The sequence below is a fragment of the Stenotrophomonas sp. CASM106 genome (genome assembly GCF_049384825.1).
In the GTDB taxonomy this organism is placed as follows: domain Bacteria; phylum Pseudomonadota; class Gammaproteobacteria; order Xanthomonadales; family Xanthomonadaceae; genus Stenotrophomonas; species Stenotrophomonas muris.
Map to the genome: position 1 here is coordinate 1 of NZ_JBMRFS010000011.1, position 55,167 is coordinate 55,167.

General features: G+C 67.2%; 51 protein-coding genes and 1 other RNA gene (1 of these 52 only partly in view). 24 read left to right on the forward strand and 28 right to left on the reverse strand.

What is annotated here, in order from left to right; all coding sequences use genetic code 11:
- Nucleotides 1–261: 261 nt before the first annotated feature.
- From VG556_RS19215 to VG556_RS19225, 3 genes are all read right to left on the reverse strand, one after another.
- On the reverse strand, nt 262–1,827 hold the full coding sequence (locus tag VG556_RS19215; RefSeq protein ID WP_100449889.1) for a protein adenylyltransferase SelO: 1,566 nt from the start codon (nt 1,825–1,827) through the stop codon (nt 262–264).
- Nucleotides 1,828–1,859: 32 nt separating this feature from the next.
- A complete protein-coding gene (locus tag VG556_RS19220; RefSeq protein ID WP_014646835.1) occupies nt 1,860–2,549 on the reverse strand; it encodes a glutathione S-transferase family protein in 690 nt (229 codons plus the stop codon).
- Between the two features lie 188 nt (nt 2,550–2,737).
- Nucleotides 2,738–2,947, reverse strand: a complete 210-nt coding sequence (locus VG556_RS19225) for a cold-shock protein (protein ID WP_005416210.1) — start codon at nt 2,945–2,947, stop codon at nt 2,738–2,740.
- A 303-nt stretch (nt 2,948–3,250) separates the two neighbouring features.
- On the opposite strand from VG556_RS19225, the gene VG556_RS19230 reads away from it, so the two are divergent.
- The gene (locus VG556_RS19230) at nt 3,251–3,739 is read left to right on the forward strand and encodes a YaiI/YqxD family protein (RefSeq protein WP_049404194.1); all 489 of its coding nucleotides are present in this window, start codon (nt 3,251–3,253) and stop codon (nt 3,737–3,739) included.
- A gap of 13 nt (nt 3,740–3,752) precedes the next feature.
- Here VG556_RS19230 and VG556_RS19235 read toward each other — a convergent pair whose 3' ends face one another.
- A complete protein-coding gene (locus VG556_RS19235) occupies nt 3,753–4,622 on the reverse strand; it encodes a pseudouridine synthase (RefSeq protein ID WP_069117158.1) in 870 nt (289 codons plus the stop codon).
- 124 nt (nt 4,623–4,746) lie between these two features.
- Here VG556_RS19235 and VG556_RS19240 point away from each other — a divergent pair, with 124 nt between their 5' ends.
- The 3 genes from VG556_RS19240 to VG556_RS19250 all read left to right on the forward strand — a co-directional run bounded on the left by VG556_RS19240 (nt 4,747) and on the right by VG556_RS19250 (nt 8,637).
- Nucleotides 4,747–5,295 carry a YaeQ family protein gene (locus VG556_RS19240; protein WP_014646832.1) on the forward strand — a complete coding sequence of 183 codons (549 nt, stop codon included), beginning with the start codon at nt 4,747–4,749 and terminating at the stop codon, nt 5,293–5,295.
- A complete protein-coding gene (locus VG556_RS19245) occupies nt 5,292–6,476 on the forward strand; it encodes an NAD(P)/FAD-dependent oxidoreductase (RefSeq protein WP_100449888.1) in 1,185 nt (394 codons plus the stop codon). The genes VG556_RS19240 and VG556_RS19245 overlap by 4 nt, the downstream gene beginning before the upstream one ends.
- Before the next feature lie 91 nt (nt 6,477–6,567).
- The gene (locus VG556_RS19250; RefSeq protein WP_100449993.1) at nt 6,568–8,637 is read left to right on the forward strand and encodes an EAL domain-containing response regulator; all 2,070 of its coding nucleotides are present in this window, start codon (nt 6,568–6,570) and stop codon (nt 8,635–8,637) included.
- 114 nt (nt 8,638–8,751) lie between these two features.
- On the opposite strand, the gene fabV is transcribed toward VG556_RS19250, so the two are convergent.
- The 6 genes from fabV to queA form a co-directional block, all read right to left on the reverse strand.
- Nucleotides 8,752–10,011, reverse strand: a complete 1,260-nt coding sequence (fabV, locus tag VG556_RS19255; RefSeq protein WP_100449887.1) for an enoyl-ACP reductase FabV — start codon at nt 10,009–10,011, stop codon at nt 8,752–8,754.
- A gap of 710 nt (nt 10,012–10,721) precedes the next feature.
- Nucleotides 10,722–11,702 carry a protein translocase subunit SecF gene (secF, locus tag VG556_RS19260; RefSeq protein ID WP_014646828.1) on the reverse strand — a complete coding sequence of 327 codons (981 nt, stop codon included), beginning with the start codon at nt 11,700–11,702 and terminating at the stop codon, nt 10,722–10,724.
- Between the two features lie 16 nt (nt 11,703–11,718).
- Nucleotides 11,719–13,575 carry a protein translocase subunit SecD gene (gene secD / locus VG556_RS19265; protein ID WP_162292850.1) on the reverse strand — a complete coding sequence of 619 codons (1,857 nt, stop codon included), beginning with the start codon at nt 13,573–13,575 and terminating at the stop codon, nt 11,719–11,721.
- 61 nt (nt 13,576–13,636) lie between these two features.
- Entirely contained in the window at nt 13,637–13,981 is a 345-nt protein-coding gene (gene yajC / locus VG556_RS19270) for a preprotein translocase subunit YajC (protein WP_014036867.1), read from the reverse strand.
- A gap of 133 nt (nt 13,982–14,114) precedes the next feature.
- Nucleotides 14,115–15,245: a tRNA guanosine(34) transglycosylase Tgt gene (tgt, locus tag VG556_RS19275; RefSeq protein WP_014646826.1), complete on the reverse strand. Its 1,131-nt coding sequence runs from the start codon at nt 15,243–15,245 to the stop codon at nt 14,115–14,117.
- Between the two features lie 96 nt (nt 15,246–15,341).
- Nucleotides 15,342–16,409, reverse strand: coding sequence for a tRNA preQ1(34) S-adenosylmethionine ribosyltransferase-isomerase QueA (gene queA, locus VG556_RS19280; protein ID WP_014646825.1), 1,068 nt, complete (start codon nt 16,407–16,409; stop codon nt 15,342–15,344).
- Between the two features lie 209 nt (nt 16,410–16,618).
- Between queA and VG556_RS19285 the strand changes: the two genes are divergently transcribed.
- Nucleotides 16,619–18,115 (forward strand): aminotransferase class III-fold pyridoxal phosphate-dependent enzyme, encoded by a 1,497-nt coding sequence (locus tag VG556_RS19285; RefSeq protein WP_014646824.1) that lies wholly within the window; start codon nt 16,619–16,621, stop codon nt 18,113–18,115.
- A gap of 193 nt (nt 18,116–18,308) precedes the next feature.
- Nucleotides 18,309–18,902, forward strand: coding sequence for a TIGR00730 family Rossman fold protein (locus VG556_RS19290; RefSeq protein ID WP_014036864.1), 594 nt, complete (start codon nt 18,309–18,311; stop codon nt 18,900–18,902).
- Between the two features lie 19 nt (nt 18,903–18,921).
- On the opposite strand, the gene VG556_RS19295 is transcribed toward VG556_RS19290, so the two are convergent.
- Nucleotides 18,922–21,762: a bifunctional diguanylate cyclase/phosphodiesterase gene (locus tag VG556_RS19295; RefSeq protein WP_100449884.1), complete on the reverse strand. Its 2,841-nt coding sequence runs from the start codon at nt 21,760–21,762 to the stop codon at nt 18,922–18,924.
- A 247-nt stretch (nt 21,763–22,009) separates the two neighbouring features.
- Here VG556_RS19295 and VG556_RS19300 point away from each other — a divergent pair, with 247 nt between their 5' ends.
- The 5 genes from VG556_RS19300 (at nt 22,010) to VG556_RS19320 (ending at nt 26,190) form a co-directional block, all read left to right on the forward strand.
- On the forward strand, nt 22,010–22,528 hold the full coding sequence (locus tag VG556_RS19300) for an RNA polymerase sigma factor (protein WP_229653773.1): 519 nt from the start codon (nt 22,010–22,012) through the stop codon (nt 22,526–22,528).
- Nucleotides 22,525–23,523 (forward strand): hypothetical protein, encoded by a 999-nt coding sequence (locus VG556_RS19305; RefSeq protein ID WP_100449883.1) that lies wholly within the window; start codon nt 22,525–22,527, stop codon nt 23,521–23,523. Before VG556_RS19300 ends, VG556_RS19305 begins: the two co-directional genes overlap by 4 nt.
- Before the next feature lie 40 nt (nt 23,524–23,563).
- The gene (locus VG556_RS19310) at nt 23,564–24,160 is read left to right on the forward strand and encodes an IMPACT family protein (protein ID WP_100449992.1); all 597 of its coding nucleotides are present in this window, start codon (nt 23,564–23,566) and stop codon (nt 24,158–24,160) included.
- Nucleotides 24,153–25,925, forward strand: a complete 1,773-nt coding sequence (locus VG556_RS19315; RefSeq protein ID WP_032960563.1) for an ABC transporter transmembrane domain-containing protein — start codon at nt 24,153–24,155, stop codon at nt 25,923–25,925. Before VG556_RS19310 ends, VG556_RS19315 begins: the two co-directional genes overlap by 8 nt.
- 70 nt (nt 25,926–25,995) lie before the next feature.
- A complete protein-coding gene (locus VG556_RS19320) occupies nt 25,996–26,190 on the forward strand; it encodes a hypothetical protein (RefSeq protein WP_014646818.1) in 195 nt (64 codons plus the stop codon).
- Nucleotides 26,191–26,409: 219 nt separating this feature from the next.
- Here VG556_RS19320 and VG556_RS19325 read toward each other — a convergent pair whose 3' ends face one another.
- The 3 genes from VG556_RS19325 to VG556_RS19335 form a co-directional block, all read right to left on the reverse strand.
- Nucleotides 26,410–27,534: a prephenate dehydrogenase gene (locus VG556_RS19325; RefSeq protein WP_100449882.1), complete on the reverse strand. Its 1,125-nt coding sequence runs from the start codon at nt 27,532–27,534 to the stop codon at nt 26,410–26,412.
- On the reverse strand, nt 27,531–28,439 hold the full coding sequence (gene pdxY, locus VG556_RS19330; RefSeq protein ID WP_014646816.1) for a pyridoxal kinase: 909 nt from the start codon (nt 28,437–28,439) through the stop codon (nt 27,531–27,533). The genes VG556_RS19325 and pdxY overlap by 4 nt, the downstream gene beginning before the upstream one ends.
- Nucleotides 28,440–28,856: 417 nt before the next feature.
- On the reverse strand, nt 28,857–30,056 hold the full coding sequence (locus tag VG556_RS19335) for an MFS transporter (RefSeq protein WP_100449881.1): 1,200 nt from the start codon (nt 30,054–30,056) through the stop codon (nt 28,857–28,859).
- Between the two features lie 73 nt (nt 30,057–30,129).
- On the opposite strand from VG556_RS19335, the gene VG556_RS19340 reads away from it, so the two are divergent.
- Nucleotides 30,130–30,927 (forward strand): AraC family transcriptional regulator, encoded by a 798-nt coding sequence (locus VG556_RS19340; RefSeq protein ID WP_014646814.1) that lies wholly within the window; start codon nt 30,130–30,132, stop codon nt 30,925–30,927.
- 60 nt (nt 30,928–30,987) lie between these two features.
- On the opposite strand, the gene dnaJ is transcribed toward VG556_RS19340, so the two are convergent.
- The 4 genes from dnaJ to hrcA all read right to left on the reverse strand — a co-directional run bounded on the left by dnaJ (nt 30,988) and on the right by hrcA (nt 36,015).
- Nucleotides 30,988–32,112, reverse strand: coding sequence for a molecular chaperone DnaJ (gene dnaJ / locus VG556_RS19345; RefSeq protein ID WP_100449880.1), 1,125 nt, complete (start codon nt 32,110–32,112; stop codon nt 30,988–30,990).
- A 154-nt stretch (nt 32,113–32,266) separates the two neighbouring features.
- Nucleotides 32,267–34,189 carry a molecular chaperone DnaK gene (dnaK, locus tag VG556_RS19350; protein ID WP_100449879.1) on the reverse strand — a complete coding sequence of 641 codons (1,923 nt, stop codon included), beginning with the start codon at nt 34,187–34,189 and terminating at the stop codon, nt 32,267–32,269.
- Nucleotides 34,190–34,371: 182 nt separating this feature from the next.
- Complete coding sequence (gene grpE / locus VG556_RS19355; protein WP_014646812.1) at nt 34,372–34,887, reverse strand: nucleotide exchange factor GrpE; 516 nt, start codon at nt 34,885–34,887, stop codon at nt 34,372–34,374.
- Between the two features lie 63 nt (nt 34,888–34,950).
- On the reverse strand, nt 34,951–36,015 hold the full coding sequence (hrcA, locus tag VG556_RS19360) for a heat-inducible transcriptional repressor HrcA (RefSeq protein ID WP_100449878.1): 1,065 nt from the start codon (nt 36,013–36,015) through the stop codon (nt 34,951–34,953).
- 115 nt (nt 36,016–36,130) lie between these two features.
- On the opposite strand from hrcA, the gene recN reads away from it, so the two are divergent.
- A complete protein-coding gene (gene recN, locus VG556_RS19365; protein WP_049407703.1) occupies nt 36,131–37,792 on the forward strand; it encodes a DNA repair protein RecN in 1,662 nt (553 codons plus the stop codon).
- A gap of 110 nt (nt 37,793–37,902) precedes the next feature.
- Here recN and VG556_RS19370 read toward each other — a convergent pair whose 3' ends face one another.
- Nucleotides 37,903–38,820 (reverse strand): LysR family transcriptional regulator, encoded by a 918-nt coding sequence (locus tag VG556_RS19370; protein ID WP_100449877.1) that lies wholly within the window; start codon nt 38,818–38,820, stop codon nt 37,903–37,905.
- 97 nt (nt 38,821–38,917) lie between these two features.
- Between VG556_RS19370 and VG556_RS19375 the strand changes: the two genes are divergently transcribed.
- Complete coding sequence (locus VG556_RS19375; protein ID WP_100449876.1) at nt 38,918–40,225, forward strand: SGNH/GDSL hydrolase family protein; 1,308 nt, start codon at nt 38,918–38,920, stop codon at nt 40,223–40,225.
- A gap of 63 nt (nt 40,226–40,288) precedes the next feature.
- Here VG556_RS19375 and fur read toward each other — a convergent pair whose 3' ends face one another.
- Nucleotides 40,289–40,705, reverse strand: coding sequence for a ferric iron uptake transcriptional regulator (gene fur, locus VG556_RS19380; protein WP_014646807.1), 417 nt, complete (start codon nt 40,703–40,705; stop codon nt 40,289–40,291).
- Between the two features lie 103 nt (nt 40,706–40,808).
- Here fur and VG556_RS19385 point away from each other — a divergent pair, with 103 nt between their 5' ends.
- A complete protein-coding gene (locus VG556_RS19385; protein ID WP_014036847.1) occupies nt 40,809–41,201 on the forward strand; it encodes an outer membrane protein assembly factor BamE in 393 nt (130 codons plus the stop codon).
- Between the two features lie 35 nt (nt 41,202–41,236).
- Here the strand turns inward: VG556_RS19385 and VG556_RS19390 are convergent, their stop codons facing one another.
- Complete coding sequence (locus VG556_RS19390; protein ID WP_100449875.1) at nt 41,237–41,494, reverse strand: RnfH family protein; 258 nt, start codon at nt 41,492–41,494, stop codon at nt 41,237–41,239.
- Nucleotides 41,495–41,497: 3 nt separating this feature from the next.
- Nucleotides 41,498–41,923: a type II toxin-antitoxin system RatA family toxin gene (locus tag VG556_RS19395; RefSeq protein ID WP_032959119.1), complete on the reverse strand. Its 426-nt coding sequence runs from the start codon at nt 41,921–41,923 to the stop codon at nt 41,498–41,500.
- A gap of 57 nt (nt 41,924–41,980) precedes the next feature.
- On the opposite strand from VG556_RS19395, the gene smpB reads away from it, so the two are divergent.
- Entirely contained in the window at nt 41,981–42,484 is a 504-nt protein-coding gene (smpB, locus tag VG556_RS19400) for an SsrA-binding protein SmpB (RefSeq protein ID WP_005409231.1), read from the forward strand.
- A complete protein-coding gene (locus tag VG556_RS19405; RefSeq protein WP_100449874.1) occupies nt 42,481–42,912 on the forward strand; it encodes a GNAT family N-acetyltransferase in 432 nt (143 codons plus the stop codon). Before smpB ends, VG556_RS19405 begins: the two co-directional genes overlap by 4 nt.
- Nucleotides 42,913–42,938: 26 nt before the next feature.
- Here VG556_RS19405 and VG556_RS19410 read toward each other — a convergent pair whose 3' ends face one another.
- Complete coding sequence (locus VG556_RS19410) at nt 42,939–43,511, reverse strand: hypothetical protein (protein WP_032959122.1); 573 nt, start codon at nt 43,509–43,511, stop codon at nt 42,939–42,941.
- A 220-nt stretch (nt 43,512–43,731) separates the two neighbouring features.
- On the opposite strand from VG556_RS19410, the gene ssrA reads away from it, so the two are divergent.
- Both ssrA and VG556_RS19420 read left to right on the forward strand, forming a co-directional pair.
- Nucleotides 43,732–44,085: a transfer-messenger RNA gene (ssrA, locus tag VG556_RS19415) on the forward strand.
- A gap of 162 nt (nt 44,086–44,247) precedes the next feature.
- Complete coding sequence (locus tag VG556_RS19420; protein ID WP_100449813.1) at nt 44,248–44,733, forward strand: hypothetical protein; 486 nt, start codon at nt 44,248–44,250, stop codon at nt 44,731–44,733.
- A 14-nt stretch (nt 44,734–44,747) separates the two neighbouring features.
- Here the strand turns inward: VG556_RS19420 and VG556_RS19425 are convergent, their stop codons facing one another.
- Nucleotides 44,748–45,209, reverse strand: coding sequence for a methyltransferase family protein (locus tag VG556_RS19425; RefSeq protein ID WP_100449991.1), 462 nt, complete (start codon nt 45,207–45,209; stop codon nt 44,748–44,750).
- A 146-nt stretch (nt 45,210–45,355) separates the two neighbouring features.
- Here VG556_RS19425 and VG556_RS19430 point away from each other — a divergent pair, with 146 nt between their 5' ends.
- Entirely contained in the window at nt 45,356–47,377 is a 2,022-nt protein-coding gene (locus tag VG556_RS19430) for an esterase/lipase family protein (RefSeq protein WP_046430027.1), read from the forward strand.
- Between the two features lie 18 nt (nt 47,378–47,395).
- On the opposite strand, the gene VG556_RS19435 is transcribed toward VG556_RS19430, so the two are convergent.
- The gene (locus tag VG556_RS19435) at nt 47,396–48,619 is read right to left on the reverse strand and encodes a cytochrome P450 (protein ID WP_238381426.1); all 1,224 of its coding nucleotides are present in this window, start codon (nt 48,617–48,619) and stop codon (nt 47,396–47,398) included.
- Between the two features lie 379 nt (nt 48,620–48,998).
- On the opposite strand from VG556_RS19435, the gene hchA reads away from it, so the two are divergent.
- Both hchA and VG556_RS19445 read left to right on the forward strand, forming a co-directional pair.
- Nucleotides 48,999–49,871, forward strand: a complete 873-nt coding sequence (hchA, locus tag VG556_RS19440; RefSeq protein WP_049404683.1) for a glyoxalase III HchA — start codon at nt 48,999–49,001, stop codon at nt 49,869–49,871.
- 4 nt (nt 49,872–49,875) lie between these two features.
- Nucleotides 49,876–50,580, forward strand: a complete 705-nt coding sequence (locus tag VG556_RS19445) for a PA1136 family autoinducer-binding transcriptional regulator (RefSeq protein WP_049404684.1) — start codon at nt 49,876–49,878, stop codon at nt 50,578–50,580.
- A 20-nt stretch (nt 50,581–50,600) separates the two neighbouring features.
- Here VG556_RS19445 and VG556_RS19450 read toward each other — a convergent pair whose 3' ends face one another.
- Nucleotides 50,601–51,827 (reverse strand): cytochrome P450, encoded by a 1,227-nt coding sequence (locus VG556_RS19450; RefSeq protein ID WP_049404686.1) that lies wholly within the window; start codon nt 51,825–51,827, stop codon nt 50,601–50,603.
- A gap of 401 nt (nt 51,828–52,228) precedes the next feature.
- Here VG556_RS19450 and VG556_RS19455 point away from each other — a divergent pair, with 401 nt between their 5' ends.
- Nucleotides 52,229–53,086 (forward strand): endonuclease/exonuclease/phosphatase family protein, encoded by an 858-nt coding sequence (locus tag VG556_RS19455; protein WP_032959133.1) that lies wholly within the window; start codon nt 52,229–52,231, stop codon nt 53,084–53,086.
- 19 nt (nt 53,087–53,105) lie between these two features.
- Here the strand turns inward: VG556_RS19455 and VG556_RS19460 are convergent, their stop codons facing one another.
- Nucleotides 53,106–53,369: a hypothetical protein gene (locus VG556_RS19460; RefSeq protein ID WP_032959134.1), complete on the reverse strand. Its 264-nt coding sequence runs from the start codon at nt 53,367–53,369 to the stop codon at nt 53,106–53,108.
- 140 nt (nt 53,370–53,509) lie between these two features.
- Between VG556_RS19460 and VG556_RS19465 the strand changes: the two genes are divergently transcribed.
- Nucleotides 53,510–53,887, forward strand: coding sequence for a VOC family protein (locus tag VG556_RS19465; RefSeq protein WP_100449811.1), 378 nt, complete (start codon nt 53,510–53,512; stop codon nt 53,885–53,887).
- 41 nt (nt 53,888–53,928) lie between these two features.
- On the opposite strand, the gene VG556_RS19470 is transcribed toward VG556_RS19465, so the two are convergent.
- A protein-coding gene (locus VG556_RS19470; RefSeq protein WP_111144252.1) for an efflux transporter outer membrane subunit crosses the window boundary here: on the reverse strand, nt 53,929–55,167 show its 3' portion. Its footprint extends 183 nt past the window's final position; the window shows 1,239 of its 1,422 coding nt (coding positions 184–1,422); the start codon falls outside the window, past its right edge; it ends in the stop codon at nt 53,929–53,931.

A 55,167-nucleotide genomic window follows, 5' to 3' on the forward strand; every position in this document is an offset into this window, starting at 1 on the left:
AGGTGGGGCGGTGTCGGAGTGCGGGGTGTCAGCCGCATGGGCCCGAGGCATGCCTCGGGCGGGTTGGGCAGGACGCCCAACCCCGGTCTTGCCGTGTGCGCAGGAAAGCGCACACGAGCAAGCGGCTGCCAAGCTTACAGGGACGTACTTGCAGCGTCCCCGCACTCCGACACCGCCCCGCCAAACCACGGAATCCGCTTTTGCTCTGGCTGTTGATCTGGCCTCCGCAGGTGCAGGGCGCAGCCCTGCCGAAACCCACCCTCAGGAACTGCAGGACAGCATCGAGCAACCGGCGCGATTGTCGGCCCACGCCGGGCGCTTGCCAGCGAAGTGTTCCAGGCCGGCACGCTCGGTGTACGGGTCGCGCAGCACGTCCTGCAGTGCATGGACGCCGCCGAGATCCCCCTGCTCTGCGCGGTCGATCGCTTCCTGGGCCAGCCAGTTGCGCAGCACGTACAGCGGGTTGGCCGCTGCCATCTTCGCCTGGCGTTCGCTGGCCGCCAGCGGATCGCGGCGCAGGCGCGCTGCGTAGTCCTGCAGCCAGTGCTGCAGCGGTGCCTGCACTGCCTGTCGCCGCGCCTCGTCGTAGTACACCGCGTCCAGAACCGTCGCATCTGCTGCCGCCGGGTCGATGCGCATCAGTGCGCGCCATGCCAGGGTCATGTCCATTGCGCCCTCCTGCATCAGCTGTTGCCAGCGCTGGTAGAGCTGCAGGTCATCACCGTCGGCAGCAGCCAGCCCCAGCTTCGCTGCAGCATCGCGACGCGTGCAGGCCACGAACGTGGACTGGTAAGCCGCCAGGCCTGCCTGCAGCGGTGCGACATCGGCGAACAGCGGCGACAGCGCCTGCGCCAATCGGCCCAGGTTCCAGTACGCCACCTGCGGCTGGGTGCCGAAGCGGTAGCGGCGCCCCTGGGCGTCGGTGGTGTTCGGCGTCCAGTCCGGATCGAAGTCCTCGACCCAGCCATAGGGGCCGTAATCCAGCGTCACACCGAGCACGGACAGGTTGTCGGTGTTCATCACGCCGTGCACGAAGCCGACACGCATCCAGTGCGCGATCATCTCGGCCGTGCGCACCGCGATCTGCGCGAACCAGTCGCCGTACAGCGCCTCGCCCTGCCCTTGCAGTTCGGGGAAGTCGCGGGCGATGCAGGCATCCACCAGCTGCTGCAGCAGGGCGGTTTCACCGCGCGAGGCCGGCAGTTCGAACGAACCGAAGCGCAGGAACGACGGCGAGACCCGGCATACGATGGCGCCTGGCTCGGCACGCGGATGGCCGTCATAGAACATGTCGCGCACCACGTCCTCACCGGTGCCGACCAGTGACAACGCGCGCGTAGTCGGCACGCCAAGGTGATGCATCGCCTCGCTGCACAGGAATTCGCGGATCGATGAGCGCAGCACTGCCCGTCCATCGGCCCCCCGCGAGTACGGCGTTGGCCCGGCCCCCTTCAACTGCAGCTCCCAGTGCTGGCCACCCGGCGCAACCAGCTCACCCAGCGAAATCGCACGCCCGTCGCCGAGCTGGCCGGCCCAGTGGCCAAACTGATGGCCACCGTAGTTGGCTGCCCACGGTTGCATGCCGGCGTACAGCGCGTTGCCGCCGAATACCTGCGCGAAACCTTCGCTTTCGACTTCAGCGGTATCGAAGCCAAGCATTTCGGCGACGTCCGGCGCCCAGGCCAACAGCGTGGGCGCCGTCACCGGGGTCGGCATCACGGGCGACCAGGCAGCGCCCAGCACTTCGCGCCTGCGCGGGCTGGATTCGGGGTCGCCCGGCAGGGTGTGCAGCAGGCGGTTGTCGAAACGGGGAGTGTCGGTATCCATGGTGCTGGAGATGAGGGCGACGGCCGCCTTCCTCAATTGCCGCCGAGCGCCTGCAGGTGGCCGCCGTGGGCCTCGGCACGCTGGTAGGCCGGGCGTTCACCGATACGCTTGAGGAAGCCACGCAGTGCCGGTTTGTCGTCCAGGCCACCACCGCGCGCGGCAGCGGCCTGGATCGGGAAGCTCATCTGGATGTCGGCCGCACTGAAACGCTCGCCGGCAAACCACGGGCTTTCGGCCAGGCGGCGCTCCATCCAGTCCAGGTGCAGGCGCCGCTGCGGGCCGATGAAGCCGCGCTCGGCCTTGTCGGCAATGCTGCGTGCGATCGGGCGCGCGAAGAACGGCATCGGCGCGTTGCGTATGCGGCCCATCACCAGGGTCAGCAGCAACGGTGGCATCGCCGAGCCTTCGGCGTAGTGCAGCCAGTAGCGGTAAGCGATGCGTTCGGCCCCGTCGGCCGGCATTGGTGACGGCGACAGCTGGCGTTGCGTGTCGTAACGGTCAGCGAGGTAGTCGAGGATCGCGCCGGACTCGGCCAGTACCAGCTCACCATCCTGCAGTACCGGAGACTTGCCGAGCGGATGCACGTTGCGCAGTTCCGGCGGCGCCAGCAGCGTCTTCGGATCGCGCGGATAGCGGCGCAGTTCGTAGTCCAACCCCAGCTCCTCCAGCATCCACAGCACGCGCAGCGAACGGGAGTTTTCCAGATGGTGGACGATGCGCATGGGGGTGATCCCTTGGGGAGACGCGCATCGTACCGCGCCGGCTGCATGTCCTTTGTAGAGTCGAGCCATGCTCGACTGTCTTTGGGCGCAGTCCAGCATGGCTCGACTCTACAAAAAAAAGGCGGGCAATAAAAAACGCCGGAAGCTTTCGCTTCCGGCGTTCTGGCTACCCAACGGTAGCAGACGGATTAGACCGCCTGCACCTGGTCAGCCTGCATGCCCTTCTGACCCTGGACGGCGATGAAGGTAACCTTCTGGCCTTCCTGCAGGGTCTTGAAGCCGGTGCCCTGGATCGCGCGGAAGTGCACGAACAGGTCCGGGCCGCTTTCCGGGGTGATGAAGCCGAAGCCCTTGGCGTCGTTGAACCACTTGACGGTACCGGTCTGACGTTCAGACATTTTTACTAACTCCTGAAACACATGTTGAAAAAAATCGCAGCCACCGGGTATCGGGGCCGAGACTGAGTTGCAGGCGTTGGTAAAGCGGATCGATGAGCGGATCGTGAGATCAACTGCACCAGGCCACGATTCACGGTGACCCTAGCAAACACAGTGGGTCGCACGATACGCGTGTTTTCTGCAAAAAGCGATAGCCCCGACGTTCATGGGAATACGTCACCCGCTAGGCGTGACAAGGGTTGGCAGCCTCTCGCGGCTAACTCCGAGTCCCCATTCAGGTTTTTCCTACCCTACACTGGGTAAATGACTGAAGCTGAAATCCCCGCTGAACACGCCTCTCCCCGCATCTGGGTGGATGCGGACGCCTGTCCGACCGTCATCCGCGACATCCTGTTCCGTGCGGCTGAACGGGTCGGGATCGAACTGACCCTGGTCGCCAACCAGTGGATCCGCACCCCGCCCTCGCGCTGGCTGCGCTCGATCCAGGTGCCGCAGGGGCTGGACGTGGCCGACAGCGCCATCGTCGAGCGGGTCGCCGCGGGGGACCTGGTGGTCACCCAGGACATCCCGCTGGCCGCGCTGGTGCTGGAGAAGCAGGCCGTCGCGCTGAACCCGCGCGGCCAGTTGTACACACCGAACAACATGGCCGAGCGACTGTCGATGCGCAATTTCATGGAGGAACTGCGCGGCGCCGGGGTCCAGACCGGCGGACCGCCGCCCCTGGGCCCCCGCGACCGGCAGCTGTTCGCCGCCGAGCTGGACCGCTGGCTGGCGCGACGCCCGGCCCGCTGAGCGCCTGGCCGCCCTAAGCCGGAAGGCTCAGGCTGCGGCCGCTGCTGAACATCCGTCGTGCACCACTCAACGGGTCATCGAAAGCCAGGGCCCGCGCCAGCAGCTGCAGCGGCGCCTCGGCTACGTCCGGTGCCCGTTGCCGAAGCTGCGGGTACAGGTCGTCACCCATGATCGGCGCCCCCAGCATGGCCATGTGCACGCGCAGCTGATGCTTGCGGCCGGTTTCCGGCAGCAGCCGGTAGCGCCAGATCGGCCCTTCGGCCTCGATCAGCTCGATCCGGCTGCGCGCATTGGCCTCGCCGGGGACTTCGGCCATGCGGAAGAACGGCTCGCCCGGCACCAGGCGGCTGTCCCGCTGCAGCGGAAACTCCCGCCCAGGCAGCGCCGGTGCCAAGGCCTCATAGGTCTTTTCGATGCGCCGCTCACGGAACAGGCGCTGGTAAGCATCGCGCGACGCACGCTGGGTCGAGAACAGCACCAACCCGGCCGTCAGCCGATCCAGCCGGTGCAGCGGCACCAGATCGGCATTGCCGGTGCGGGCGACCAGCCGCGCCAGCAGCGTCTCGCGTACATGCCCGCCCGCCGGTGTCACCGGCAGGAAATGCGGCTTGTCGGCCACCAGCAGGTGCGCATCCAGATGGACGATGGTTTCGGTGAAGGGGATCACCGGTTCGTCGGCCACCTCGCGGAAGTACTGGATGTCCAGCCCGACCTGCCAGGGCATGTCCGCGGTGAGCGCCCTGCCCTGTGCGTCCAGCACGCGGCCGCGCGCGAAGCGATCCTGCCATTGCGCGCGCGCGATGCGCGGAAAACGTGCACACAGGCCATCCAGCAGGGTGGCCCAGGGGCCGGGCGGCAGCTGCAACCGGCTGGGCAAGCTCATGGCGTCCACTCCGGCCACGGGAAAGAGCGCAAGAGTGCCACCGTTGACGGTGCGCAGACAGTCCGGCCACGGACACCCCCGGAGCAAACCTCTATCATTGTCCTCTTTAGTCCACGGATCCCCCATGGCTCTTACCGCCACCATCCGCAAGGCCGAACTGCAGATCAGCGACATGGATCGCGGCTACTACGCGACCCACAACCTGACCCTGGCCCAGCATCCGTCCGAGACCGACGAGCGCCTGATGGTGCGCCTGCTCGCCTTCGCGCTGAACGCCGGCGATCGCCTGGAGTTCGGCCGCGGCCTGAGTACCGATGACGAGCCCGATCTGTGGGAACACGACTACACCGGCGACATCCTGCAGTGGATCGACCTGGGCCATCCGGACGAATCGCGCATCCGCAAGGCCAGCAATCGCAGCCGCCAGGTGCAGGTGGTCAACTACGGCGGCAACGCCTCGGAGATCTGGTGGAGCAAGCAGGGCAAGGGCCTGGCGCGCTTCGACAATCTTTCGGTGGTCGCTCTGGACGGCGAATTCGTCGAGCGCTGGGGCCAGCAGATCCAGCGTGCCATGCGTTGGAGCGTGCTGATCCAGGACGGCGAAGTGCAGCTGCTCAACGACCAGATCCAGCTCGACGTGATCCCGGACTGGCGCAAGCGCGCCAAGGCATGAGCACCATCCGTTGCGATGTGGTGGTCATCGGTGCCGGCGCAGCCGGGCTGATGACCGCGATCATTGCCGGCCAGCGCGGCCGCCAGGTGCAGGTGATCGACCATGCCAACAAGGTCGGCAAGAAGATCCTGATGTCCGGCGGTGGCCGCTGCAACTTCACCAACACCGGCACCACCCCGGCCAACTTCCTGTCGGCCAACCCGCACTTCTGCAAGTCGGCGCTGGCCCGCTACACGCCCTGGCATTTCATCGAGCTGGTGCACAAGCACGGCATCGCCTATCACGAAAAGGAACTGGGGCAGCTGTTCTGCGATATCTCGTCCAAGCAGATCGTGAAGATGCTGGTGGACGAGTGCCAGGCGGCCGGCGTACAGATCCGTACCGACTGCAGCGTGCAGCGCATCGAGCACGGCAGCGATGGTTTCCGCGTGCACACCACCCAGGGCCTGTTCCATTGCGCCTCGCTGGTGGTTGCCACCGGTGGCCTGTCGATTCCCAGCATGGGGGCCAGCGGTTTTGGCTATGAGGTGGCCCGCCAGTTCGGCCACCAGGTACTGCCGACCCGCGCCGGGCTGGTGCCGTTGACCCTCAGCGGCAAGCACCAGGAGCGGCTGGCCGACCTCAGCGGCGTCGCACTGCCGATCGAGGCGCGCTGCAACGGAAAGAGTTTCCAGAACTTCATGCTGCTGACCCACCGTGGCGTAAGCGGCCCGGCCATCCTGCAGATTTCGTCGTTCTGGCAGCCCGGCGATGCGCTGGAGCTGGACCTGTTGCCGGGCCAGGATGCCGGCGAGTGGTTGCGCCAGATGAAGCGCGACCGCCCGGCCGCCGAGCTGCGCACGGTGCTGGGCGAGGTACTGCCGAAGCGGCTGGCGCAACGCCTGTGCGAGCACTGGCTGCCCGACCGGCCCGTGCGCCAGCTGGACGAGCCGGTGCTGCGCCAGGTCGCGCAGCTGCTGGGCGCATTCCCGCTGGTGGCCAGCGGCACCGAAGGCTACCGCACCGCCGAGGTCACCCTGGGCGGCGTGGACACCGCCGAAGTGTCATCCTCGACGATGGAATCCAAGCGCGTGCCCGGCCTGCACTTCGTTGGCGAGGTGCTGGACGTGACCGGCTGGCTGGGCGGCTACAACTTCCAATGGGCCTGGGCCAGCGGCCACGCAGCGGGCGGCGTGGTGTGAACCACTTCGCCGTTCGACGCGCGCCAGGGGTGCGCGCATGGACGGTTCGCCGCGCATCGTGTATCTAGATTCGCAGATTGGGGAGCAGTGCATGCAGAACGCGAACGACATCACCATCCGCCTGCTGATCGTCGATGACAGCGGCGAGAATGCCGAAGCCATCGTCAGCACCCTGCGCAACAGCGGCATCGCGGTACGTCCGTGGCGCCCGCAGGATGCGGCCGAGCTGGCCCAGGTGCTGGCCAGCCAGGCCATCGACCTGGTGCTGGCCTCGCCTTCGCAGGGCATCCCGCTGCAGCTGGCGGCCCAGCACATCGCCGCCAGCGGCAAGGACATCCCGCTGGTGCTGCTGGCCGAGCGCATCGACGAGGACGAACTGGTGCAGGCCAGCAGCCATGGCATCCGCGCCCTCGCCCTGCGCCAGCGCCCCGAGCATCTGCTCGCCGTGGTCCGCGACCAGTGGGTCGACCTGCAGGCGCGTCGCGGCCTGCGCCGGATCGAGGCGCAGATGCGCGAGACCGAGCGCCGCTGCGACGCGCTGATCGCCTCCTCGCGCGACCCCATCGCCTATGTGCATGAAGGCATGCACATCCGCGCCAACGACGCCTATCTGGAGATGTTCGGCTACGAGCATTTCGAGGACATCGAAGGCATTTCGCTGCTGGACATGGTCGCCGCCCAGCACGTGGAGGGCTTCAAACAGCTGCTCAAAGGCCTCAGCCGTGGCGAGGTGCCGCCGCCGCAGTACCAGCTCGACGCGCGCCACGAGGACGGCAGTTCCTTCCCGGCGACGATGGAATTTGCCGCGGCCACCTACGAGGGCGAGTCCTGCCTGCAGGTGGTGCTCCGCCGCCGCATGGAGTTCGACCCCGAGCTGGCACGCGAGGTCGAGGACCTGCGCCAGCGCGACCAGGTCACCGGCCTGCTCAATCGCCCGACCTTCATGCTGCAGCTGGAAAGCGCGGTGGCCCAGGCCGGGCGCAGCGAGGGTCAGTTCGGCCTGCTGCTGATCGAGCCTGACCACTACGCGCGCCTGCTGCCGGATATCGGCCTGGCATCGGCCGACATCCTGATCGGCGCTCTCGCCGCCCTGCTGGCCGAGGTGGTCGGCGAGGACGCGCAACTGGCCCGCTTCGGCGAACACAATTTCGCCGTGCTGCAGGCCGGGCCCTACGCGCAGACCGTGGCGCTGGCCGAGCGCATCCGCGAAGCCTATGCCGCACATGTCTTCAGCATCGGCGCACGCTCGGCCACGGTGACGGTCAGCATCGGTGGCGTGCAGGTGGGCGAGAAGATCGCCAGCATCGGCCAGGTGCTGGCGCGCGCCAGCGACTGCACCCAGGCCGCCGCCGAACTGGGCAACACCTGCCGCATCTTCGACCCGGCTGCCGCCGACCGTGTCGAGGAAGAACGCGTACAGCGCTGGGTTGCGCGCATCCGCGAGGCGCTGTCTGGCGACGGCTTCCAGCTGCACTACCAGCCGGTGCTGAACCTGCAGGGCGAGCCACTGGAGCTGTACGAGGCCTACCTGCGCCTGGAGAACAATGGCGAGCTGCTGAGCCCGACCGCGTTCCTGGGCATCGCCGAGGAACACGGCCTGCTGGCCGACATCAACCGCTGGGTGGTCTCGCAGGCCATCGCGGTGCTCGGCCAGCGGGCACGCGAAGGCAACGCCACCCAGGTGCTGGTGAAGGTGACGCCGGAATCGTTCGAGGACCCGCAGATGATCGCCACGCTGCGCCGCGAACTGCAGGCACAGGGCGTGCCCGGCGAACGGCTGTGGCTGCATGCGCCGGAAGCGAAGGTTTTCACCCACCTGCGCAGTGCGCAGCAGTTCCTAGCCGAAGTGGCGCCGCTGGGCTGCCGCATCGGCCTGGAGCAGTTCGGTTCGGGGCTGGATTCATTCCAGCTGCTGGCCCACTTCCAGCCGCAGTTCCTCAAGCTGGACCGGGGCTTCACCAGCGACCTGGCCGCCACGCGCGAGAACATCGACCGCATCAGCCAGATCACCGCGCGCGCACAGGAAGCGGGTATCCGCACCATTGCCGAGTTCGTCAGCGATGCCAACTCGATGACGCTGCTGTTCAGTGCCGGCGTGGATTACGTGCAGGGCGACTTCGTCGGCCCGGCGCTGCCGGAGATGGGCTTCGAGTTCGGGTGACGCCTCTCTGTAGAGCCGAGCCACGCTCGGCTGCGGGACTCAAGCGAAGAGCAGCCGAGCATGGCTCGGCTCTACACAAACGAGAAGGCCGGCGTTCGCCGGCCTTTTCGTTGATCAGGTCATGTCGACCAGATTTTCGATCTTCACGTCCGGATTGACGTCGGCCTCGTAGTCCACGCCCTCCACGCCGAAGCCGAACAGGCGCAGGAAGTCGGCCTTGTAGCCGGCCAGGTCGCTGATCTCGTACAGGTTCTCGTTGGTCACCTGCGGCCACAGCGCGACCACCCTGCCCTGCACATCTGCGGCCATTTCCTTGTAATCGGCGCGCAGGCGGCCTTCCTCATCGATCAGCGCAACGGTGCGGCCATCGCCATCGACCAGGTCGTGGCGCAGGCGATCGATCGCCACGCCGTCGGCCTTGCCGCCGTAGAGGATGTCGTACAGCACGTCCAGCTGTTCGATGCAGCCTTCGTGGGTGCCCTTTTCCTTCATCGCCTTGAACAGCAGCGACAGGTACAGCGGCATGGTCGGAATGGCCGAGCTGGCCTGGGTCACCACCGCCTTCAGCACCGATACGCGTGCATCGCCACCGATCTTGGCCAGCTTCTCGCGCAGGCCCAGCACCTTGGTGTCCAGGTCCTTCTTGGCCGCACCGATCGAGCCATTCCAGTAGATTGCCTGGGTGATCTCTTCGCCCACGTAGGTGAAGGCGGTGGTGGTGCAGCCGTTGGCCAGCACGCCGGCATCGGCGAGCGCGTCGATCCACATCTGCCAGTCTTCACCGCCCATCACCGCGACGGTACCGGCGATCTCTTCCGGGGTAGCCGGCTGCAGGTGGGTCTCGGTCAGCACTTCCTTGTCGGTATCCAGGCCACGCAGGGTGATCGGCTCGCCGATCGGCTTCAGCGAGGAGCTGATGATCTCGCCGGTCTTCGGATGCTTGCGGCGCGGCGCCGCCAGGCTGTAGACAACCTGGTCGACCTGGCCGAGATCGGCCTTGATCATTTCGATGGTCTTCGCCTTCACTTCATCGGAGAAGGCATCGCCGTTGATGCTCTTGGCATACAGGCCGGCTTCGTCGGCGTACTTGTGGAACGCAGCCGAGTTGTACCAGCCCGCCGTGCCCGGCTTGGTCTCGCTGCCCGGCCGTTCGAAGAAGATGCCGAGGGTGGCGGCGCCACTGCCAAAGGCAGCGGTGATGCGCGCGGCCAGGCCGTAGCCGGTCGACGCACCGATCACCAGCACCCGCTTGGGACCGTTCTGGATCGGTGGGCGCGCGCGGATGTAGTCGATCTGCTGCTTGACCGCGGCCTCGCAGCCGGTCGGGTGGGTGGTGACGCAGATGAAGCCGCGGACGCGCGGTTTGATGACCATGGATACCTCGGGTTGGCAGATGCGGCGCACGGGGCGCTCAGCAGGAATACGGGCGCGCGCCTGCGCGCGCGAACCGCAGGATCGTAGTGCGCGGGGGACGATTGCACAACCGACGCTGGCGTAGGGTGGGGTTTCTCTTTGCAGGGCTGCACCCTGCACACGCGGTAGTGCCGGCCGCTGGCCGGCAACAGCAACGGCGGGCTATCCGTGGGCTGGCGGGGCGGGTCCGGTTGCGGGGGACGCCGTAAACCCGTCCCTGGGGGCTTGGCCGCGGCATCCATGCCGCGGACACCCCCGCAACCGGACCCACCCCGCCTTCGACAGATTTCCGCGACCTGTCGGGACAGCACTCTTCTCTGGTGGGTGTCGATCTTGGTCGACACGGTAGATCTGATTCCAATTTGATTATCGATATCTGACAGATGTGTCGACCAAGGTCGACACCTACCAACAGCCGCAGGAATCTGTCAGAGGCGGGGCGGTGTCGGAGTGCGGGGTGTCAGCCGCATGGATGCGGCTGCCAAGCCTACACGGACGTACTTGCGGCGTCCCCGCACTCCGACACCGTCCCGCCCAACCACGGAATGCACTCTGTTGCTGTTGCTGTTGCCGGCCAGCGGCCGGCACTACCGTGGGTGCAGGGCTGCAAGCCCTGCACACAAAAAACCCCGCTTGCGCGGGGTTCTCTGTGTGCCGCATGCAGCAGATGCTTACGGGCGACGGGCCAGGGCCTCGACGTCCTTCGCCTTCGGCAGCAGGTCCTGCTTGCTGACGCGCAGGAAGCCGATCGTCAGCATCGGCACCGCGACCAGGATCGAGGACAGCACCACGATCACCGCACCGATCATGTGCGTCTCGGCCAGGCCTTCCATCGACGCACCGCCGTACAGGTACAGGGCAAGCGCCGACAGGAAGAACATCACCGCGGTGATCACCGTACGCGACAGCGTCTGGTTGATCGAACGGTTCAGCACCTCCATCGAGTCCACGCGCAGGCTGCGGAAGTTCTCGCGGACGCGGTCGAACACCACGATGATGTCGTTGATCGCAAAGCCCATCACCGACAGCAGGCCGGCCAGCACGGTCAGGTCGAACTCACGGCCCAGCAGGGACACGTAGGCGACCGTCACGATCAGGTCGAACATCGCCACGATGCTGGCGGTGACCGCGAACTTCCATTCGAAGCGCACCGCGATGTAGATCAGGAAGCCGGCCAGCATGAAGATGGTGGCGTACAGGCCGTTCTTCGCCAGGTCCTTGCCGATCTGCGGGCCGACGAATGCGGTACTCATCACCGTGGCCTGGTTGTCGGCGCTGGACAGCACCTTCACCACGGCCGCGGCGGTGGCCTTATCCTCGGCAGCGGCATCACCGGTGCCCGGCGCATGCTCGCCGTGCGGCGCCAGGCGGATCAGCAGGTCGGTATTGCCACCGACGCTCTGCACCTGGGCACCGTCGAAGCCGTTCTGCTCCAGCTTGGCGCGGACCTGCTCGACGTCCACGGCCTTCTCGAAACGCGTTTCGATCAGGGTGCCGCCGGTGAAGTCCAGTGCGTAGTTGAAGCCCTTGATGCCGATGATGGCGACCGAGGCCAGGAACACCACGATGGTGACTGCCATGGCGACATGGCGCCAGCGCATGAAGTCGATCTTGGTGTCGTTCGGGAGGATGTGCAGCGGAAACAGTTTCATTGTGCGTGTCGTCCCGTCAGATGGCCACGTTCTGGAGCTTCTTGCGACGGCCGTAGATCAGCGTCGCCAGCGCACGCGACACGGTGATCGCAGTGAACATGGAGGCGAAAATACCGATGATCATGGTCAGCGCGAAGCCCTTCAGCGGACCGGTACCGAATGCGAACAGCGCCACGCCGACGATCAGGCCGGTCAGGTTGGCGTCGAGGATGGTGCCCGAGGCACGCTCGTAACCGGTCACGATCGCGGTCTTGCCCGGCACGCCGGCGCGCAGTTCTTCACGGATACGCTCGTTGATCAGCACGTTGGCGTCCACCGACAGGCCCACCGACAACGCCAGGCCGGCGAAGCCCGGCAGGGTCATGGTGGCGCCGAACAGCGACATCACCGCCACCACGATCAGCAGGTTGAACAGCATCGCCGCCGAGGTGATCACACCGAACATGCGGTAGTAGATGCTGAAGAACACCAGGGTGAACAGGAACGCGAACACCACCGCGCGCATGCCGTTCTTGACGTTCTCGGCGCCCAGGCTCGGGCCGACCACGCGCTCTTCGACGAAGTCCATCGGCGCGGCCAGCGAGCCGGACTTCAGCAGCTTGGCCAGGTCCTCGGCTTCCTTCTTCTGCAGGCCGGTGGTCTGGAAGTTCTTGCCGAACACGCCGTTGATGTTGGCCACCGAGATCACTTCCTCGTTGACCTTGAAGCCACGCACTTCCTGGCCGTCGACGACGGTCACGGTCGGCACGCGTTCGGTGTAGACCACCGCCATCGGCTTGTTCACGTTGGCGCTGGTGAAGTCGAACATGCGCTGGCCGCCGACATTGTTCAGCGTCACGCTGACGGCCGGGGAGCCACTGTTCGAATCGGTCACCGCCTGCGCGCCGACCATCTGGTCACCGGTGACGATCACGCGCTTGTTCAGCAGGATCGGGCCGCGGCCATCACGCTGCTGGTAGACCTTCGCTTCCGGCGGGATGCGGCCGGAATTGATGGCGTCCTGCGCATTGCCCTCGACCACCGCGCGGTACTCCAGGGTGGCGGTGGCGCCGATCATGCGCTTGGCTTCGGCGGTGTCCTGCACGCCCGGCAGCTGCACGACCACACGGTCGGCACCCTGGCGCTGGATGATCGGCTCGGCCACGCCGAGCTGGTTCACGCGGTTGCGCAGGGTGTTGATGTTCTGCTCGATGGCGCCGTTGGCGATCTGCGTGATCTCGGTCTCCGGCACGGTGACCGTGATGCGGTTGCCGCTGACGTCGTAGCCGAGGGTCGGCTGCGCCTTGACCAGGGCGGTACGGGCACGCTGCGCGGCGTCATCGCCGGCGGACGGGCTCAGGTTGGCCACGATGCTGTTGTCCGCGCGGCGTTCCACCGACTGGTAGGCGATGCGGGCGTCACGCAGGGTGCTGCGCACGTCTTCGGTGTAGGCATCCAGGCGCTTGTCGAGGGCGGCCTTCTGGTCGACCTGCAGCACGAAGTGCACGCCACCCTGAAGGTCCAGGCCGAGCACCATCGGGCGACCGCCCAGCCGGGCCAGCCAGTCCGGCACGGTCGAGGCCAGGTTCAGGGCCACCGTGTACTTCTCGCCGACGGTGTCGCGCAGGGCATCGCTGGCCGCAGACTGCGACTTCAGGTCCGGCAGACGGACGATCAGGCTTTCCCCTTCCTTTTCGGCACCGATGGCAGTGACCCCGGCCTTCTTCAGGTCGGCCAGCACACGGTCGCGCAGCGCATCGTCGATCTGCCCGCCACGGTTGGCGGTGATCTGGATGGCCGGGTCCTTCTGGTAGATGTTGGGCAGCGCGTACAGCGCACTGAGCGCCAGTACGATCAGGATGACGACGTACTTCCAGCGTGGAAATTCGAGCATTGCTTGGGTCCCGCGCGGCGCCATCCCCGGCGCCGCGGTTGTGCTTCGGAAAGGGAGTGGCTTACTTGGCCGAATCCAGGGTGCCGGTCGGCAGCACGCTGCCGACAGCGCCCTTCTGCACGCGGATGCGCACGTTCTCGGCCACTTCGATGGTGATGAAGTTGTCGCCGATGTCGGTGACCTTGCCGGCGATGCCACCGTTGGTCAGCACTTCGTCGCCACGCTTGATCTTCTCCAGCATGGACTTGTGTTCCTTCTGCCGCTTCATCTGCGGGCGGATCATCAGGAAGTACATGATGGCGATCAGGATGATCGGGAACAGCAGCGTGGTCAGGCCCATGCCCTGCGGTTGGCCGCCGGCGGCCTGGGCGTGGGCGGCGGGAATCAGGAAAGCAAGCAGGTTCATCGTTGGTCCTTTGGTTGGGCGGCGCTCCCGTCCCTTCAGGGACGGGGGTGTCGACCGCGGATCTGGGTCAGCCTTGAAGTATGCCACGGCCCCGGGCGTTCGTCCTTGGGCCGTTTGGCAGGGGGCGTTCGGGTTACAGCGGCGGGGCCACCGCCCCGCGTGCCGCGTAGAAGGACTCACGGAAGGCCAGGAAGGTTCCCGCCTCGATCGCCGCGCGGATGTCGGCCATCAGCTTTTCGTAGTAGAACAGGTTGTGCAGGGTGCCCAGCATCGGCGCCAGCATCTCGTTGCAGCGGTCCAGGTGGCGCAGGTAGGAACGGGTGTAGCCGCCGGTGCAGGCCACGCAGCCACAACCCGGCTCGATCGGGTCCATGTCGCGCGCGTACTGGGAGTTGCGGATGCGGACGGTGCCGAACGAGGTGAAATAGTGGCCGTTGCGGGCGTTGCGGGTCGGCATCACGCAATCGAACATGTCCACGCCACGTGCGACACCCTCGACCAGGTCCTCCGGCCGGCCCACGCCCATCAGGTAGCGCGGGCGGTCGCCCGGCAGCTCCGGGTCCAGGTGGTCGAGCATGGCGTTGCGCTCGTGCTCCGGCTCGCCCACGGCCAGGCCGCCGATGGCGTAGCCGTCGAAGCCGATCGCCTGCAGGGCATCGGCCGAGCGGCTGCGCAGGTCGGTATGCACGCCGCCCTGGACGATGCCGAACAGGGCCGCGTCGTTGCCCAGTTCGTCATGCGCGTTGCGGCTGCGCTGCGCCCAGCGCAGGCTCAACTCCATCGAACGGCGGGCAACGTCCTCGGTGGCCGGGTACGGGGTGCATTCGTCGAAGATCATCACGATGTCCGAATCGAGCACCTTCTGGATCTTCATGCTCTCCTCGGGACCGAGGAAGACCCGTGCGCCGTCGGTCGGCGAGGCGAAGGTCACGCCCTGCTCGGTGATCTTGCGGCGGTGCGCCAGCGAGAACACCTGGAAGCCGCCGGAGTCGGTCAGGATCGGGCCATCCCAGCGGCAGAAGCCGTGCAGGCCGCCGTGGTCGGCGATGATGTCCAGGCCCGGGCGCAGGTACAGGTGGAAGGTATTGCCGAGGATGATCTCGGCGCCCAGCGCGCGCACCTGGTCCGGCAGGATGCCCTTGACCGAGCCATAGGTCCCCACCGGCATGAAGGCCGGCGTTTCCACCGTGCCACGCGGGAAGGTCAGGCGGCCACGGCGGGCACGGCCGTCGCGGGTCTGGAGCTGGAACTGCAGTCGGGACATGGAGCGGTCATTGGGGCAAATAGTTGCCTATTGTCTCCCAAGAAGGCGTGCGCACCAAGGTGCGCACCCACATGGGGCCCCTGCCCTCCCGGGGCGCTACCCCGCCTGCGGGAACAGCAGCATCGCGTCGCCGTAGCTGAAGAAGCGGTAGCGCTGCTCGATCGCGTGCTGGTAGGCCTCGAACACGCGCTCCTTGCCGGCAAACGCGGAGATCATCATCAGCAGCGTGCTTTCCGGCAGGTGGAAGTTGGTCACCATCGCGTCCACGCTGCGGATGCGGTAGCCGGGGGTGATGAAGATCTGCGTCTCGCCGGCGAACGGCAGCAGCTCGCCATCACGCATTGCGCTTTCCAGCGCGCGCACCACGGTGGTGCCGACGCCGATCACGCGGCCGCCGGCGGCGCGCGTGCGCCGCACCTGCTGCACCAGTTCTGCACCGACATTCAGCCACTCGCGGTGCATCACGTGGTCCTTCAGGTCTTCGGCACGCACCGGCTGGAAGGTGCCCGCGCCCACGTGCAGGGTGACGTGGCCGAACTCCACGCCCTTTTCCTTCAGTGCGGCCAGCAACGGTTCGTCGAAATGCAGGCCCGCGGTCGGTGCCGCCACCGCGCCCACTTCACGCGCGAACACGGTCTGGTAGCGCTCGCGGTCGTCCACGCCCGGCTCGCGCTGGATGTACGGCGGCAGCGGCAGGCGGCCGGCATGCAGCAGCCACTGCTCCAGCGACTCGGGCACGTGGAACTGCAGCACGTAGAACTCGCCATCGCGGCCCAGCACCTCGGCTTCGCCACCGGCATCCAGCGCGATGCGGCTGCCGGCCTTCGGCGACTTGCTGGCGCCGACCTGGGCACGGGCCTGCTGGCCGCCGAGCAAGCGCTCGATCAGGATCTCCACGCGGCCGCCGCTGGCCTTCTGCCCGAACAGGCGCGCCGGGATCACCCGGGTGTCGTTGAACACCAGCAGGTCGCCCGGCTGCAGCAGCGACGGAAGGTCACGCACCTGCAGGTCGGTGAACGCAGCGGGGGCTTGCGGCACCAGCAGCAGGCGGCTGGCGGAACGCTCGGCCAGGGGCGCCTGCGCGATCAGTTCGGCCGGCAGGTCGTAGTTGAAATCGGACTTCTTCAAGGCAGTGGGCGGCAACAGGTCGACAATGGCGCGCATTGTACGTCCAGCGTCTGCGAGCCGGCGTGCTTCGCGTCGAACGTCGCGCAAAATGCTGCTATGCAGCAGGTTTTTGCGGGGTTATCGCGCAAAAAAACAAGTGCTAGCATCGAGTCGGAAGTCCGCTGCACGAGCCTGCCCCCAAGCGCGCGTTGACGCGCGTTTTGCTTTTGAAGGCCCGTGCGACCCATCGTTTCAGGAGATCTGCAATGAGCTTCATCGAACGCCTCGCCCCCCTGCGCACCCAGCCCGGCACCCGCCTCACCACCGGCCTGGACGACGCCACCCTGACCGCCCTGTCCGTCCGCCACCCGCAGCTGATCGCCGCAGTGGATGCCGCCGCCGAGGAGTTCGCGCGCGTGCAGGCCGACCTGGGGCCGCTGCTGGCGCAGGACGAACAGGCGCAGATCGACGCGATGCAGGACGGCTTCGTCAATTTCTACGCCGATGATGCAGTGACCCCGTACGTGGCGCTGGCCGCGCGTGGCCCCTGGGTGGTCACCCTGAAGGGCGCGGTGCTGTACGACGCCGGCGGCTACGGCATGCTCGGCTTCGGGCACACCCCGGATGCCGTGCTGGAGGCGATGGCACGCCCACAGGTGATGGCCAACATCATGACCCCCAGCCTGTCGCAGCAGCGCTTCATCACGGCCCTGCGCGCCGAGATCGGCCACCGCCGTGGCGGCTGCCCGTTCGCGCGCTTCATGTGCCTGAATTCCGGCTCCGAGGCGGTTGGCCTGGCCGCGCGCATCGCCGACGTCAACGCCAAGCTGCAGACCGACCCGGGCGCGCGCCACGCCGGTGCCACGATCAAGCGCGTGGTGGTCAAGGGCAGCTTCCATGGCCGTACCGACCGCCCCGCCCTGTATTCCGATTCCAGCCGCAAGAGCTACATGCAGCACCTGGCCAGCTACCGCGGCGAGGATTCGGTGATCACCGTGGCGCCGTACGACGAGGCCGGCCTGCGCAAGGTGTTCGAGGACGCCGCACGCAACCAGTGGTTCATCGAGGCGGTGTTCCTGGAACCGGTAATGGGCGAAGGCGACCCGGGCCGTTCGGTGCCGCCGGCGTTCTATGCCGTGGCCCGTGAGCTGACCCGTGCGCACGGCAGCCTGCTGCTGCTGGACTCGATCCAGGCTGGCCTGCGCGCGCATGGCGTGCTGTCGGTGGTCGATTACCCGGGCTTCGAAGGCCTGGACCCGCCGGACATGGAAACCTACTCCAAGGCGCTCAACGCCGCGCAGTACCCGCTGTCGGTGCTGGCGGTGACCGAGCACGCCGCGCAGCTGTACCGCAAGGGCATCTACGGCAACACCATGACCAGCAACCCACGCGCGCTGGACGTGGCCTGTGCCACCCTGGCGCAGCTGACCCCGCAGGTGCGTGCCAACATCGCCGAACGCGGTGCCGAGGCCGTGCGCAAGCTGGAACAGCTCAAGAGCGAACTGGGCGGTCTGATCACCAAGGTGCAGGGCACCGGCCTGCTGTTCTCCTGCGAGCTGGCCCCGCAGTTCAAGTGCTACGGCGCCAATTCCACCGAGGAATGGCTGCGCCAGCACGGCATCAACGTGATCCACGGCGGCGAGAATTCGCTGCGCTTCACCCCGCACTTCGGCATGGACAGCGATGAGCTGGACCTGCTGGTCGGCATGGTGGGCCGCGCCCTGCGTGAAGGCCCGCGTCGCGAACAGGCGGCTGCCGCGTAAGCCTGCTTGGCGTTTGTAGAGTCGAGCCATGCTCGACTCAGCCTTTGCCGCGATCTGAACGAAGCGCAGCCGAGCGTGGCTCGGCTCTACAGAAGGCCTGTCAAGGCCTCATAATCCACCGACACCCCGTCCCTGACCGCCCTGCGGTTGGCGACGGGGCGTTTTCGTTTCCGGCCAAGAGACAGGAAGATCCATGAAATCGATCTGTGTGTACTGTGGTTCCAACGCTGGCAGCAAGCCGGCCTACACCGAACGCGCCATTGCCCTGGGTGATCGCATCGCCCGTGACGGCCTGCGCCTGGTGTATGGCGGCGGCAACGTCGGCCTGATGGGAACCGTGGCCAATGCCGTGCTCGCCGCCGGCGGGGAGGTGACCGGCGTGATCCCGCGCCAGCTGGCCGACTGGGAAGTGGCCCACCGCGGCCTGACCGAACTGGAGATCGTCGGTTCGATGCATGAGCGCAAGTCGCGCATGTTCGACCTCGCCGACGGCTTCGTCGCCCTGCCCGGCGGCTTCGGCACCATGGAAGAGATCTTCGAGATGCTGACCTGGCGCCAGCTGGGCATCGGCAACAAGCCATGCGCCTTCCTCGACGTGGAAGGCTTCTACGCCCCGCTGATCGGCATGATCGATCGCATGGTGGAAGAGCGCTTCCTGCATCCGGACCAGCGCCAGGACCTGTGGTACGGCTCGGACATCGAGGAAATGCTGGAGTGGATGCAGAACTATCAGCCGGCCCAGGCTTCCAAGTGGATCGACGAGAAGCGTCGCTCCGCCCTGCGCTGAGGCGACCCGGCGCGGTGGCTCAGGCCACCGCGCCGTCCCACGGCGCCGGGCGGCCCAGCAGGTAGCCCTGGCCGTAGTCGCAACCAAGTTCGCGCAGCGTCTGCCGCTGCGCTTCGGTCTCGATGCCTTCGCCGATGGTTTCGATGCCCAAGGTGCGGGCCAGTGACAGCACGCCCTCGACCAGCGCGCGCGTGCTCTGCACTTCCGGCCCATGCAGGCCGGCGATGAAGCTCTGGTCGATCTTCAACGTGCTGATCGGGAAGCGGTGCAGGTAGGACAGCGCCGAGAAGCCGGTACCGAAATCGTCCAGCTGCACCTGGATGCCACGCTCGCGCAGGCCCTGCAGGATGCGCAGCGTGTGCGGGCCATCATCCAGCAGCGCCACCTCGGTAATCTCCAGGCGCAGCCGGCGCGGGTCGGCACCGCATGCATCGAGCAGACCGAACAGGCGGCCACTGAACTCGGCCGAGCGGAAATGGCGTGGCGATACGTTCACCGAGACATAGCCGTGGCCGCCTTCGGCCAGTCCCGCGATGACCTGTTCGTAGATCAGCCAGTCGACCTGCTCGATCAGGCCGCTTTCCTCGCCCAGCTCCAGGAACGCCCCGGGCAGCAACAGGCCACGGCGCTCGTGCTGCCAGCGCAGCAAGGCCTCGTGCCCCACCACTTCGCCATCGGACAGCCGCACGATCGGCTGGTAGAACGGCACGAAGTCGCGGTTGTTGATCGCACGCCGCAGATCCGCTTCCAGGTCCAGGCTGCGCATCGCTTCTTCGCGCATGTCTTCGTCGAAGATCGCGCAGCGGTCATGACCCTGCGCCTTGGCCCGGTACATCGCCGCGTCTGCGTCGCGCAGCAGTTCTTCACCGGTCCGGTAGCGCGGGTTCCACAAGGCGATGCCCAGGCTGCCGGACGGGAACAGTTCGCGCCCGGCGATCCACATCGATTCCTGCAGTGCCAGCAACAGCCGCTGGCCGAACTCCAGCGCCTGTGCCAGCCCCTGCGGACACTGCAGCAGCACCGCGAACTCATCGCCGCCCAGCCGCGCCACCACGTCATCGGTGCCGGCCATCGATACGATGCGCTTGGCCACCTCCACCAGCATGCGATCGCCGGCAGCGTGCCCGATGCTGTCGTTGACCAGCTTGAAGCGGTCCAGGTCGAGGAACAGCACGGCGAACACCGGCCCACCCTCGCGTTTGGCCAGCGCCAGCGCATCCTGCAGGCGATCGAGCAGGTGCAGGCGGTTGGGCAGGCCGGTAAGCGCATCGTGCATGGCCTGATGGGTCAGGCGCTGCTCGGCACGCAGGCGCTCGCCGATCTGCCCGAGCAGCTTCTCGTTGACCTCGGCCAGCTCGCGGGTACGTTCCTCCACGCGCTTTTCCAGCTCGGCATGCGCCGAACGCAGCTGCTGCTGGTCGCGCTGGCGCGCCAGCCCGGTTCCGATGTTCTGTGCAACGAAGGTCAACAAGCGCTGATCGTGCACGCTGAACGTGCTGTTCTCGCTGTAGCTCTGCACCACGATCGCGCCGACCACCTCGTCATCGCGCAGCAGCGGCACGCCCAGCCAGCAATGCGAACGTGCGCCCGATTCGCGCACTTCGCCGCTGGCCAGCAGTGCGTCGATCTGCTGCCGCGAAGCCAGCAACGGACGCCGGTTGCGCACCACGTACTCGGTCAGGCCGCGGCTGAACGGGCGTGGCGCACGGCTGGCGTTGTGCTCGTCCACCGAGTAGACGAAGTCCAGGCCGCTGCCGGCCCCGTTCACCAGCGCGATGTAGAAATTGCGCGCGTCAAGCAGGCGCCCGACCACGCCATGCACCTGCCCGTAGAACTGGGCCAGGCTGTCGGCCGACATCGCCATCTCGGCGATGTTGTACAGCGCGGTCTGCAGCTGCTCTGCGCGGCGGCGCTCGGCCACTTCATCCTGCAGGCTGTGGTTGGCACGCTGCAGCTCCAGCGTGCGCCGCTCCACCTGCTGTTCCAGCCGGACCTGCGCCTGGCGCCGGTCCATCGCGGTCTGCACGTGCTGCGCGACAAAACCCAGCAGCGCCCGCTCGGCCTCGCCATAACGGGCCGCCAGCTCATAGCTCTGCACCACGATGGCGCCGCATACCCGGCCATCGCGCAGCATCGGCACGCCCAGCCAGTCCAGGCTCTCCGGTCCACGCTGCGGGTCGTGCTCCTGCTCGACCACGCGCGCCAGCAACTCGCGCGAGGGGCCGCTGAGCGGCTTGCCGTGGCGCAGCAACGCCACGGTCAGGCTGCGCGGCATCTCGTCGGCGTCATGGCTCTGCGACGGATCGGCGACGAAGTCATCGACCTGGTCGGCGAAGTACAGGAAGCGGATCTGGTCGCGGACATCGTCGTACTCGACGATGTAGCAGTTTTCCGCGTACATCAGTGTGCCAAGCACGCCGTGCACGTGACGCAGCATCTCCGACATCTCCAGGTCGGCGCCAGCCAGATCGGCGATCTGGAACAGCGCCTGCTGCAGCCGTTCAGCTTCTTCCAGCGCCTTGATCTGCCCGGCCTGGCGACCGCGCTGCAGCGCCAGCTCCATGGCCTGCCGGGCCAGCCCCCACCACGCCGCTGAAGGCACGGCGCCTTCGACCGACAACTGCAGGCGGGCACCGTCATATTCCCAGCCATGGCAACCGTTGCCCACGCCGGGCACCGTCAACGCGTCGGCCGCCGCGACAGCCGGCCAGCCGCCCTGTCCGCGGCCCAGCTGCGGGTCATCCCAGCCAACGCGGACCACGGCCGAGTCCGGCAGCAGCGCATGCAATGCGCGCACCAGCGCCGTGCTCAGCACGGCCTCGTGTGGTGGCTCTTCCGCCGGTTCAACGTGCGTGGACAAATGACAATCTCTCGGCGCCGTCTGTGCGTCGCCTCCCCTGAGCCGCCGAGCATAGCGCGCCACCCGGGGGGCAATGGAAGCCCGTAAACCCCGAATCGTGCGCCCGTACGTTTTTCCTCCTGCCCGTAGCCGCTTCCACGCCATGAACCTCGCCCTGCCCGCCCCCGTCACCGGCTATGCGCCACCGCCTGCAGGCCTTACCCTGTACGGCGTGGAAGCCAGCGCACTGCCAACCGATGAAGCCTTGATGCTGGCCTGGGCCGGTGGCGACCTGCGCGCGTTCGAAAGCCTGTATGCACGCCATCGCAAGCGCCTGTTCGGCTTCCTGCTGCGGCAACTGCGCGACAACGCGTTGGCCGAGGAGATCTTCCAGGATGTCTGGCAGCGGGTGATCAGCGCGCGCGCGGGCTGGCAGCCTGACGCTGCATTCAGCACCTGGCTGTTCCGCATCGCCCACAACCGCCTGAACGACCACTGGCGGGCCGCTCGCCATCGCCCTGCCGCACCGGCCGACGCCGACCTGCGCCTGGCCGCGATCGAGGACGGGCAGACCCCGGAAGCCGAGCTTTCCGAATTCGAACAACGTCGCCGCATCCAGCTGGCGATGGAGCAACTGCCGCCCGAGCAGCGCGAAGTGCTGCAGCTGCGGCTGGATCAGGAACTGAGCCTGGAGGAGATCGGCCAGATCACCGGCGTAGGCCGGGAAACCGTGAAATCGCGGCTGCGCTATGCGATGGACAAGCTGCGTGCGGGATTGAACGCATGAACCGAGACGAACCGCTGACGCCGGAAGAACGCGAGCTGGCGCGCCTGCTCGGCCGTCGCGTCGAACAGGCCCCGCCGGCCGCGCTGGACGCCACCATCCTGGCCGCGGCGCGCGCTGCCGTGCACGCACCGGCGGCCGATGCTGCTGTCTCCGCCGAGGCGCCGCGCAGGCAGCGCACACGTCCGCGTTGGCCGGCGGTGTTCGGTATCGCCGCCTCGATGGTGTTCGCCATCGGCATCGCCTGGCAGCTGCGCCCGGAACCGCCGCCGGTTCCGGCAGGCGAGGCCGCTGTTGCTGCGGCACCCGCTGCGGCAGACGTCGCGGCCGCCGATCAGGCCGCTGGGAGCAGTCCAGCCGACAGCGCGGCTGCGGCATCGGAAACGGCCACCGAACCTGCAGCACCCGAGGCGGCCCCTGTTGCCGCTCCCCCGGCGCCGTCCGTCGCGCGGGTAGCCAAGCCTGCGCCGACCGAGACTGCTGAGGCTCCGGCCCAGGCTGCACGATCGATGGCGGCGGATGCGGCCGCCGATACGTCCTTTGCGGCGCTCCCGCCTGGTCCGGCCGCCGCACCGGCAGCGGCACCGCCCGCGCCTCCCGCACCGGCTGCCTATTCGGCACCTGCACCGGCATTGGCGCCGGCCCCGGCAGGGGCGCTGAAAGCACGCACCGCCGAGGCGCCAGTGGCCAACGCTGCCGATGCGGAACGGGCGCAGGCACTGGATCGGGTAGAGATCACCTCGATGAAGCGGCAGGCCCCGAGCCGCTCCGCGCCCGGCGTCATGCGCCGCGGCGCCGACGCGCGGCTCAGTGCGGATGCCGTGCAGGCCGAGGTGGACGCCGATGCACAGCTGCCGCGACGGCAGTGGCTGCAGAAGATCCGCGCGCGCCGCGATGACGGCCAGCGCGACCTGGCCCGCGCCAGCCTGGAGCGCTATGTGCAGCAGTATCCGGAAGCGCGCCTGCCGCGCGACCTGCGCCCGCTGCTGGACGACTGAAGCGGGCAGTGACCTCCGGCGACCCCGTAGAATGGCGGGAATGCCCGATACCCTCGCCCAGCCGGTAAGCCACACGCTGGAAGTCAAACACAGCCGCTTCATTGCCCATGCCGCGCCGATCGATGGCGCCGCGGCAGCATTGGCGTTCCTGCAACAGGTGGCCGTAGCCGACGCAACCCACAGCTGCTGGGCCTACCGGCACGGCCAGGACTACCGCTCCAGTGACGATGGCGAGCCCGCCGGCACCGCTGGGCGGCCGATCCTGGCTGCGATCGACGGCCAGGGCTTCGACCGGGTGATGGTGGTCGTGACGCGCTGGTTCGGCGGTATCAAGCTGGGCGCCGGTGGACTGGTGCGCGCCTACGGTGGCGCCGCCGCCGAATGCCTGCGTACCGCCCCGCGCTTGCCGCTGGTGGCGATGGCCCGGCTGCAGCTGTTGGCCGGCTTCGAGGATCTGGGCACCCTGCATGCCACCCTTCCCAGCTTCGGCGCCGTGAAGCGCGATGAACAGTTCGATGCCAACGGCGTGTGCCTGCGGGTCGAATTGCCGGCCGATCAGGTCGATGCATTGAAAATCCGCCTGCGCGACGCCACCCGTGACCGTATCCGCATACAAGACGACGACCAGGATGACTGACAAGGACGACGCCCCTGCCTCGGCCCCACCGCTGCGCCGCCTCGGCAGCCTGCGGACGCTGTGGCCGTTCGTGCGCCGCCACAGCGGGCTGTTCACCGCCTGGCTGCTGGCGCTGGCGGTCTCTTCGGCCGCCACGCTGAGCCTGCCCCCCGCCGTGAAGCAGATGATCGACCACGGCTTCACCAGCGGTGGCCAGATCAACCGTGCCTTCGCCCTGCTGATGCTGGTGGCGGTGGTGCTGGCACTGGCAACGGCCGCACGGTTCTTCTTCGTGTCGCTGCTGGGCGAAAAAGTCGTGGCCGACCTGCGCAGCCGCCTGTACGCACACCTGATCCAGCTCGGTGCCGGTTTCCATGACCGCAGCCGCAGCGGCGAACTGGTCTCGCGCCTGACCGCTGACAGCGAACTGCTGCGCAGCGTGGTCGGCTCGACCATGTCGGTCGCCCTGCGCAGCAGCGTCACCGTGGTCGGCAGCCTGGCCATGCTGTTCGTCACCAGCCCCAGGCTGGCGGCATGGTCGCTGCTCGGCATCCCACTGGCGGTACTGCCGATCATCATCGGCGCGCGCAAGCTGCGCACGGTTGCACGCAGCAGCCAGGACCGCATCGCCGATGCCAACAGCCTGGCCAGCGAGACGCTGGGCGCCGTGCGCACGGTGCAGGCACATGCACGCGAGCCTTACGAGCGCGGACGCTTCGACAAGGCACTGGGCGATGCCATTGGCGCCGCGCGCCGACGCATCGGTGCGCAGTCGCTGGTCACCGCCAGCGCCATCCTGCTGGTGTTCGGCGCCATCGTTGGCGTGCTGTGGCTGGGCGCGCACGATGTCATCGACGGGCGCCTCAGTGCCGGCACGCTGGGCCAGTTCGTGCTGTACGCGCTGATCGGCGGCGGCTCGGTGGGCGCGCTGGCCGAAGTGTGGAACGAACTGCAGCGTGCAGCCGGTGGCATGGGCCGCATTGGCGAGCTGCTGCAGGAAGACATCGAGATCCGTGCGCCGGCGCAGCCGCACGTTCTGCCGCAACCATTGCGCGGCGAAATCCAGTTCGACGACGTGGTGTTCCACTATCCGCAACGTCCGGACCAGGCCGCGCTGGACCACTTCAATCTGCATGTCCGCCCGGGCGAGACGGTGGCCCTGGTCGGCCCGTCGGGCGCGGGCAAGAGCACGGTGCTGTCGATGCTGCTGCGCTTCCACGATCCGGCCAGCGGCCGCATCTGCGTGGATGGCATCGACGTACGCCAGGTCGATCCGGCCGAGCTGCGCGCGCAGCTGGCGCTGGTGCCGCAGCAGCCGACGCTGTTTGCGGCCAGTGCGCGCGACAACATCCGCTATGGCCGCCTGCAGGCCAGTGACGCCGAGGTCGAAGCTGCCGCGCGTGCGGCCGAGGCCGATGGCTTCCTGCGCGCGTTGCCGCAGGGCTACGACAGTGAGTTGGGCGAACGCGGTGCGCGCCTGTCCGGTGGCCAGCAGCAGCGCGTGGCGATTGCCCGGGCACTGCTGAAGGACGCGCCGATCCTGCTGCTCGATGAAGCCACCAGCGCGCTGGACGCACAGAGCGAGCACAGCGTGCAGCAGGCGCTGGAGCGGCTGATGGCCGGTCGCACCACGCTGGTCATCGCCCACCGCCTGGCCACCGTGCTCAAGGCCGACCGCATCGTGGTGATGGACCAGGGCCGCATCGTGGCCGAAGGTACCCATGCCCAGCTTCTGGCCGAAGGCGGACTGTACGCTGAACTGGCACGACTGCAGTTCATCGATTGATGACGGCCGGCTAACATCGGCCGGACCAAGCTGGCCTCGCATCAGCAGCATCCGCTGAAGGAGGTACGCGATGTCGTTCCGTCAGTTCCCTGCAGTCGACAGCAATGGCGAAAGCCACATCATCATCGAGTTCAAGCCCGAGGCGAATGGCAGCGGGCATCACTCTGAATCCACGCCGCGTTACGAGCTGGATGACGGGCGTCATCTGGTTCGCAATGGCCGCGAATTCACCACCAGCGGCGGCGAACTGCGGTTGATGATCTAGCGCTGCCCACCTTGGTGGTCACTGGCCGTGTCGCCCTGCTCTGGTAGGTGTCGACCTCGGTCGACACGCTCTTTGCCAAGGGCAGTCGAGCACGGCTCGACTCCACAAGAAGGCGTGATCAATTTTTCACCAAGCATCTTGACAGCCTTGCCTGACAGGGGCTGCGCAGGGTTATCCACACGTTTGCTCAGAAACCATCCACACCGCCTGTGGATGAATTCAGCCCAGCACCCGTCCGATGCCGCTGGCGTCCACGTCGGCCGCCGCCCGACGGATCGCCGTCGGATCACTGCCGGCCACGAATCCGATACGGAAATGCACCTCGCCCCCGGGCGTGCGTGAGGAATGGATCGAGGCCAGGCTGATGCGGTGCTGCTCGAACACGTTCAACAGCTCGCGCAGCGAGCCAGGCCGGTCCTCCGGCAGGTGCACCGACAGCGCGTTGCGCTCGGTCAGATCGGCCAGCAGATACCCCACGCGTTCGAACGTGTAGTTGCCATCCGCCAGGGCCTGCTCGCCGAAGGCACTGCGATTGGCTGACAGCAGCTGCTCACGGAATGCAGCCCGTGCGCCGTCGTCGCCCTGTCCGACCTGCACCTGCAGGGCCTGCAGCTGCCCCACCAGCCGCTCCAGCATCGGCGCCACGTACGGGTTGCCGAACTGGATGTCTTCGTAGATCGCCGGATTCAGCGACAGGATGCGCGAGATGATCGCCGTATCCAGCTCGAACGACGCCGAACGGTACGGCATCATCGCGGCCAGATCGCCCAGCTGCGGCTGGTACTGGCGCAGCACGCCTGCCTGCGCCAGGTGGGTGGCATGCACCATCGCCTGCACCAGCGCCATCATCTGGTCGTGGTGCTGCGGCGTCGCGCGCACGCACTCGGCCTGCAGCGCGGTGCACAGCGTATCGACCCATGCCCGCCAATGCTGCAGCCGCGCTTCGCAGACCACCATCACCCGCCCCTTCAGGGTCGGCGCCTTGGGTGGCGCGGTCATCGGGTGCAGTCCGACCACTTCGGCCTGCGAGGCCAGCATCGCCTGCACCGGTGCCTCCTTTACCGAGGTCACATCCAGCCACAGCCTGCCCTGCTCGCGGCCCGCCGATTGCCGCACGTACTCGGCGATCAACGCCGGCGTGTGCCGGATCGGTGCCGAGAACACCAGTACATCGGCCTGCGCCAGCAGGTGTTCCGGCGTGTGCGAGTCCGGGTCGGCCGGGTCATGGCCGATCACCTGCAGCTGCAGGTGCTGCTGGAAGAAGCGGCACAGCCAGCGCCCATAGGCACCAGCGCTGCCGACGATGCCGACCGTGCGCGGCGTGCGTGGATCCAGGCCGCTCATGCCACGCGTTCAGCGCGGAAGCGCGTTCCTTCGGCCAGCGCCGCCGGCGCGGCAGCGATCACGTCAAACTCCTCGAAGCCGTTGTCCAGGGTCGCCTCCAGCGCCGCATGGGTGCCGGCAATCGCGCGCGAAATCGCCTGCTGCATCGACTCACCGCGCAGCAGGAACGACACCACCAGCGACATCAGCACGTCACCGGTACCGGCCACGTCCACCGGCAGCAGCGGTGAGGTCCAGCGCCAGGTTTCCTCGTGCCCGACCGCCAGGGTGACCAGCTCACCCGGGTTGCCGCCTACGCTGTGCGCGATCACCCAGTGCGGGCCACGATCCAGCAGCGTGCGCGCGGCGGCGATGGCATCGGCCTCGGCCAGTGCCGGCATGCCGGTCAGGCGATTCAGTTCGAAGGCATTGGGCGTCACCAGCCAGGCGTGCGGCAGCAGGCGCTCGGCGAAGATCGCTTCCAGGCCCGGTTCCACGTAGGGTCCGGTATGGGTATCACCGATCACCGGGTCCAGGCAGTAACGCAGCTGTGGGCAGGCCGGCAGGATGTTGTCCAGCCAGTCGGCGAAGGCCGCACCGTTGGCGGTGCTGCCGAAGTAACCGGACACCAGCATCTTCGCCCGCTGCGGCAGGCCACGCTCGTGGGTACCCAGCAGCAGGTCGGCAAACCAGTCGGCGGGCAGCACGCGGCCCCGCGTAGTGTCGTAGAACGGCGCATTGCTCAGCAGCACGGTCGGGATTTCGGCGACGCGCACGCCCAGTGCGCGCATCGGCGGGACGGCGGCACTGTTGCCGGCGTGGCCGTACACAAGTTGCGACTGGACCGAGATGACATCGATCGGCGACGGCCCATCCGGCCGCTGGCGGCGGCCGTGGACCAGGTGGTTATCAAGGGATTCGCTCATGGCCGCATTCTACGCCCAAGGGAGTTTTCGGCAGGGCTTGCAGCCCTGCACCTGCCGAAGGCGAAGCCGAAGCAATATCAAGAGCCGCATTCCGTGGGATGGCGGGGCGGTGTGGGTGCCGACCGTTGGTCGGCACATCTGTGGGATACCGAAATAAATCGGGGTCAGATCCGTTTTCCTTCGGAAAACGGATCTGACCCCAAGAGCCGTTCCGACGGATCGCAGGAAACTGTCGAAGGCGGGGTGGGTCCGGTTGCAGGGGTGTCCGCGGCATGGATGCCGCGGCCAAGCCCCCAGGGATGGGTTTACGGCGTCCCCTGCAACCGGACCCACCCCGCCAACCCACGGATAGCCCGCTTCTGCTGTTGACGTTGCCTCTGCAGGTGCAGGGCTGCAAGCCCTGCAAACCCAACCCCCTCAGTGAGCAGCAGGCCGCGACGGTGGCAGCCACGCTGCGACGATACCGAGCAGCGGCAGGAACGCGGTCAGCTGATAGACGTATTCGATGCTGGTCCTGTCTGCCAGCATGCCCAGCACGGCCGCGCCAAGCCCGCCCATGCCGAAGGCAAAGCCGAAGAACAGGCCGGACACCATGCCGATGCGGTGCGGCATCATCTCCTGCGCGTACACCACGATGGCCGAGAACGCCGAGGAGAGCACGAAGCCGATCAGCACCGCCAGCACTGTGGTCCATAGCAGATCGGCGTGCGGCAGCATCAGCGCGAACGGGGCCACGCCGAGGATCGAGGTCCAGATGATCGGCTTGCGTCCGATGCGGTCACCCAGCGGGCCGCCGAGGAAACCACCGGCGGCAGACGCCACCAGGAACGCGAACAGATGCAGTTGCGCCTGTGCCACTGGAATGCCGAAATGGTGGATCAGGTAGAAGGTGAAGTAGCTGCCGATGCTGGCCATGTAGAAGTACTTGCTGAAGATCAGCACCAGCAGGATCGCCAGCACCTTGGCCACGGTGCGCGGCGGATGCCGCGGGGCCATAGACGCGGTGCTGGCCGGACGCGGTGTGCCCAGGTGCAGTGCATACCAGCGACCAACATAGGTCAGCAATGCGATGCCGATCAGCGCGGCGCCGGCAAACCACGATGCGGCATGCTGGCCATACGGCACGATCACGGCCGCAGCGATCAACGGCCCCAGCGCGGTACCGAAGTTGCCACCCACCTGGAACACCGACTGCGCGAAGCCATGACGGCCACCCGAAGCCAGCCGGGCGATGCGCGAGGCCTCCGGGTGGAAGATGGCCGAACCAATGCCGACCATGGCCGCAGCCATCAGCACCACCGCGTAGTTCGGCGCAAAGCCGAGCAGCAGCATGCCGCACAGGGTCAAGGCCATGCCGATCGGCAGCGAGTACGGTGCCGGGCGGCGGTCGGTGGCCATGCCGATCAACGGCTGGAAGATCGACGCGGTGAGCTGGTAGGTCAGCGTGATCAGGCCGATCTGGGTGAAGCTGAGGTTGAAGCCGCCCTTGATCACCGGATAGATGGCCAGGATCAGGGACTGCATCATGTCGTTGACGACATGCGAGGTGGAGATGGCGGCCAGCACGCCGGGAGCCACCGGGCGTGAGGTCGTTGCGGGAGAAGCCAGGGTCGACATGGACACAGTCAGGTTGGGGGCGAGCCACGCATGCTACGGTGGACCCCCCACTCCCTTCTGCCGCGTTCGGGTCATGGCATATCGCAAAAAGGACACTCCCTGCCCGATCCGCGAGACCGCGCCGTGGAACGAAGTGCCGGTACACCGCCCGGTGACCAGCCGCGCCCGGCACTACCCGCCCGGTACCCACATCGCGCCACACCGGCATCGCCGTCACCAACTGGTCTTCGCCATGTCCGGCCTGATGGTGGTGCGCGCAGACGGTGGCCGCTGGGTCGTGCCCTCCACCCGCGCGATCTGGGTTCCGGCCGGCATGGTGCATGCGGTGGACTGCATCGCCGAGGTGCACATGCGCAGCCTGTACGTGGAACCGGACTTTGCACCGCAACTGCCGGATGGCGCGTTCGCAGTACAGGTGGCGCCGCTGCTGCGCGAACTGCTGCTGGCTGCCAGCCTGATCGAGTCCGCGCACGTGGACGACAGCCGCGACGGTCGCGTGGTGCGCCTGCTGCTGGACGAGCTGCACCGCATGGACGTGCTGCCGCTGCACCTGCCCTCGCCCACCGACCCGCGCCTGCAGAGGATCTGCCAGCACATCCAGAAGCATCCCGCCGACGACGCCACGCTGCAGGACTGGGCCCAGGCCCTGCAGGTGGACGTGAAGACCATCCAGCGCCATTTCGCCGGCGAACTGGGCATGACCTTCGGGCAGTGGCGGCAGCAGGCGCGCCTGCTGGCCGCCCTGGAGCGGCTGGCAGTCGGCGACAAGGTCATCGATGTGGCGCTGGCGATGGGCTACGACAGCCCCAGCGCGTTCACCAGCATGTTCAAGCGCCAACTGGGGCAGACGCCCGCGGCGTTTTTCCGCTGATCGCAAACGAAAACGCCGGGCATGACCCGGCGCTACCGCTCAACGCTTCGGTTGAAAAACTCAGGACGTCATCCGGTCCCAGAAGCCCTTCACGCCATCCATGAACGTCGCCGACTTCGGCGAATGCTTGCGTGCTTCCTCGCCGACAAAGGTGGCTTCGAACTGCTCCAGCAGCTTGCGCTGTTCGTTGGTGAGGTTGACCGGGGTCTCCACCACCACGCGGCAGTACAGGTCGCCCTCGCTGCGGCTGCGCACCGAACGCACGCCCCTGCCACGCAGGCGGAACAGCTTGCCGGTCTGGGTCTCGGCCGGGATGCGGATTTCCGCTTCGCCGCCGAGGGTCGCCACGCGTACGGTGTCGCCAAGCGCTGCCTGCGAGATGCGGATCGGCACTTCGCAGTGCAGGTCGTCGCCATCGCGCTGGAAGATCGCATGCTCGCGCACGCGCACTTCCACGTACAGGTCACCCGGCGGCGTACCGGCCGGACCGGCCTCACCTTCACCCTGCAGGCGGATGCGGTCGCCGGTATCGACGCCCGCCGGCACCTTCACCGACAGCACCTTGTCTTCCTCGACACGGCCGTTGCCGTGGCAGGTCTTGCAGGGCTTGGCGATGATCTGCCCACGGCCGCCGCAGTTGTGGCAGGCCTGCTGCATGGCGAAGATGCCGCGCTGGATGCGCACCTGGCCGCGGCCATGGCACACATTGCAGGTTTCGACCTTGCCGTCTTCGGAGCCACTGCCATCGCAGTCGCCGCACTCGGCCAGGGTCGGGATCTCGATGCGGCGCTCAACGCCGCGTACCGCCTCTTCCAGGTCCAGCTCCATCACGTAGCCGATGTCGGCGCCGCGACGGGCCTGGCGCGGCCCACCGCCGCCCCCGCCAAAAATGTTGCCGAAGATATCGCCGAAGATATCGTTCATGTCCGGGCCGCCCGGACCACCACCGCCCATGCCGTGCTCGAACGCGGCGTGGCCGTGGCTGTCGTACATGCGGCGCTTGTTGCCATCGGACAGCACTTCGTAGGCTTCCTTGCACTCCTTGAAGGAGGCTTCGGCCGCCGCATCACCCGGGTTGCGGTCCGGGTGGAACTTCATCGCACAGCGACGGTAGGCCTTCTTCAGCTCGTCGTCGGTGGCGGTGCGGGCAACGCCCAGCACTTCGTAGTAATCGCGCTTGCTCATATGGTGAATCTGGTTCCGGAAAGTCGGGATTCGTCAAAGCGGAAGAGCGGAACCAGGTCCGCTCTTGCGTCGGGCGCCCCGACACGCCGGTGGGCGGTCAGGACCCTGATGCGACAACGGGACGCTGATGGCCAGCGTCCCGTGTCGGTCCGGATCAGGACTTCTTGTCGTCCTTGACTTCGGTGAACTCGGCGTCGACCACGTCGTCCTGCGCCTTGCCGGCGTTGCCGGCGTCGGCACCCGGGGCACCGCCCTGGTCGGCCGAAGCAGCGGCGAACAGCGACTGGCCGGCTTCCTCCAGCACCTTCGACTTGGCTTCGATCTGTGCCTTGTCGTCACCCTTCATCGCGGTTTCCAGGTCGGCCAGGGCCGCCTCGACCTTGCCGATGACATCGCCGCCGACCTTGCTGCCGTGCTCGGTGATGGCACTGCGGGTGCCGTGGATCAGGGCATCGGCCTGGTTGCGGGCCTGCACCAGCTCCTGGAACTTCTTGTCTTCTTCGCGGTTGGCTTCCGCGTCGGCGACCATGCGTGCGATCTCTTCCTCGGACAGGCCCGAACCGGCCTTGATCTCGACCTTCTGTTCCTTGTTGGTCTTCTTGTCCTTGGCCGACACGTGCAGGATGCCGTTGGCGTCGATGTCGAAGGACACTTCCACCTGCGGCAGGCCACGCGGGGCCGGCTCGATGCCGGACAGGTCGAACTTGGCCAGCGACTTGTTGAAGCGGGCCTGCTCGCGCTCACCCTGCAGCACGTGCACGGTCACGGCCGACTGGTTGTCCTCGGCGGTGGAGAACACCTGCGAGGCCTTGGTCGGGATGGTGGTGTTCTTCTCGATGATCTTGGTGAACACGCCGCCCATGGTCTCGATGCCCAGCGACAGCGGGGTCACGTCCAGCAGCAGCACGTCCTTGACGTCGCCGCCCAGCACGCCGCCCTGGATCGCAGCACCCAGTGCCACGGCTTCGTCCGGGTTGACGTCCTTGCGCGGTTCCTTGCCGAAGAATTCGGTCACCGCCTGCTGCACCTTCGGCATGCGGGTCTGGCCACCGACCAGGATCACTTCGCTGATGTCGCTCGAACGCAGGCCGGCATCGTTCAGGGCGACGCGGCACGGCTCGATCGACTTCTTGATCAGGTCTTCCACCAGCGCTTCCAGCTTGGCGCGGGTCAGCTTGATGTTCAGGTGCTTCGGACCCGAGGCGTCAGCGGTGACGTACGGCAGGTTCACTTCGGTCTGCTGGGCGCTGGACAGCTCGATCTTGGCGCGCTCGGCAGCGTCCTTCAGGCGCTGCAGGGCCAGCGGATCCTTGCGCAGGTCGATGCCCTGGTCCTTGTTGAATTCTTCAACCAGGTACTCGATGACGCGGTTGTCGAAGTCTTCGCCGCCGAGGAAGGTGTCGCCGTTGGTGGCCAGCACTTCGAACTGCTTCTCGCCGTCGACGTTGGCGATCTCGATCACCGAGACGTCGAAGGTGCCGCCGCCCAGGTCGTACACCACGATCTTGCGATCCTTGTTGTCGCCCTTGTCCAGGCCATAGGCCAGCGCGGCCGCGGTCGGCTCGTTGATGATGCGCTTGACGTCCAGGCCGGCGATGCGGCCGGCGTCCTTGGTCGCCTGGCGCTGGCTGTCGTTGAAGTAGGCCGGCACGGTGATGACCGCTTCGGTGACCTTCTCACCGAGGAAGTCCTCGGCGGTCTTCTTCATCTTCTCCAGCACCTTGGCCGAGATTTCCTGCGGGGCCATCTTCTTGCCATCGCTGGTCGACACCCAGGCATCGCCATTGTCATGGGCCAGGATGCCGTACGGGACGTGGGCGATGTCCTTCTGCACTTCGGCGTCGGTGAACTTGCGGCCGATCAGGCGCTTCACCGCGTAGAAGGTGTTCTTCGGGTTGGTGACGGCCTGGCGCTTGGCCGAGGCGCCCACCAGGACTTCGCCGTCCTTGGTGTAGGCGACGATCGACGGGGTGGTGCGATCGCCTTCCGAATTCTCGATGACGCGGGCCTTGCCGCCGTCCATGATCGCCACGCACGAGTTGGTGGTGCCGAGGTCGATACCAATGATCTTGCCCATGGGGGAGACTCCTGAGGATGCTTGTTGGGGTCAGTCCGGCCGTTCGGCCGGTGGATGAATACGATGTGGGGGAGGCTCGTGGAACATTCAAGCCATCTCCCGAACGCTGTGTTTCCGGTCGCCCGGCGCGTTCAGCGTCGGGCCGGTTGACGGGACATTCCCGCCTTCCGGCCCTGGAGGGGTCAGTCGGCGGCCACCACCACCAGCGCCGGCCGCAGCAGGCGCTCGTTGAGCAGGTAACCCTTCTGGAACACGGTCACCACGCTGCCCGGGGCGGCGTCTGGGGCCGGCACCTGGCTGATGGCCTGGTGGTGTTCCGGGTTGAACGGCTGGCCGATCGGGTCCAGCAGGACCAGCCCGTTGTCGGCGGCAACCTTCAGCAGCTGCTTGTAGGTCAGCTCCAGGCCCTCGCGCAGCGGATGCGGGTCATCGCCGGCCGCCTTCAAGCCGGCATCCAGGCTGTCGAACACCGGCAGCAGCTCGCCCAGCAGCTTCTCGTTGGCGAACTTGCGGGCCTGCTCGATGTCACGGGCAACGCGCTTGCGCTGGTTCTCGAGGTCGGCGCGCTCACGCAGCGCATCGGCCTTGATCTGCTCGACCTCGGCGCGCAGGCGCTCCACTTCGTCGTTGACGCCGGCGGCGGCGGCCGCATCGGCGGCAGTCTGCTGGGATTCGATATCTGGATGTTCGTGGTTCATGTCTGGGTCCCTGGCGGTCAGTCTCCGCCTCCACCCACCCTAGTGTGGGCGGGATGCTGCGTTTCAAGCGTCGGATGTTCCAGGAGTGCGCCCGGCTGGCGAAAACGCCGCGCCGAGTACATCGGCAGTAGCCTGGACCAGCGGGATCATCCGGTCGTAGGCCATCCGCTTGGGGCCGATCACGCCCAGCACGCCCAGCACCTGGCCATTGGCGGTATAGGGGGCGGTGACCAGCGACACCCCCTGCAACGGCATCATCCCGGTCTCTTCGCCAATGAAGATGCGCACCCCCGGGGCCTGGATGGTGCGCTCCAGCAGCTGCAGGATCTCGCGCTTGCTGGAGAACAGCTCGAACAGCTCGCGCAGCCGCTCCAGGTCGGACAGGTCCTGCACCCCCATCAGGCGGGTCTGCCCGGCCACCAGCATGTCATCGGCCGCCGGCTGCAGGGCCTGCTCGGCCAGCTCGATGCTCTGCGCCAGCAGCTGCTCCAGCTCCGAACGGGCATCACGCAGTTCCAGCAGCAGGCGGGTGCGGATCTCGGCCATCGGCAGGCCGGCGAAATGCGCGTTGAGGTAGTTGGCGACCTGTTCCAGCTGGCCCGGCGCGAACTCCTGGCGGGTCTCGATGACCCGGTTCTGCACCTCGTTGTCGGCGAACACCAGGATCGCCAGCACCCGGCGCCCGTCCAGCGCCACGAAATCGATCTGGCGGAACGCGAACTGCTCGCGCCGCGGGGCGCTGACCACGCCGACGAAGTGGCTCATCGCCGACAGCAGCTCCGAGGCGCTGCCAAGCAGGGCCTGGGTGCTGCCGCCGCTGGCCAGTTCCTGGCGCAGCCGGGCCAGCTCGCCTTCGCCCGGCGGCTGCATCTGCAGCAGGCTGTCGACGAACACCCGGTAGCCATGTGCGGTCGGGACGCGCCCTGCCGAGGTGTGCGGCGAAGCCAGCAGCCCCAGGTCTTCCAGGTCACCCAGGATATTGCGGATGGTGGCCGGGCTGACCTCCAGCCCGGCCACGCGCGCCAGCGTCTGCGAGCCGACCGGCTCACCGTCCTGGATGTAACGCGCGATCAGCGTGCGCAGCAGATGGCGCGCACGCGGGGCAAGCTGGTCGGGAGAACCGTGCATGGAATCAACCTGTGAGACACGGACACTAGATAATGGCGGCGGATCACCTTGGCAAGTCATTGGACCTCCCGCGCCCGCGTGCTAGCGTTGCGCGGCTGCTGACACCCCCTTACCCATGCTCAGACATCTTTCGATCAAGGATTTCGCCGTCGTCCGCGCCACCGAACTGGAGTTCGGGCCAGGCATGACCGTGGTTTCAGGCGAGACCGGCGCCGGCAAGTCACTGATGGTCGACGCGCTGGGCTTCCTGTCCGGCCTGCGCGCCGACAGCGGCGTGGTCCGCCACGGCGCCGCGCGCGCCGAGCTGTCGGCCGAGTTCGCGCTGGATCAGCTGCAGGCCGCGCGCCAGTGGCTGGCCGACAACGAGCTGGACGACGAAGAACAATGCCAACTGCGCCGCGTGATCCGTGCCGATGGCGGATCGCGGGCCTGGATCAACGGCCGCCCGGTGACCCTGGCGCAGCTGGGCGACCTGGCCTCGCTGCTGGTGGAGATCCACGGCCAGCACGAGCAGCAGGCCCTGCTGACGCGCCCTTCGCAGCTGGCCCTGCTGGATGCCTATGCCGGCAACGAGGACGAGCGCCGCCAGGTGCGCCGCGCCGCTGCGGCCTGGCAGGCCCTGGTCGATGAATCGCTGGCGCTGTCGCAACAGGGCGACGTCAGTGACCGGATCGGCTTCCTGGAGCACCAGCTGCGCGAGCTGGACCGCGAGGATCTGGAACCCGAATCGATTGCCGCACTCGGTGCCAGCCACCGTCGCCAGGCCCACGCCAGCGCCCTGCTGGGTGCCTGCCAGGCGGCCAGCAACCAGCTCAATGGCGACGACGGCAGTTCCGCGCTGGACCTGCTGCAGCAGGTGCGCCACGAGCTGTCGCGCCTGATCGAACACGACCCGCGCCTGGGCGAGGTGGACGGCCTGATCGAAAACGCCTCGATCCAGCTGCACGAAGCCCTGTCGCTGCTGGACCGCGTGCATGACGACCTCGACGCCGACCCGGAACAGTTCGAGGAGAACGAGCGTCGCCTCGGCCGCCTGCACGACCTGGCCCGCAAGCACCGTGTGCCGATGGACGAACTGGGCGCGCAGCGCGAGCGCATGCACGCCGAAGTGGAACAGCTGCGTGGTGCTGACGAACGCCTGCAGCGCCTCGCCGGCGAGATCGACAAGGCCGCTGCGGCCTGGCGAGTGCAGGCCGGGCTGCTGACCGCCAGCCGCCGCGCCGCCGCTGCCGAGCTGTCGGCCACCACCACCGGCATCATCGCCGAGCTGGGCATGGGCGGCGGCCAGTTCCTGATCGAGCTCGAACCGCAGGACGCCGGCAAGCCCGACCCGCAGGGTGCCGAGCGCGTGGAATTCCTGGTGGCGGCCAATGCCGGACAGCCACCGCGTGCCCTGCGCAAGGTGGCCTCGGGTGGCGAACTGTCGCGCATCTCGCTGGCCATCGAAGTGGCCGCGCTGGACCTGGATGCAGTGCCGACCATGGTGTTCGACGAAGTCGACTCCGGCATCGGCGGCGCGGTGGCGGACATCGTCGGCCAGAAGCTGCGCGCCCTCGGCGAGAAGCGCCAGGTGCTGTGCGTGACCCACCTGCCGCAGGTCGCCTCCAAGGGCCATGCCCATTACCGGGTCAGCAAGGCCCCGGTGGAAGGCATGACCCAGAGCGCAGTGGAAAAGCTGGACAGCAAGGCGCGCGAGGAAGAGCTCGCGCGCATGCTCGGCGGCGTGGAAGTGAGCAAGGAAGCGCGCGCCGCCGCACGCAAGCTGCTGCAGGTGTAACACCGGCCGAGCCGAGCATTGGCCCGGCTTCCGCAAGGTAGTGCCGGCCGCTGGCCGGCACCCCGATGCGGGTGGATGAAGATCATGAGGTTGCCGGCCAGCGGCCGGCACTACCCCTGTGGCTGCGTCAGATCGACGTTCTCCACCAGGAAATCAAGAAACGCGCGCACCCGCAGCGGCAGGTAGCCGCCCTGCCCCAGGAACACCGCGTGCACCTCTTCCAGGTCACCGGGATTGGCGTCCTCCAGCACCGGCAGCAAGCGCCCGGCGGCAATATCCTGCTGCACCTGGAATGCTGCCAGCCGCGCCATGCCCAGCCCACCCAGCACCAGCTGGCGCAGCGCATCGCCGTTGCTGGCGCGCGCGTTGCCACTGGGCAGCAGCATGCGTTCGCGCCCGTCCTGCAGCAACGGCCAGCCCTGCATCGCGCGCGCATGGCCGATATCCAACCGGTTGTGCGACTGCAGCTCCTCGGCAGTGCGTGGCAGCCCGTGCCGCTGCGCGTAGGCCGGTGCAGCCACGATCATCATCCGCGTCGCACCCAGCCGCCGCGCCACCAGGCTGGAGCTCTTCAGTGGACCGGCCCGCACCGCCACGTCGGTGCGCTGCTCAAGCAGGTCGATCACTTCGTCATTGAGGGTCAGGTCCACGCCTACCTGCGCGTTGCGTTCGAGGAACGCCGGCAGCAGCGGCAGCAGGAAATGCTGGCCGAACGGCACGTTGGAGTTTACCCGCAGCCGTCCGCGCGGCTCGGCATGGGCACTGGCACAGCGCTCGGCCTCCTCCAGGTCGGCCAGCACGCGCAGGCCGCGCTCGTAGAACGCACAGCCTTCCGGGGTCAGCTGCAGCTGGCGGGTGGAGCGTTGCAGCAGGCGCGTACCCAGCCGCTGCTCCAGCCGGGCCACCAGCTTGCTCACTGCTGATGGCGTCATGTCCAGGGTGCGGGCGGCGGCGGAGAAGCCACCGGTCTCGATCACCCTCACGAACACTTCCAGTTCGCCGGATCGGTTGATGTCGGGTCGCGCCATGACGATGAATCCAGTTCACAGATGATTGTCCATGCGCAGTCTAGTTCACAGATGACCCCGGAATCACCATGGCGTTCCCTCCCACCTGGATTGCCCGATGAACCGCTTGAGCCAGCTCACCGCCACCGCCCTGCTCGCCCTGTCCAGCGTCGCCAGTGCCGCATCCGCCCCGCACTGGGTCGCCAGCTGGCAGGCCAGCCCGCAACCGGTCTGGGACGCGGATTTCCTGTTCCCGACCCTGGTTCCGGCCACGCTGCAGGACCAGACCTTCCGCCAGACCGCGCGCATCAGCCTGGGCGGGTCCCGGCTGCGGGTGCGGCTGAGCAATGCCTACGGCACCCAGCCGCTGCGGATCGGGGCGGCCAGCGTGGCCGCGGGCGCGGGCGCCACCCCGCAACCGCTCAGCTTCGACGGCCAGCCTGGGGTGTTGATCGGTGCCGGTCAGGAACGGCTGAGCGATCCGCTGGCGGTGGCCACGGAAGACCACCAGGCGCTGCAGGTCAGCGTCTTCGTGCCGGGGCCGACGCCGGTGCAGACGTTCCATTGGGACGGCCGCCAGACCAGCTGGATCGCCGGCGGCAATCAGGCCCGGGCGCGCGACCTGCAGGGTGCCAGTTCCACTACCGCACGCCTGTTCCTCACCGGGATCGAGGTCGAGGCCGCCGCCAGTGCGCGTAGCGTGGTGGTGATTGGCGACTCGATCACCGACGGCGCCACCGCCAGCCTCGACCAGGACCAGCGCTGGACCGACCATCTGGCCGCGCGTCTGGCACCGCGCGGCGTCGCGGTGGTCAACGCGGGCATTTCCGGCAATCGGCTGCTGAGCGACGGCATGGGCGAGTCGGTTCTGGCCCGCCTGCGGCGTGACGCACTGGATCAGCCCGGCGTCGCCAGCGTCATCGTGCTGATCGGCATCAACGACATCAGCTGGCCCGGTACTGCCTTCGCCCGCGCGCAGCCCCGGCCCAGCCTGCCCGAGCTGCAGGCCGGCTATCGTGCCCTGGCCGAACAGGCCCACCGGCGGGGTCTACGCATATTCGGCGCCACCCTGATGCCGTTCGCGGGCGCCCTGCCCGGCACGCCGCTGGACGACTACTACCACCCGGACAAGGAGGCCCTGCGCCAACAGCTCAATGCATGGCTGCGCAGCAACAGCCCGTTCGACGCGGTGATCGACCTGGACGCGGCGCTGCGCGACCCGGCCGATCCGTCACGGATGGCCGCCGCCTACGACTCCGGCGACCACCTCCACCCGGGGGATGCCGGCAACCGGGCGATGGCCGAGGCGGTGGACCTGGAGATCCTGCTTGGTTGCAAGGGGTCAGAGCCCTTTGCTGGCGCAAAGGGATCAGACCCCGCAGAGCGCCCGGGGCCGGCCCCCTTTCCTGGAGGGAAAGGGCCCTGACCCCGGCAACGAAAAACCCCGGGCAAGCCCGGGGTTTCGTCGCTAGCGGCTGGCCGGAACGGCCTACTTGCGCTTCTTGCGCACGTACAGCACCAGCGAGTGTTCTTCCAGCTCATAGCCGTGATCGGCCGCGATCTTGCGCTGCAGCTCCTCGATCTCATGGCTTTCGAATTCGATGATCTTGCCGCTGTCCACGTCGACCATATGGTCGTGGTGGCCACCACGGTCCAGCTCGTAAACGGCCTGGCCGCCCTCGAAATTGTGCTTGAGCACGAGGCCGGCGGCCTCGAACTGGGTCAGCACCCGGTAGACCGTCGCCAGGCCGATCTCGTCGCCATGCTCGAGCAGCTGGCGGTAGATGTCCTCGGCGGTCATGTGGTGCTGGTGGTGCTGGGCATTGCGCTGTTCGAGCAGCGCCAGGATCCGCATCCGCGGATGGGTCACCTTCAGGCCGACTTTACGCAGGTCGTGGGTTTCCATAGGTCTCCGTTCATTGGCGATTTAGCGCCAGCTGCCTCGGATTGGGTCGCGGTGGCACGCCGGGAGTGTATCATCGGTTTGATTTCCCCAACCGCCAGTCCCGATGCGCAATCTCCTGTTGGTCGCCGCCGTCGCCCTGTCCACCACCGGGTGCGGCATCATCTACAAGCAACCCATCTATCAGGGCAACCTGATCCGGGAAGATGCCGTGGCCAAGCTGCAGGTCGGGCAGAGCAAGCAGCAGGTCACCGCGCTGCTGGGCACCCCGTCCATCCCCGACCCGTTCCACGCCCAGCGCTGGGACTACACCTCCAGCCAGCGCGTGAACCGCCTCGGCCGCACCGAAGTGAAGAACTTCGTGGTGTTCTTCGAGAATGATGCCGTGACCCGCTGGGAAGGCGACTACTTCCCGGGCAACGACAAGGCCCTGGCCCAGCAGACCGTGCGCCAGTTCGGCCGCAACCTGCCGAAGGACAAGAAGAAGAAGGGCCGCTGAGGCCCCTGCCTGTCCGCAGGGACGGGTTGCCGGGATCAACCGCCGAGCGCGCGACGCCGGCGGTTGTCCTTGGGGTCGGCCAGCAGCGGGCGCAGCAGCTCGATGCGGTCCCCGTCCAGCAGCGCCTGCTGTGGACGGGCCAGCACGCCATGCACCGCGGCGGCCGGACAGTCGGCACTACCTTCCAGCGCAGCGGCGGCGATGGCGTCGGCCACGGTCGCTCCCTCTTCCAGCTGCAGGTGGCGCGACAGCACGCGCTCCGGCCAGGCCAGCACCACCTCGACCCCGATCATCGCTCAGCCCTCGTCGGCGACGCGGACGAAATCATTGACCATGCGATCGGCCAGTCCCTGGAAGCCGATCGCCAGGGCCGGACCGAGCAGGCGCGAGCTGGGTTCGAACTCCAGGGTCAGGGTGACCTTGCACGCATCCTCGGCCAGCGCATGGAATTCCCAGCGGCCGTGCAGCTGCTTGAACGGGCCATCGCGCAGCTGCATGTCGATGCTGTGCGGGCGCTGCAGGGTGTTTTCAGTCTGGAACCAGGTACTGAACGAGCCCAGGCCCAGGTCCAGGCGCGCCACCAGGCGGTCCTCGCCCTGCTCCAGGATCTGGGCAGCCGAGCACCAGCGGAAACGGCGCGGATAGGCCTGGACGTCGTTGACCAGGTCGAACATGCGCGCGGCCGAATGTTCGACCAGGGCGCTGCGGCGGATAGTAGGCATGAATACAGGACGTTTCGGCAATCGACCGGGCGGGCCCGAATCGGAGACAATACGGAAATGAGCAAGAACAGCGGCAAGGATAAAGCAAAGAGCGCGACGGCCAACAAAACCATCGCGTTGAACAAGCGTGCCCGCCACGAGTACCACATCGAAGAGCGCTTCGAGGCCGGCCTGGCCCTGCAGGGCTGGGAGGTGAAGTCGATCCGCGCTGGCCGCGGCAACATCATCGACGCCTACGCCTACGTGAAGCACGGCGAGATCTTCCTGATCGGCGCGCAGATCACCCCGTTGATCCAGGCCTCCACCCACGTGGTGGCCAATGACCGGCGCGAGCGCAAGCTGCTGCTGCACCGGAGCGAGATCGACAAGCTGGTCGGCAAGGTCGAGCGCGATGGCTACACGATCGTGCCCACTGCGATGTACTGGAGCAAGAACAAGATCAAGCTCGAAGTCGCGCTGGCCAAGGGCAAGCAGACCCACGACAAGCGCGATGCCGCCAAGGACCGCGACTGGGCGATCGAGAAGCAGCGTGTGATGCGTCGCGGCAACCGCGACGCATGACCGTCCCCATCGGCGCCATGGTGACTGCCAGCGCCGATGAAACGCGCACGTTGTGCGCGCGCCTGCTGGCCTTCAACCAGGCCCACGGCGGCGATTCACTCGATGAGACTCCAGTCCGCCTGGCCTGGCATGACGAGCACGGCGCGCTGCGCGGTGGTGTGCTGGCCGACGTCTGTGCCGGCTGGCTGCAGGTACATGTGCTGTGGGTGGATCCGGAACTGCGCGGGCAAGGCATCGGCCAGCGCCTGCTGGCGGAAGCAGAAGCCGCCGCGCGCCAGCTTGGCGCCCGCAACGTGATGCTGGATACCTTCGACTGGCAGGCCGAAGCTTTCTACCTGCGGCAGGGCTACACCGTCTATGGGCGGCTGCCCGATTGCCCGCCCGGGCACGAGCGGATCTACCTGCGCAAGCCATTGTCAGGTTCCTGACCGCGGCGGCGGAAACCGCCGACCGGTCACCCTGCCAGCACGCCCTGCCCGCGCATGCGCGGTGCCAGCGCTGCGTGCATCACGGCCAGGTGCATCACCACTGCCAGTTCCGGCGCATGCCGGTCATCGCCGGCGCGCCACCGCTGCGCCAGCTGGGCCGCGTCGGCCGGCAGCAGGGCCAGCAGCTGGGCGTCATCCAGCGAATCAGCCGCGCCCTGGAGCTGCCGCGCCATCTGTCGGGACTGCCATACATGCACGCCGATGCTGAGGCTGGCCAGCGACATCAGGACCACGGCCAGCCCGTGCTCGAACCATTGCGACAGCACTTCCGGCCCCCACAGCAGGGCCGCCAACACTGCCAAGCCCGGCAGGCGCCAGCCCAGCCAATGGATGCGACCGCGCTGCGACCAGTGCACAACCACCGCACTGGCCACCAATGCCGCGGCCGCAGTCGCCGGCAGCTCGGTCAGCGCGGTGGCCGCAAGCAACACCGCCAGCACCGCCCACACCCAGCCGGGCGGCAGGGCGCGCCGCTGGTAGTCGGCACCGACCGGCCCGATCAGCTGCCGCAGGCTGCGTTGTTGGCTTGCATCGGTCACCCACAGTCTCCGTGTCTGTCCTGGCCCGGATGGTCGCCGCCAGTGTGTCGCAAATTCGTGCCAATGACGTTACCAATCCGCTATGCCGCTGGCTCTACAACATGTTGTGGATTGCCACGGTGACTGTTCAGCTGTTTTGGCGTAGCATTGGCAGCGTTGGGCAGGCACTGGCCGTGGCGACACGAAACAGGCCTTGTACCTTGCAGAACTTGAAGAAACCGGGGGTGCATTGGTTTCGACGGGGGTTGTGAAGTCGCCTGGCGCATGCCGAGGGGGTAGCTTTCCTCGTAAATCCAGCTGCAAAACTCTAGTTGCCAACGACGACAACTACGCTCTGGCCGCTTAAGGCCTAAGCCTCGAAACCGCTTGTGTCCATGCTCGCGGTGTAGAGTCACTATCATGGAATCGCGCTGGATGGCTGCCTGTCAGTCCGGCACTAGAACACAACAGGCTGGTTCCCGGATGCGCTTTGCGCACCGTGCTGTTCGGGGACGAGATCCAACGGTGAGCTAAGCATGTAGTGCTGGGGATGGAGTGCCTTCGGACGGCGGTTCAATTCCGCCCACCTCCACCATCTGTATGGCCTGTCGAGGCCGCAAGAAGCCGGATCTCCCGTCGAAGGGGTTCCGGCTTTTTTGTGCCTGCTCGTCGTGCGGGAAGCGTGGGGCATAATCGGGATGGAGCTTTCGCTCCATCGCTGCATTGCCCCGGCCTGCTGCCGCCAGAAGGATCTGCAATGAAAACCGCCACAACCACGCTCGTCCTGCTCCTCACCACCCTCGCCGCAGCCCCAGCCACGCACGCTGCGGCACCGGCCATCGCGCCCCCCGGCACCGCCACGCTGGAAGCGCTGCTGGCCTGCAAGGCCGGCTCGAACTTCAGTGCGGCCGACGCCATCGATGCGCTGCAGGCCGCCGGCCTGGCCAAGAAACCGGGCGGCACCTTCGAGCCGGAGGACAAGCCGGTCGCGCTGTTTGGCGGCACGGTCACCAGTGCCGATGTAAACGTGGCCGAAGGCGAGAAGAGCCTCTTCGTGTACTTGAACGGCGTCGATTCCAAGCGCCTGGCCAAGGCCTGGTCGGTGACCGAGGTCAACGAGCATGCCAACACCGAAGAACCGTCGTACGTGAAGCGCATTGACAAGCGCCACACCCTGCACGTGATCGCGGGCGACGACTACGAGGGTTATTCGGCTGCGGTGAAGTGCCAGATCAGCCGCTGATGGCGTAGCCGACGCTACAGCCAGCGCGGCACGCGATGATGGTACTGCGCGTACGCCTCGGGAAAGCGGGCCATCAATGCCCGCTCCTCCGGCAGGATCTGCAGCCGGGTGATGTACACCAGGAACAGCGGCACCACCAGCAGCGCGATCAGGTTCTGCAGGTACACCATGGCGCCAAGCAGGACCAACGCCTGGCCCAGATACATCGGATTGCGCGTGCGGCGGTAGATTCCGCTGGTAACCAGCGCGCTCGACGCCGAAGGTCGCAGAGGATTGACGGTGGTACCGGCGCGCTGGAAAGACAGCTTGGGCAGCAGATTGAGCACGACACCCAGCGTCACCGTCACGCCTGCGAGCAGAACCGGCACCGGCACCCGAAGGTGGAAACCCGGCCACAGCCAGCGTGCTGCAAAGCCCGCAGCGGCGAACAGCAGCATCACCACGGGCGGGGGAATGCGGGTTTCCAGCCAGGCCATCGCGATCACCGTGTCCCTTCCATTCGCCGCAGTGTCACACGGGAATGGCTGAATCGCCCACGGCGGCCAGGCCCCAACCGACCGTTCGGTCTATTCCGCTTTGACAGGCCGGCCGCTAGAGTGACGCCACCGCGCAGGAGCATCGTATGGCTACCACGGGCATGGGCTTCATCGGCCGCACGACCCTCATCATCACCGTGCTGCTCACCCTGGGGGGCTGCGCGACGCTGCGCCAGTTCGGGCCGTCGGTGCAGGTCGCCTCGGTCACGCCCGGCCAGTACATCGCGCTCAAGCGCGGTGACATCCTCACCTCCGGCAAGCTCAGCGCGGCGACCACCGAGACACTGCGCGTGGCCGGGCTCGATGAGGGCGTCTGTGCCAAGCCCGGCCTGCCCTGCATCGAGGCCATGGAAAGCAGCATCGTGGTGCGCGAGGAAGACAAGCGCTCCAGCCTGGCCGAGCTGTGGCTGCAGCATGCGATGACCCTGCCGGCGCCGAAGCGCGAGTACTCGGCATCCGGCCGCGCCAAGACCGCAATCACCGAACTGGATGCCGACTTCCAGCCACGCCTCGATGCGTGGATGCAGGTCGCGCGCCAGGCCTATGCCTATCTGTTCTTCACCGAGCGCACCGCCAACCAGCGTGGTTTCGAGGACCGCCAGACCCAGGTGCGCGACTACTACAACCTGGCTGTGCAGGAAGCCTCGGTGCAGCTGTACAACGCGTACGCCACCGGGCGCGTGCACAGCCAGGCCAGCCATTTCCAGCTGGGTCGCTGGACCTTCGTGCTGGCCCCTTCAGGCGAAGCATCGCCGCTGGACACGCGCACCCCCACCGAGCTGGTACCGGCGGCCTCGCTGTCATTCACCGGTACGCTGCGCAGCGTGCATCGCCGCGATGGCTTCGGTGCCGAGCTGGTGGCGGTGATGGACGATCCGGCTGGCAGCACGGCCACCCCGCCTTCGGCAGCGACGCCCGCTGCGCAGGCAAGCACCCCGGCCGCGCAGAGCTGGAGCGAGATGCCCTCGCCTTCGATGACGGTGCTGCTGCGCTTCTCGGGAAAGAACCTGTGGGAAGTGCTGCACGACGACGAGCCGGAACTGGAGATCCACGATCCCTACCAGGTCTCGGAAGTAACCCTGCACGGCCAGCAGGTGCCGTTGGCGGCCAACTTCACTGCGGGCTACGCACTGTGGCTGGCGCGCTCCAACTTCAGCCAGCAGTCGCTGCGCTCGTTGTTTGGTGGCAAGGGCGGCATCGACGCGCCGCATCTGTACATGATGCAGCCCTACGACCCGAACCGCCGCGTGCTGTTGATGATCCATGGCCTGGCCAGCAGTCCCGAGGCCTGGGTGAACGTGGCCAACGAACTGATGCGCGACGACGAGATCCGCCAGGACTTCCAGGTCTGGCAGTTCTACTACCCGACCAACATGCCCATCGCGATGAGCCACGATGCGATGCGCCACACGCTGGCCGAAGTGCTCAAGCACTTCGACCCCAGCGGCAAGGCGCAGGCCTCGCATGACATGGTGCTGGTCGGGCACAGCATGGGCGGGGTGATCGCGCGGTTGATGGTCTCTTCCTCCGGCGACCACCTGGTCGACACTCTGCTGGCCACCGCGCAGATGACGCCCGCCCAGCGCGAGCTGCTGCGCACCAAGGGCGCGCCGGTACTGACCTTCCTGCCGGAACCGGAAGTATCGCGGGTGGTTTTCATCGCCACACCGCATCGCGGCACCGACGTGGCCGGTACCCGCCTCGGCCGCTGGATCGGCCGCTTGGTACGGCTGCCGCTGACCGTGCTGGAGGACGTGGCGACGCTGGCCAACGACGGCCAGATCGACCGCAATGACGGCAAGCACGGCTACCAGATGAACAGCATCCAGAACCTGGACAAGGACGACCCGTTCGTCCGCGCCGTGGCCGACCTGCCGATGTCACCGAAGGTGCACTACCACTCGATCATCGCCCGCGCCAAGGCCGATGGCCCACTGGAAAAAACCGATGACGGGCTGGTGCCCTACTGGAGCTCGCACCTGCCACACGCCGTTTCGGAGAAGGTGATCGTGTCCGGTCACAGCGTGCAGGAAGCCACGCCGGCCATCGTCGAGCTGCGGCGGATCCTGCATGAGGACATGCAGGAACACGGGCGTACGGCAAAGTAAGCCGTCCGCCCCTGCAGATCAGGCACCGGCCGTATGGCGCGAGAACGTGCCGTGCAGCGCCGCGGGAATCGCGAAGCCTTCCATGCGCACCTCGGGCCGGTAGTCGGCGCTGGGGGTGAAACGGAATTCGCGCGCCAGCAGCGCACACAGCAGTACCAGTTGCGCGTTGCCCACCGCCGACCCCACGCAGGAGCGCGTGGGGAAGCCATAAGGCACATAGATGCCGGCGGTGCGCTTGCGCCGCTCGGGCAGCCAACGATCGGGATCGAACTGCAGCGGATCATCCCAGTACTTCGCCGAGCGATGCTGGATGAACGAACTCAGCTCGAACACCGTGCCCTCGGCGATGGCCTGCCCTTCCACCTGCAGATCGCAGGCGGCCACCCGGCGGTTGTTGAAGGGTGTGGAATACAGTCGCATCACTTCCTTCAGGAAGCGCATCGTGCAGGGAATCCTGGCCATCGGCAGCGCATGGATTTCCGCATCCGAGAGCGGCGCGAATTCCTCCTCGATGCGCTGGCGCCAGTGTGGATGCATCTGCATCGCCAGCAGCAGGCAGGCGGCCATCATGCCGGGCACCCCGGAAATGGCGATCAGCTGCACGGTGACCAGGTAGGTGACCTTGTCCAGGCCGATGCGCTCGCGAAGGGTCAACAATGACTGTGCATAGTCCAGCGGCGAACGTCCGCTGCGGACCCGGCGCCTGAGTTCGGCGGCGATCGCCCGCGATTCGCCACGACCGATGAGGAAGTTGCGCAGCAGATGACGCCGATGGATGACCTGCTCGACCTGGGTGGTGTAGCGCAGATGCAGGGCGCGTTCGATGGCCTCGGTACCGCGCGCGTCGAGCCCGTCGATCACCAGTGGCACCAGCGGATGCGCCATCACCTTCCACACGGCTGGCGTGGCATCCAGCTCGCGCCCGCACAGTGCGTCCAACGCCTGCCGCATGCGCGACTGCAGCGCCTCCAGGGTCTGCGCTCCGGTAAGCTCAGCACTGCGGGTCGCGATCAGGCTGCGCACTTCGGTCCAGCGCACGCGTTCGTGCCGGCGGAACAGGTCGGCCAGCGACTCGACCACGAACAGGTGCTCGGAATTCTCCTTGTCGACCTTGCCGGCCAGCTCTGGGCAGAACACCCCGATACCGCCGGTTTCCAGTTTCAGCACCGGTCCTTCGCGCTCCACCCGCGCAGCCAAGCGCTCGGCAGCAATGGCGCTGCCTTCATTCGACATCCCTTGCATGCAGTGCGTCTCCGGCAGGAAGGGACTCGAAAGACGAGTCCCTTCGTCTTGCTACCGCTCAATCGCGGGGTTGCCCCGCAGGATCAGAACTCGACCCAGAGCGGCCAGGTATTCCACACACTGCTCTTCTCGTTCGGATGGATATTCAGAGTGACGCGCAATGCTCGGGCGAATCTTCTCATTTTCATTCCTTTGCTTGCTGTGTGGTTATGCCGGGATTATCCCGGCACCGGCTAGATAACACGACATAATCCCGCTGTCCAACCGGGCCGGTGGCGCGATGCAGCATCCGGGTGGTGGTCCATTGAGGGGAATCCCTCATCGCGCCTGCGCACGCGGCCTCCTATGCTGGGCTCACTTTCCCCCAACGGAGGTCCGCATGAACACGCAAGAGCCCAGCCGCCAGCCCAGCCCCGATCCGGCCGAGCGCGATGCCTTCTTCCCGTCGCCGTACTCGCTGTCGCAGTTCACCTCGCCCCAGAGCGACCTGTCCGGGGCCGACTATCCGGATGCACGCCGCGACGGCCGCTGGAAGGTGCTGATGATCGCCGCCGACGAGCGTTATCTGCCGACCGCCAATGGCCACCTGTTCTCCACCGGCAACCACCCGGTGGAAACCCTGCTGCCGATGTACCACCTGGACAAGGCCGGCTTCGACATCGACGTGGCGACGCTGTCCGGCAACGCCGTCAAGTTCGAATGGTGGGCCTTCCCGCGCGAGGACCGCGAGATCGGCGCCCTGTACGAACGCTATGAGGCGCGCTTCCGCCAGCCGTTGCAGCTGGATGAGGTGGTGGCCGGCCTGGGAGCCGATTCGGACTATGCCGCCATCTTCATTCCAGGTGGCCACGGCGCACTGATCGGCCTGCCGGAGAGCGCGGCGGTGAAGGCCACGCTGCAGTGGGCCATGGCCGGGCAGCGCCACATCATCACGCTCTGCCATGGCCCGGCGGCGCTGCTGGCGGCGGGCGTCGACGAAGCCGACGGTGGCTCGCTGTTCCGTGGTTACCGCATCTGCGCCTTCCCCGACGCAATGGACCGGCAGACACCGGAGATCGGCTACATGCCGGGGCAGCTGCGTTGGTTCTTCGGTGAACGACTGGCGCAGCAGGGCGTGCAGATCGTCAACGAGGGGATTGATGGCAGCGTGCTGCAGGATCGCCTGCTGCTGACCGGCGACAGCCCGCTGGCCGGCAACGCGCTTGGCAAGCTGGCCGCACGTACGCTGCTCGATGCACTGGCGGGGCGCTGAACCCATGCCTGCGCTGGTGCCCCCGCTGCTGGAACTGGAACAGGCGCGGTCACTGCCCGCGGTGGGCGGCGTGCTGCGCGCCGCCGCCTCACCCCTGGGCTACGATCGACTGCTGGTGTTTGCCACCGGGACCGGGCTGGAACGCGACGCGCAGCGCGTGTACTGGATCGAGGGTGACTGGTTCGGCGACGGCAGCGATACCGCACTCGCCCGCTACCTGCATGCCTGCCCGGTCAACCGCCATGTACTGGACAGCAATGCGCCGTTCTTCTGGAGCAAGCGCCAGGGCGTGCGCGGCGAACGCTATCAGGTGGTGAAGCAGCCGCGCGGCGATGGCCTGCATGGGTTGCAGGTGCCGGTGTTCGGCCCGACCGGCCTGGAGGGTGCGGTCAGTTTCGCCGGCACCTCGATTGATGCATCCGCCAGCGCGCGCCTGCTGCTGGAAATGGTCGGAACGTCAGCCTTCCGTGCGGCGCGCCAGCTCGCCGAGGCGCCCGCGGATGTTCGCGCAGGCGCGTTGAGCGCACGCGAACGCGAGGTGCTGCGCTGGGTCGCCGCTGGACGGCGCCAGGCGGAGATCGCGGCCACGCTGGGGCTGTCTGCACGCACGGTGGAGAACCACCTGCGGCGAGCGCGACAACGGCTCGGCGTGGCCACCACCGCGCAGGCGGTGCGCGCGGCAGGCCGCCGTGGCGAGATTGAAGACTGAGCCAGGCAGTACAGATGCTGTCAGGCGTGCCGCGGCGTCAGCGTACCGATGAAATCGACCGGAATGGCGAAGCCTTCCAGCTGCATCCACGGCGTGGGCTCATCCTGCACCGTCAACTCGAAATCGCGGGTCACCAATGCGCAGAACAGCAGCAGCTGCGCGTGGCCGACCGCACTGCCGATGCAGGCCCGCGAGGAAAATCCGAAGGGCACGTAGGCGCCCTTGTTGGCCTGGCGTCGCTCCGGCAACCAGCGATCAGGATCGAAGCTGTCCGGGTTCTGCCAGTACTCCGGCGAATGATGCTGGAAGTAGGACGACAACTCGTATGCCCCGCCCTTGCGGATGCACACGCCCTCGATGTCGATATCGTGCGAGGCCGGACGATGCAGGGCGAACAGTCCCGGCCACAGCCGCAGGGTTTCCTTGACGAAACGCGACGTGCACGGCAGTGACTTGATCGGCAGCGCATACAACTGCTCCAGGCTCAGCGCCGAGGTTTCCTCGCGGATGCGCGCCTGCCAGTGCGGAAATCGATGCATCGCGTACAGCAGGCTGGCCGCCGTGATGCCCGGCAGGCCCGACATGCCGGCCAGCACCATCGACACCAGATAGGCCACGCGGTCCACCCCGACCCGCTGCACCAGCGGCAGCAGGGATTGCAGGAAGTCCTCGCGTGGCACGGTCTGGCGCGCACGACGCCGGATGTGCCGCGACACCGTGCGCGCCGCGCGGCGGGAAAGATGGAAGTCGATGATCCGCCGCCAGAACGAGAAGTTCTGCAGCACGATGGCGTTGTATCGGGTCTTCTGCTCACCGATGAGCGCATCGACGTCGGATCGACTGAGGCCGTCGATCAGCATCGGCAACAGCGACTGCGAGATCGTCCACCAGCTCAGTTCGCTGAGGTCATGCGGCCTGTCCGCGCGCTGGGCAAGGAAGCCATGCATGCGCGTGTAGAGGTCGCGCATGTGGCCGGGACTGGCCAGCCGCCCGGCCTGCTCGCTCAGCAACGCCCGCACCTCGCGCCACGCAACGGGGTCCCTGCCACTGCGCAGCCCAAGAAAATCAATCAGTGAATCCGGTACGGTGTGCTGGTCGGTGTTGGCCTTGTCGATCCTGACCGCCAGGGCCGGATCAAAGATGCCGACAACATCATTGTTGAAGCGCAGTACCGGCCCTTCGCGACGCACGCGTTCGAGCAGGTCGTCGATGGAAACCACTTCCGCATCCGCTGCACGCTCATCCATGCCCTGCCTCCAATGCCAGGGAAGATCATCGACCTTCCCTGGCGATGTCATCGAATACGTGGAGTCCTTCCGGTCAGAAGATATTCCAGTAGCGATACTTGGAACGGATGCACTGCGTGGAATTGTCCGAACGCAGGTTCAGCGACACCTGCAGGGCGCGAATCAATCGTGTCATGGCACAGCTCCTTGTGGTTCCGTTGATGGTTGCTGCGGTGCCGGGTTCAGTGGCCGGCAGCGCCGTTCTAGCACGCAGGCCCGCGCGGGCGGGTCAATGCGCTGTCAAAGGCCCTGCTGAATACGCCGCAGCGACCGGCGGATACCGCCAGCGCGCGCACAGCCATGAACAGGCAATCCGTGCGATGCTCCATGAAACCGTTTTCATGGAATGGAGGGATTCCACGATGTTGTCGCGTTTCCGTCGCCCTGTACTGTCTGCGCTGCTGGCGCTTGCCCTGCCTGCGACCAGCGCCTGGGCCGCAGCCCCCGCGCCGTTGAAGGTGATGTCGTTCAATGTGCGCACCCCGGCCGATACCGAGCCGGGCAAGCGCTGGCCCGACCGTCGCGACGCGATGGTGAAGGTCATCCTCGATGCGCACCCGGCGGTGATCGGCACCCAGGAACTGGTGCAGGAGCAGGCCGAGTACCTGGCAGGACACCTCCCCGGCTACCGCTGGTTCGGCGAGGGCCGCCGCGGCGGCAGCGGCGACGAGCACATGGGCGTGTTCTACGACAGCAAGGTGCTGGCGATCGAGGAATCAGGCAACTTCTGGTTGTCCGATACGCCCGATGTGCCCGGCAGCATCACCTGGGGCAACCTGTATCCGCGCATGGTCACCTGGGCGCTGTTCCGCCGCATCGACGACGGCCGCCGCTTCTACTTCATGAACACCCACCTGCCCTACCGCGACGAAGACGAGCCGCGGCGGGTCAAGGGTGCCGAACTGATCGGCAAGCGCGTAGCCAACCTGCCGGCCGATCTGCCCGTCGTGCTGACCGGCGACTTCAACAGCGAACCCGGCGGCGACACCTACAAGGCATTCACCCGCGTGCTGCAGGACACCCGTACCCAGGTGAAGGCTCCGCAGGGCCCGCGGCTGACCTTCCACGATTTCACCGGCAAGGCCACCGTGCAGCTGGACTGGGTCCTGGTGCGCGGCTTCCATGCGCGCAGCTTCCTGACCGATGACCGCCGCATCGGTGGCGTGCTGCCTTCGGATCATTTCCCGCTGGTGGTCGAACTGGACTGGCCCAGGCACTGAGCAGCCACGGCAGCCGCCGCTACGGCGGTGGCTGCCGCGACAGCAGGCGATACAGCGCCTGATGCTGGTCGCGCGCCTGGCAGATGCGGGCCCCGATCGCCAGGAACACGGCCACGCCGATCAGGCCCAGCCCCAACATCGAATCCTGCAGGCGCAGGAAACCGACCGCCGCCGCCATCGTCGCCAGCACCAGCAGTACCACGACCGCCACTGACAGACCTGCACCCGGTGGACCCGGATCGCCGAACAACATCCGTTGGGTATCCCGCCTTCCATCCGCCATCGCCTGTCCTCCCGAGTGCCTGACCCACTTGTTACACGTCGGGCCGGCATTCCGGCAGAGTCAGAAACGTCACGAAGGTGAAGATGTACGCGGAACGCATCGCGTTACCCTGCCTCCTCCCCCGAACTGCGGAGCAGGACATGGCCCACCAGAGCCGGCTGGCTGGATTCATCATCGACTGCCAGGACCTTCCCTCCGACGCAGGTGCCGGCTTCTGGGCCGCCGCGCTCGGCCTGCAGGCACAGGCGGCGCGTGTCGAAGGGGGCGCCGAGTATGCCGACCTGCTGGGTGCACCGGCGGGCTTGAACGTGGAAGTCCAGCGGGTCGGTCACCCGTCACGGGTGCACCTGGACATCGAGAGCGACGACATCGATGCCGAGGCCGACCGCCTGGAGAAGCTCGGCGCGCGCCGGATAGGCTTCGTCAAACGCTGGTGGGTGATGGAAGCACCGACCGGCCATCGCTTCTGCATCGTGCGCATGCGCGAGCGCGAGGTGCCGGCCAATCAGTGGCCCTGAAAGCAGGAGGGGACGGAAGCCACTGCCTCCGTCCCCTGCGGTTACTGCACCTGCGCCACGCTCGGTTGCTGCGGTGATTGCCCCCAGCCGCCCAGCGCCTTGTACACGCCCACCACGCTGACATTGACTTCGGACTCGGCCGCCGCCAGAGCGTCATCGGCCGCCAGCTGCGTGCGCTGCGCATCCAGCAGGGTCAGGAAGTCTTCCGAGCCTTCGCGATAGCGGATCTGTGCCAGCGATTCGGCACGCCGTGCCGCCTGTGCCTGCTCGACCACGATCGCCAGCCGTGCCTGCTGCTTGGAATAGCGGGTCAGCGCGTTCTCGGTATCTTCCAGCGCCAGCAGCACGGCCTGCTCGTACTGCGCGGCCACGCCTTCGGCTTCAGCCTTGCTGGCACGCAGGCGTGCACGCACGGTACCGAAGTCGAATGCTGCCCAGCTCAGCGACGGGGTCAGCGACCAGGCCTTGTTGTTGCCATTGACCAGGCCACTGGCATCGCCGCCGAGGAACCCGACGAAGCCGGACAGCGACAACCGCGGGAACAGGTCCGCGGTGGCCACGCCCACGCGTGCGGTCGCAGCCGCCAGGCGACGCTCGGCCACGCGCACGTCGGCGCGCTGGCGCAGCAGTTCGCGGGTATCGCCCAGCGGCAGCGCCTTGGCGAAGGCCGGCACGTCGTGCGGCGCGAGCATGTCGGTCAGCACTTCCGGGCGCTGGCCGAGCAGCACGGCCAGTCGGTTGCGCGACTGCGCCTCGGCCACTTCCAGCAACGGGATGTCGGCCTCGATCGCCTTCAGGCGGGCGCGGCTGCTCTGCACATCCAGCTCGCTTCCCGCGCCCAGTTCCCAGCGCGCCTCGGTCAGCTTCTGCGTATCGCGCAGGTTTTCCAGCGTGTGCTGGGCCACCGCGATGCGCTTCTGCGTTCCGCGCAGCTCGAAGTAATTGCGTGCCACTTCGGCGGCGACCAGTACCTGCGCATCGGCCAGGTTGGCCTGCTCGGCACCGAGGTCGGCGCGTGCGGCCTCAGCGGCACGGCGCTTGCGGCCGAACAGATCCAGCTCCCAGCCGGCGTCGAAGCCGAGCTGGTAGCTTTCACTGAACACCCGCTGCCCACCCAGCTGCGGATCGGGTTGCTTGCGGCGGTCGTAGCTGCCGCTAGCGGTGATGTGCGGCGCCTGGTCGAAACGGCTTTCGACGAATACCGCGCGGGCCTGGCTGACGCGGGCCACGGCCACGCGCAGGTCCAGATTGTCCGACAGGGCGCCATGCACCAGCTGTTC

Excerpts from the sequence above, each read along its gene's own strand:
- VG556_RS19390 (WP_100449875.1), bottom strand. The coding sequence starts at position 41,494 with ATGATCGGGGTCGAGGTGGTGCTGGCCTGGCCGGAGCGCGTGCTGTCG.
- tgt (WP_014646826.1), bottom strand. The coding sequence starts at position 15,245 with ATGTCCCGACTGCAGTTCCAGCTCCAGACCCGCGACGGCCGTGCCCGC.
- VG556_RS19430 (WP_046430027.1), top strand. The coding sequence starts at position 45,356 with ATGGCTACCACGGGCATGGGCTTCATCGGCCGCACGACCCTCATCATC.
- VG556_RS19305 (WP_100449883.1), top strand. The coding sequence starts at position 22,525 with ATGAACCGAGACGAACCGCTGACGCCGGAAGAACGCGAGCTGGCGCGC.
- fabV (WP_100449887.1), bottom strand. The coding sequence starts at position 10,011 with ATGGTCATCAAACCGCGCGTCCGCGGCTTCATCTGCGTCACCACCCAC.
- VG556_RS19405 (WP_100449874.1), top strand. The coding sequence starts at position 42,481 with ATGACCGTCCCCATCGGCGCCATGGTGACTGCCAGCGCCGATGAAACG.
- VG556_RS19455 (WP_032959133.1), top strand. The coding sequence starts at position 52,229 with ATGTTGTCGCGTTTCCGTCGCCCTGTACTGTCTGCGCTGCTGGCGCTT.
- VG556_RS19310 (WP_100449992.1), top strand. The coding sequence starts at position 23,564 with ATGCCCGATACCCTCGCCCAGCCGGTAAGCCACACGCTGGAAGTCAAA.
- VG556_RS19395 (WP_032959119.1), bottom strand. The coding sequence starts at position 41,923 with ATGCCTACTATCCGCCGCAGCGCCCTGGTCGAACATTCGGCCGCGCGC.
- VG556_RS19290 (WP_014036864.1), top strand. The coding sequence starts at position 18,309 with ATGAAATCGATCTGTGTGTACTGTGGTTCCAACGCTGGCAGCAAGCCG.
- VG556_RS19370 (WP_100449877.1), bottom strand. The coding sequence starts at position 38,820 with ATGGCGCGACCCGACATCAACCGATCCGGCGAACTGGAAGTGTTCGTG.
- VG556_RS19435 (WP_238381426.1), bottom strand. The coding sequence starts at position 48,619 with ATGCAAGGGATGTCGAATGAAGGCAGCGCCATTGCTGCCGAGCGCTTG.
- VG556_RS19450 (WP_049404686.1), bottom strand. The coding sequence starts at position 51,827 with ATGGATGAGCGTGCAGCGGATGCGGAAGTGGTTTCCATCGACGACCTG.
- VG556_RS19460 (WP_032959134.1), bottom strand. The coding sequence starts at position 53,369 with ATGGCGGATGGAAGGCGGGATACCCAACGGATGTTGTTCGGCGATCCG.
- VG556_RS19315 (WP_032960563.1), top strand. The coding sequence starts at position 24,153 with ATGACTGACAAGGACGACGCCCCTGCCTCGGCCCCACCGCTGCGCCGC.
- VG556_RS19385 (WP_014036847.1), top strand. The coding sequence starts at position 40,809 with ATGCGCAATCTCCTGTTGGTCGCCGCCGTCGCCCTGTCCACCACCGGG.
- pdxY (WP_014646816.1), bottom strand. The coding sequence starts at position 28,439 with ATGAGCGAATCCCTTGATAACCACCTGGTCCACGGCCGCCGCCAGCGG.
- queA (WP_014646825.1), bottom strand. The coding sequence starts at position 16,409 with ATGCGCGCCATTGTCGACCTGTTGCCGCCCACTGCCTTGAAGAAGTCC.
- VG556_RS19340 (WP_014646814.1), top strand. The coding sequence starts at position 30,130 with ATGGCATATCGCAAAAAGGACACTCCCTGCCCGATCCGCGAGACCGCG.
- VG556_RS19300 (WP_229653773.1), top strand. The coding sequence starts at position 22,010 with ATGCTGGCCTGGGCCGGTGGCGACCTGCGCGCGTTCGAAAGCCTGTAT.
- VG556_RS19240 (WP_014646832.1), top strand. The coding sequence starts at position 4,747 with ATGGCTCTTACCGCCACCATCCGCAAGGCCGAACTGCAGATCAGCGAC.
- VG556_RS19250 (WP_100449993.1), top strand. The coding sequence starts at position 6,568 with ATGCAGAACGCGAACGACATCACCATCCGCCTGCTGATCGTCGATGAC.
- recN (WP_049407703.1), top strand. The coding sequence starts at position 36,131 with ATGCTCAGACATCTTTCGATCAAGGATTTCGCCGTCGTCCGCGCCACC.
- secD (WP_162292850.1), bottom strand. The coding sequence starts at position 13,575 with ATGCTCGAATTTCCACGCTGGAAGTACGTCGTCATCCTGATCGTACTG.
- smpB (WP_005409231.1), top strand. The coding sequence starts at position 41,981 with ATGAGCAAGAACAGCGGCAAGGATAAAGCAAAGAGCGCGACGGCCAAC.
- VG556_RS19425 (WP_100449991.1), bottom strand. The coding sequence starts at position 45,209 with ATGGCCTGGCTGGAAACCCGCATTCCCCCGCCCGTGGTGATGCTGCTG.
- VG556_RS19285 (WP_014646824.1), top strand. The coding sequence starts at position 16,619 with ATGAGCTTCATCGAACGCCTCGCCCCCCTGCGCACCCAGCCCGGCACC.
- VG556_RS19335 (WP_100449881.1), bottom strand. The coding sequence starts at position 30,056 with ATGTCGACCCTGGCTTCTCCCGCAACGACCTCACGCCCGGTGGCTCCC.
- dnaK (WP_100449879.1), bottom strand. The coding sequence starts at position 34,189 with ATGGGCAAGATCATTGGTATCGACCTCGGCACCACCAACTCGTGCGTG.
- VG556_RS19230 (WP_049404194.1), top strand. The coding sequence starts at position 3,251 with ATGACTGAAGCTGAAATCCCCGCTGAACACGCCTCTCCCCGCATCTGG.
- dnaJ (WP_100449880.1), bottom strand. The coding sequence starts at position 32,112 with ATGAGCAAGCGCGATTACTACGAAGTGCTGGGCGTTGCCCGCACCGCC.
- VG556_RS19225 (WP_005416210.1), bottom strand. The coding sequence starts at position 2,947 with ATGTCTGAACGTCAGACCGGTACCGTCAAGTGGTTCAACGACGCCAAG.
- hchA (WP_049404683.1), top strand. The coding sequence starts at position 48,999 with ATGAACACGCAAGAGCCCAGCCGCCAGCCCAGCCCCGATCCGGCCGAG.
- VG556_RS19235 (WP_069117158.1), bottom strand. The coding sequence starts at position 4,622 with ATGAGCTTGCCCAGCCGGTTGCAGCTGCCGCCCGGCCCCTGGGCCACC.
- VG556_RS19325 (WP_100449882.1), bottom strand. The coding sequence starts at position 27,534 with ATGAGCGGCCTGGATCCACGCACGCCGCGCACGGTCGGCATCGTCGGC.
- VG556_RS19375 (WP_100449876.1), top strand. The coding sequence starts at position 38,918 with ATGAACCGCTTGAGCCAGCTCACCGCCACCGCCCTGCTCGCCCTGTCC.
- VG556_RS19465 (WP_100449811.1), top strand. The coding sequence starts at position 53,510 with ATGGCCCACCAGAGCCGGCTGGCTGGATTCATCATCGACTGCCAGGAC.
- VG556_RS19220 (WP_014646835.1), bottom strand. The coding sequence starts at position 2,549 with ATGCGCATCGTCCACCATCTGGAAAACTCCCGTTCGCTGCGCGTGCTG.
- yajC (WP_014036867.1), bottom strand. The coding sequence starts at position 13,981 with ATGAACCTGCTTGCTTTCCTGATTCCCGCCGCCCACGCCCAGGCCGCC.
- VG556_RS19215 (WP_100449889.1), bottom strand. The coding sequence starts at position 1,827 with ATGGATACCGACACTCCCCGTTTCGACAACCGCCTGCTGCACACCCTG.
- VG556_RS19245 (WP_100449888.1), top strand. The coding sequence starts at position 5,292 with ATGAGCACCATCCGTTGCGATGTGGTGGTCATCGGTGCCGGCGCAGCC.
- grpE (WP_014646812.1), bottom strand. The coding sequence starts at position 34,887 with ATGAACCACGAACATCCAGATATCGAATCCCAGCAGACTGCCGCCGAT.
- fur (WP_014646807.1), bottom strand. The coding sequence starts at position 40,705 with ATGGAAACCCACGACCTGCGTAAAGTCGGCCTGAAGGTGACCCATCCG.
- hrcA (WP_100449878.1), bottom strand. The coding sequence starts at position 36,015 with ATGCACGGTTCTCCCGACCAGCTTGCCCCGCGTGCGCGCCATCTGCTG.
- VG556_RS19445 (WP_049404684.1), top strand. The coding sequence starts at position 49,876 with ATGCCTGCGCTGGTGCCCCCGCTGCTGGAACTGGAACAGGCGCGGTCA.
- secF (WP_014646828.1), bottom strand. The coding sequence starts at position 11,702 with ATGAAACTGTTTCCGCTGCACATCCTCCCGAACGACACCAAGATCGAC.
- VG556_RS19420 (WP_100449813.1), top strand. The coding sequence starts at position 44,248 with ATGAAAACCGCCACAACCACGCTCGTCCTGCTCCTCACCACCCTCGCC.
- VG556_RS19320 (WP_014646818.1), top strand. The coding sequence starts at position 25,996 with ATGTCGTTCCGTCAGTTCCCTGCAGTCGACAGCAATGGCGAAAGCCAC.